Source organism: Paracoccus hibiscisoli (genome assembly GCF_005048265.1).
Classification (GTDB): Bacteria; Pseudomonadota; Alphaproteobacteria; order Rhodobacterales; family Rhodobacteraceae; genus Paracoccus; species Paracoccus hibiscisoli.
Genome location: NZ_SUNH01000010.1, coordinates 111,926 through 160,778, shown reverse-complemented (window position 1 = coordinate 160,778; position 48,853 = coordinate 111,926). Strand labels below are relative to the sequence as shown.

At 68.4% G+C, this 48,853-nt stretch carries 45 protein-coding genes, 1 tRNA gene and 1 pseudogene; 25 read left to right on the top strand and 22 right to left on the bottom strand.

Annotated features, from left to right (window positions below; genetic code table 11):
* Positions 1 to 294: transposase (locus FA740_RS08645; protein WP_169306257.1), on the top strand; the 294-nt coding region annotated here is incomplete at its 5' end.
* A gap of 346 nt (positions 295 to 640) precedes the next feature.
* Here the strand turns inward: FA740_RS08645 and FA740_RS08640 are convergent.
* The gene (locus FA740_RS08640; protein ID WP_136856362.1) at positions 641 to 1,192 is read right to left on the bottom strand and encodes a LabA-like NYN domain-containing protein; all 552 of its coding nucleotides are present in this window, start codon (positions 1,190 to 1,192) and stop codon (positions 641 to 643) included.
* 54 nt (positions 1,193 to 1,246) lie between these two features.
* On the opposite strand from FA740_RS08640, the gene folK reads away from it, so the two are divergent.
* The 4 genes from folK to FA740_RS08620 all read left to right on the top strand — a co-directional run bounded on the left by folK (position 1,247) and on the right by FA740_RS08620 (position 5,181).
* Positions 1,247 to 1,903 carry a 2-amino-4-hydroxy-6-hydroxymethyldihydropteridine diphosphokinase gene (gene folK / locus FA740_RS08635; RefSeq protein ID WP_338119662.1) on the top strand — a complete coding sequence of 219 codons (657 nt, stop codon included), beginning with the start codon at positions 1,247 to 1,249 and terminating at the stop codon, positions 1,901 to 1,903.
* 70 nt (positions 1,904 to 1,973) lie between these two features.
* On the top strand, positions 1,974 to 2,330 hold the full coding sequence (rpoZ, locus tag FA740_RS08630) for a DNA-directed RNA polymerase subunit omega (protein ID WP_042245492.1): 357 nt from the start codon (positions 1,974 to 1,976) through the stop codon (positions 2,328 to 2,330).
* Between the two features lie 33 nt (positions 2,331 to 2,363).
* Positions 2,364 to 4,478 (top strand): RelA/SpoT family protein, encoded by a 2,115-nt coding sequence (locus FA740_RS08625; RefSeq protein ID WP_136856360.1) that lies wholly within the window; start codon positions 2,364 to 2,366, stop codon positions 4,476 to 4,478.
* A 46-nt stretch (positions 4,479 to 4,524) separates the two neighbouring features.
* Positions 4,525 to 5,181 carry a DUF2062 domain-containing protein gene (locus FA740_RS08620; RefSeq protein ID WP_136856359.1) on the top strand — a complete coding sequence of 219 codons (657 nt, stop codon included), beginning with the start codon at positions 4,525 to 4,527 and terminating at the stop codon, positions 5,179 to 5,181.
* Here the strand turns inward: FA740_RS08620 and FA740_RS08615 are convergent.
* The 7 genes from FA740_RS08615 to FA740_RS08585 form a co-directional block, all read right to left on the bottom strand.
* Positions 5,178 to 6,110: a 2-hydroxyacid dehydrogenase gene (locus FA740_RS08615; RefSeq protein WP_246053532.1), complete on the bottom strand. Its 933-nt coding sequence runs from the start codon at positions 6,108 to 6,110 to the stop codon at positions 5,178 to 5,180. The two genes, FA740_RS08620 and FA740_RS08615, sit on opposite strands and share 4 nt — an antisense overlap.
* Positions 6,091 to 7,230: a rod shape-determining protein RodA gene (gene rodA, locus FA740_RS08610; protein ID WP_136856358.1), complete on the bottom strand. Its 1,140-nt coding sequence runs from the start codon at positions 7,228 to 7,230 to the stop codon at positions 6,091 to 6,093. The genes FA740_RS08615 and rodA overlap by 20 nt, the downstream gene beginning before the upstream one ends.
* A 3-nt stretch (positions 7,231 to 7,233) precedes the next feature.
* On the bottom strand, positions 7,234 to 9,180 hold the full coding sequence (mrdA, locus tag FA740_RS08605) for a penicillin-binding protein 2 (protein ID WP_136856357.1): 1,947 nt from the start codon (positions 9,178 to 9,180) through the stop codon (positions 7,234 to 7,236).
* A 36-nt stretch (positions 9,181 to 9,216) separates the two neighbouring features.
* Positions 9,217 to 9,735, bottom strand: coding sequence for a rod shape-determining protein MreD (locus FA740_RS08600; protein WP_136856356.1), 519 nt, complete (start codon positions 9,733 to 9,735; stop codon positions 9,217 to 9,219).
* Positions 9,732 to 10,670 carry a rod shape-determining protein MreC gene (mreC, locus tag FA740_RS08595; protein ID WP_136856355.1) on the bottom strand — a complete coding sequence of 313 codons (939 nt, stop codon included), beginning with the start codon at positions 10,668 to 10,670 and terminating at the stop codon, positions 9,732 to 9,734. Before mreC ends, FA740_RS08600 begins: the two co-directional genes overlap by 4 nt.
* Before the next feature lie 22 nt (positions 10,671 to 10,692).
* Entirely contained in the window at positions 10,693 to 11,727 is a 1,035-nt protein-coding gene (locus FA740_RS08590) for a rod shape-determining protein (RefSeq protein ID WP_045982734.1), read from the bottom strand.
* Between the two features lie 181 nt (positions 11,728 to 11,908).
* Entirely contained in the window at positions 11,909 to 13,471 is a 1,563-nt protein-coding gene (locus FA740_RS08585) for a 2-isopropylmalate synthase (protein WP_136856354.1), read from the bottom strand.
* 349 nt (positions 13,472 to 13,820) lie between these two features.
* Here FA740_RS08585 and FA740_RS08580 point away from each other — a divergent pair, with 349 nt between their 5' ends.
* The 3 genes from FA740_RS08580 (at position 13,821) to fucP (ending at position 17,227) form a co-directional block, all read left to right on the top strand.
* Positions 13,821 to 14,255, top strand: coding sequence for a universal stress protein (locus FA740_RS08580; RefSeq protein WP_136856353.1), 435 nt, complete (start codon positions 13,821 to 13,823; stop codon positions 14,253 to 14,255).
* Positions 14,256 to 14,280: 25 nt separating this feature from the next.
* A complete protein-coding gene (locus FA740_RS08575) occupies positions 14,281 to 15,813 on the top strand; it encodes an alanine/glycine:cation symporter family protein (protein ID WP_136856352.1) in 1,533 nt (510 codons plus the stop codon).
* Between the two features lie 124 nt (positions 15,814 to 15,937).
* Positions 15,938 to 17,227 carry an L-fucose:H+ symporter permease gene (gene fucP / locus FA740_RS08570; RefSeq protein ID WP_136856351.1) on the top strand — a complete coding sequence of 430 codons (1,290 nt, stop codon included), beginning with the start codon at positions 15,938 to 15,940 and terminating at the stop codon, positions 17,225 to 17,227.
* 10 nt (positions 17,228 to 17,237) lie between these two features.
* Here fucP and FA740_RS08565 read toward each other — a convergent pair whose 3' ends face one another.
* The gene (locus tag FA740_RS08565; RefSeq protein ID WP_136856350.1) at positions 17,238 to 17,939 is read right to left on the bottom strand and encodes a CDP-alcohol phosphatidyltransferase family protein; all 702 of its coding nucleotides are present in this window, start codon (positions 17,937 to 17,939) and stop codon (positions 17,238 to 17,240) included.
* Between the two features lie 84 nt (positions 17,940 to 18,023).
* Complete coding sequence (locus tag FA740_RS08560) at positions 18,024 to 18,782, bottom strand: SseB family protein (protein WP_136856349.1); 759 nt, start codon at positions 18,780 to 18,782, stop codon at positions 18,024 to 18,026.
* Between the two features lie 100 nt (positions 18,783 to 18,882).
* Between FA740_RS08560 and FA740_RS08555 the strand changes: the two genes are divergently transcribed.
* On the top strand, positions 18,883 to 19,893 hold the full coding sequence (locus tag FA740_RS08555) for a serine hydrolase domain-containing protein (RefSeq protein WP_136856348.1): 1,011 nt from the start codon (positions 18,883 to 18,885) through the stop codon (positions 19,891 to 19,893).
* Between the two features lie 51 nt (positions 19,894 to 19,944).
* On the opposite strand, the gene FA740_RS08550 is transcribed toward FA740_RS08555, so the two are convergent.
* Complete coding sequence (locus FA740_RS08550; protein WP_136856347.1) at positions 19,945 to 20,394, bottom strand: outer membrane protein assembly factor BamE; 450 nt, start codon at positions 20,392 to 20,394, stop codon at positions 19,945 to 19,947.
* A 121-nt stretch (positions 20,395 to 20,515) separates the two neighbouring features.
* Here FA740_RS08550 and FA740_RS08545 point away from each other — a divergent pair, with 121 nt between their 5' ends.
* The 8 genes from FA740_RS08545 (at position 20,516) to FA740_RS08510 (ending at position 25,826) form a co-directional block, all read left to right on the top strand.
* Positions 20,516 to 21,058 carry a YceD family protein gene (locus tag FA740_RS08545; protein ID WP_136856346.1) on the top strand — a complete coding sequence of 181 codons (543 nt, stop codon included), beginning with the start codon at positions 20,516 to 20,518 and terminating at the stop codon, positions 21,056 to 21,058.
* A 240-nt stretch (positions 21,059 to 21,298) separates the two neighbouring features.
* On the top strand, positions 21,299 to 21,505 hold the full coding sequence (gene rpmF / locus FA740_RS08540; RefSeq protein WP_042251337.1) for a 50S ribosomal protein L32: 207 nt from the start codon (positions 21,299 to 21,301) through the stop codon (positions 21,503 to 21,505).
* A gap of 22 nt (positions 21,506 to 21,527) precedes the next feature.
* Positions 21,528 to 22,634: a phosphate acyltransferase PlsX gene (plsX, locus tag FA740_RS08535; protein WP_136856345.1), complete on the top strand. Its 1,107-nt coding sequence runs from the start codon at positions 21,528 to 21,530 to the stop codon at positions 22,632 to 22,634.
* Positions 22,631 to 23,605 (top strand): beta-ketoacyl-ACP synthase III, encoded by a 975-nt coding sequence (locus tag FA740_RS08530; RefSeq protein ID WP_136856344.1) that lies wholly within the window; start codon positions 22,631 to 22,633, stop codon positions 23,603 to 23,605. The genes plsX and FA740_RS08530 overlap by 4 nt, the downstream gene beginning before the upstream one ends.
* Positions 23,606 to 23,756: 151 nt before the next feature.
* A complete protein-coding gene (gene ihfA / locus FA740_RS08525) occupies positions 23,757 to 24,059 on the top strand; it encodes an integration host factor subunit alpha (protein WP_111299768.1) in 303 nt (100 codons plus the stop codon).
* Between the two features lie 14 nt (positions 24,060 to 24,073).
* Complete coding sequence (locus FA740_RS08520; RefSeq protein ID WP_136856343.1) at positions 24,074 to 24,526, top strand: MerR family transcriptional regulator; 453 nt, start codon at positions 24,074 to 24,076, stop codon at positions 24,524 to 24,526.
* 79 nt (positions 24,527 to 24,605) lie between these two features.
* A tRNA-Pro gene (locus tag FA740_RS08515) sits at positions 24,606 to 24,683 on the top strand.
* 72 nt (positions 24,684 to 24,755) lie between these two features.
* Positions 24,756 to 25,826, top strand: a complete 1,071-nt coding sequence (locus tag FA740_RS08510) for a 2'-deoxycytidine 5'-triphosphate deaminase (protein WP_136856342.1) — start codon at positions 24,756 to 24,758, stop codon at positions 25,824 to 25,826.
* On the opposite strand, the gene FA740_RS08505 is transcribed toward FA740_RS08510, so the two are convergent.
* The 7 genes from FA740_RS08505 to argS all read right to left on the bottom strand — a co-directional run bounded on the left by FA740_RS08505 (position 25,823) and on the right by argS (position 32,635).
* A complete protein-coding gene (locus FA740_RS08505; RefSeq protein WP_136856341.1) occupies positions 25,823 to 26,941 on the bottom strand; it encodes a THUMP domain-containing class I SAM-dependent RNA methyltransferase in 1,119 nt (372 codons plus the stop codon). The two genes, FA740_RS08510 and FA740_RS08505, sit on opposite strands and share 4 nt — an antisense overlap.
* A gap of 38 nt (positions 26,942 to 26,979) precedes the next feature.
* Positions 26,980 to 27,192 (bottom strand): hypothetical protein, encoded by a 213-nt coding sequence (locus FA740_RS08500; RefSeq protein WP_136856340.1) that lies wholly within the window; start codon positions 27,190 to 27,192, stop codon positions 26,980 to 26,982.
* Between the two features lie 12 nt (positions 27,193 to 27,204).
* Complete coding sequence (gene scpB, locus FA740_RS08495; RefSeq protein WP_136856339.1) at positions 27,205 to 27,849, bottom strand: SMC-Scp complex subunit ScpB; 645 nt, start codon at positions 27,847 to 27,849, stop codon at positions 27,205 to 27,207.
* Positions 27,839 to 28,657 (bottom strand): segregation and condensation protein A, encoded by an 819-nt coding sequence (locus tag FA740_RS08490; protein ID WP_136856338.1) that lies wholly within the window; start codon positions 28,655 to 28,657, stop codon positions 27,839 to 27,841. The genes scpB and FA740_RS08490 overlap by 11 nt, the downstream gene beginning before the upstream one ends.
* A gap of 34 nt (positions 28,658 to 28,691) precedes the next feature.
* The gene (gene nagZ, locus FA740_RS08485; RefSeq protein WP_136856375.1) at positions 28,692 to 29,669 is read right to left on the bottom strand and encodes a beta-N-acetylhexosaminidase; all 978 of its coding nucleotides are present in this window, start codon (positions 29,667 to 29,669) and stop codon (positions 28,692 to 28,694) included.
* Positions 29,670 to 29,673: 4 nt separating this feature from the next.
* On the bottom strand, positions 29,674 to 30,819 hold the full coding sequence (locus FA740_RS08480) for an SPOR domain-containing protein (protein WP_136856337.1): 1,146 nt from the start codon (positions 30,817 to 30,819) through the stop codon (positions 29,674 to 29,676).
* A gap of 73 nt (positions 30,820 to 30,892) precedes the next feature.
* Positions 30,893 to 32,635: an arginine--tRNA ligase gene (argS, locus tag FA740_RS08475; protein WP_136856336.1), complete on the bottom strand. Its 1,743-nt coding sequence runs from the start codon at positions 32,633 to 32,635 to the stop codon at positions 30,893 to 30,895.
* A gap of 274 nt (positions 32,636 to 32,909) precedes the next feature.
* On the opposite strand from argS, the pseudogene FA740_RS08470 reads away from it, so the two are divergent.
* Positions 32,910 to 34,535: pseudogene (locus FA740_RS08470) on the top strand (DEAD/DEAH box helicase); the annotation flags it as partial.
* A 503-nt stretch (positions 34,536 to 35,038) separates the two neighbouring features.
* The gene (lnt, locus tag FA740_RS08465; RefSeq protein WP_136856334.1) at positions 35,039 to 36,529 is read left to right on the top strand and encodes an apolipoprotein N-acyltransferase; all 1,491 of its coding nucleotides are present in this window, start codon (positions 35,039 to 35,041) and stop codon (positions 36,527 to 36,529) included.
* Positions 36,530 to 36,599: 70 nt separating this feature from the next.
* Here the strand turns inward: lnt and FA740_RS08460 are convergent, their stop codons facing one another.
* Complete coding sequence (locus FA740_RS08460) at positions 36,600 to 37,229, bottom strand: J domain-containing protein (protein WP_136856333.1); 630 nt, start codon at positions 37,227 to 37,229, stop codon at positions 36,600 to 36,602.
* Positions 37,230 to 37,311: 82 nt separating this feature from the next.
* Between FA740_RS08460 and FA740_RS08455 the strand changes: the two genes are divergently transcribed.
* From FA740_RS08455 to FA740_RS08435, 5 genes are all read left to right on the top strand, one after another.
* Entirely contained in the window at positions 37,312 to 37,572 is a 261-nt protein-coding gene (locus FA740_RS08455; protein WP_136856332.1) for a BolA family protein, read from the top strand.
* 73 nt (positions 37,573 to 37,645) lie between these two features.
* Positions 37,646 to 38,611 (top strand): class II fructose-bisphosphatase, encoded by a 966-nt coding sequence (gene glpX, locus FA740_RS08450; protein ID WP_136856331.1) that lies wholly within the window; start codon positions 37,646 to 37,648, stop codon positions 38,609 to 38,611.
* A gap of 76 nt (positions 38,612 to 38,687) precedes the next feature.
* Entirely contained in the window at positions 38,688 to 40,439 is a 1,752-nt protein-coding gene (gene recJ, locus FA740_RS08445; protein WP_136856330.1) for a single-stranded-DNA-specific exonuclease RecJ, read from the top strand.
* A 69-nt stretch (positions 40,440 to 40,508) separates the two neighbouring features.
* Positions 40,509 to 41,201, top strand: coding sequence for a metal-dependent hydrolase (locus FA740_RS08440; protein ID WP_136856329.1), 693 nt, complete (start codon positions 40,509 to 40,511; stop codon positions 41,199 to 41,201).
* The gene (locus FA740_RS08435; RefSeq protein WP_246053531.1) at positions 41,198 to 43,003 is read left to right on the top strand and encodes an aminopeptidase P family protein; all 1,806 of its coding nucleotides are present in this window, start codon (positions 41,198 to 41,200) and stop codon (positions 43,001 to 43,003) included. The genes FA740_RS08440 and FA740_RS08435 overlap by 4 nt, the downstream gene beginning before the upstream one ends.
* 55 nt (positions 43,004 to 43,058) lie before the next feature.
* On the opposite strand, the gene FA740_RS08430 is transcribed toward FA740_RS08435, so the two are convergent.
* The 3 genes from FA740_RS08430 to gltX form a co-directional block, all read right to left on the bottom strand.
* The gene (locus FA740_RS08430; protein WP_136856328.1) at positions 43,059 to 43,724 is read right to left on the bottom strand and encodes an SDR family NAD(P)-dependent oxidoreductase; all 666 of its coding nucleotides are present in this window, start codon (positions 43,722 to 43,724) and stop codon (positions 43,059 to 43,061) included.
* An 88-nt stretch (positions 43,725 to 43,812) separates the two neighbouring features.
* A complete protein-coding gene (locus tag FA740_RS08425) occupies positions 43,813 to 45,102 on the bottom strand; it encodes a citrate synthase (protein ID WP_136856327.1) in 1,290 nt (429 codons plus the stop codon).
* 79 nt (positions 45,103 to 45,181) lie between these two features.
* Positions 45,182 to 46,570: a glutamate--tRNA ligase gene (gene gltX, locus FA740_RS08420; protein ID WP_136856326.1), complete on the bottom strand. Its 1,389-nt coding sequence runs from the start codon at positions 46,568 to 46,570 to the stop codon at positions 45,182 to 45,184.
* Positions 46,571 to 46,677: 107 nt separating this feature from the next.
* On the opposite strand from gltX, the gene FA740_RS08415 reads away from it, so the two are divergent.
* Positions 46,678 to 48,819 carry a ComEC/Rec2 family competence protein gene (locus tag FA740_RS08415; protein ID WP_136856325.1) on the top strand — a complete coding sequence of 714 codons (2,142 nt, stop codon included), beginning with the start codon at positions 46,678 to 46,680 and terminating at the stop codon, positions 48,817 to 48,819.
* Positions 48,820 to 48,853: the final 34 nt, after the last annotated feature.

Genomic DNA, 48,853 nt, shown 5'->3' with positions numbered 1-48,853 from the left:
AACCTGCCAGAGCCGAGCGTCCTGTTGGCAGAAAGAGGCTATGACGCTGACAAAATTCGAAAAAAGATGGAGGTGCGGGACGTGCTCACCCAAATTCCCATGCGCAAACCATGCAAGATGCGCGTCGGTGTCGATCATTCGCTGTATTCATTGCGCACCCTCGTCGAACGGTGCTTCAACAAGCTGAAAAACGCACGCCGGGCCGCCACACGCTACGACAAAACCGCTGAAAGCTTCCTGGGCTTCATCGACATCACGTCTATCCGCCTCTGGGTTCGCCTTTTGTCAACATGACCTAGCCCTGGCTGAAGCCGTTGGGGACGTGTCTTTTTGTATAAGGTTTGAGCTAAAACGATTGAGTTTATTAAACTTTTGACGATAAAACTTTTGTCAATGCGCCTGTAAACGCTGCAACGGCGCGCGCTGTCGAGCCACGATGCCGCGCCCTCGGTCGCCGCACCGCGTTCTTATGGTTGCACAATTTTAAGGGACAGAACGCGCCGACCGGACGCACGCCCCAAGAGGACCGCGCAACCGCCAAATACGCTGCGCCGTGGCGAATAACACCGATGCAGGCAAGGGCGACATGGGGTCGCCCTTGCCCAGATCACGCGATCTTGAACGGATATTGGTGCTCGGATCAGGTTTCGACGGGCTGCGCCTCGCGCGGGGGGCGCCCGATGATGTCGCGCAGGGCATCCAGTTCGATGAAGTTGTCGGCCTGGCGCCGCAGATCGTCGGCGATCATCGGCGGCTGGCTGCGGATGGTGGACACGACCGACACGCGCACGCCCTGCCGCTGCAGCGATGCCACCAGCGGGCGGAAATCGCCATCGCCCGAGAACAGCACGGCATGGTCCAGACGCGGCGCCAGCTCCATAGCGTCGACGGTCAGCTCGATGTCCATGTTGCCCTTGACCTTACGGCGGCCCATCGCGTCCGTGTATTCGCGGGCGGGCTTGGTCACCACGCAGAACCCGTTGTAATGCAGCCAGTCGACCAGCGGGCGGATCGGGGAATATTCCTCGCCCTCGATCAGCGCGGTGTAATAATAGGCACGCACCAGCTTGCCCCGCCGGTCGAATTCCTGGCGCAGCAGCTTGTAATCGATGTCAAAGCCAAGCGCCTTGGAGGCCGCATAAAGATTCGCGCCATCGATAAAGAGGGCCAATCTGTCATCTTTGTAAAACATGGGTGTTGCCTTTGTGGAACGGGTCGCTGCAAGCCACGGGCAGGGCGGGCCAGGGTGAGGGACCTGAAACGGACCGGTCCGTGGCATCGACTTGTATGGAAAGAGGAAAGCGTGGTTAACCTGTCTTTTGGTATCGTTGCTCTGGGCGCCAATCTGCCCCTGTCGGAGCGGGATCCGGCCGCCACCCTTCGCATCGCCCTGGGTATTCTGCACACCGCTCCGGGCATTTCAATCACCGCGACCAGTCGCATATGGCGGACTCCCGCCATGCCAGCAGGGTCGGGGCCGGATTTCGCCAATGCCGCGGCCCTGATCGCCACCCGCCTTCCCCCGCAGGAGGTGCTGGACAGCCTGCACCGGATCGAGGCCGATCATGGCCGCGACCGCAGCACCGGCCGCTGGAGCGCGCGGGTGCTGGATCTGGACCTGATCGCGATGGACGATCGGATCGAACCCGACATGGCGGGGCTGCGCGCCTGGATCGACCTTGGCGCCGAGGATCAGGCCCGGCGCGCGCCCGACCGGCTGATCCTGCCGCATCCGCGGATGCAGGACCGCGCATTTGTCCTGGCCCCCCTGGCCGAGATCGCGCCGGGCTGGCAACATGCTCTGACCGGGCGCAGCGTGGCGGCGATGCTGGCGGATCTGGGGCCGGATGCGCTGGCGGGAATGCACCCGGTCCGCGCGGCGGAATCGCCAGGTTTTGCTTGACAATCGGCGCTGTGGCACCCATCAGTCCGGTTCGCCCCGAATGTCCGATTCGCAACTGCACAGGTGATCCATGGCCCGCGTAACGGTCGAAGACTGCGTCGACAAGGTTCCGAACCGCTTTGATCTGGTGATGCTTGCATCCCATCGCGCCCGCGAGATCGCTGCCGGCAGCGCCCCCACGGTCGATCGCGACAACGACAAGAACCCGGTGGTCGCCCTGCGCGAAATCGCCGAGGAAACCCAGCCCGTCGACGATCTGCGCGAGCGGATGATCGAATCGACGCAGACCCAGATCGAGGTCGACGAGCCCGAGGAGGACGCCATGGCGCTGCTGCTGGGCGCCGAGGTTGATCGTCCCAAGCCGTCGGATGAGGAATCCGAGGAACGCATGCTGCGGATGATGCTGGAAGCGAACCAGCGCGCCTGACACGGCCACATCACAGAGGTCTTCGACACCATCATGATCGACGTCGAAGACCTGCTGGCCCTTGTCCGCAACTATAATCCGCGCAGCAATTGCGCGCTGATCCGCGACGCCTATGAATACGGCATGCGGATGCATGAGGGCCAGTTCCGCCATTCCGGCGAGCCCTATTTCACCCACCCCATCGCCGTCGCCGCCATCCTGACCGAGATGCGCCTGGACGACGCGACCATCGTGACGGCCCTGCTGCACGACACGATCGAGGACACGCGATCGACCAAGGACGAGGTCGTCGCCATGTTCGGCGCCGAGATCGCCGATCTGGTCGACGGGGTCACCAAGCTGACCAACCTGGAGCTGTCCAGCACCCAGTCCAAGCAGGCCGAGAATTTCCGCAAGCTGTTCATGGCCATGTCGCGCGACATGCGCGTGATCCTGGTCAAGCTGGCCGACCGGCTGCACAACATGCGCACGATCCGCTCGATGCGCCCCGACAAGCAGGTCAAGAAGGCCCGCGAGACGATGGACATCTATGCGCCCCTGGCCGGTCGCATGGGCATGCAGTGGATGCGCGAGGAGCTGGAGGACCTGGCCTTCAAGGTCATCAACCCCGAGGCGCGCAGCTCGATCATCCGCCGTTTCGTCAGCCTGCAGAAGGACAGCGGCGACATCATCGGCCAGATCACCGCCGACATCCGCGCCGAGATGGAGAAGGAGGAGATTGAGGCGACCGTGTTCGGCCGCGCGAAAAAGCCCTTCAGCGTCTGGCGCAAGATGCAGGAAAAGCAGCTGGCCTTTTCGCGGCTGTCCGACATCTATGGCTTTCGCATCATCACCGCGACCGAGATGGACTGCTATCGCGCCCTGGGCGTGATCCATCACCGCTGGCGGGCCGTGCCGGGGCGGTTCAAGGATTACATCAGCCAGCCGAAATCGAACGGCTACCGCTCGATCCACACCACGGTGTCGGGCCGCGACGGCAAGCGGGTCGAGGTGCAGATCCGCACCCGCCAGATGCACGAGGTGGCCGAGGCCGGCGTGGCCGCGCATTGGGCCTATCGCGACGGGGTGCGGACCAAGAACCCCTTTGCCGTCGATCCCGCCGAATGGGTCGCCAGTCTGAACGACCGCTTTGACACCGAGGACCACAACGAGTTCCTGGAACACGTCAAGATGGAGATGTACCAGGACCAGGTGTTCTGCTTCACCCCCAAGGGCGACGTGATGCAGCTGCCGCGGGGGGCCTCTCCGATCGATTTCGCCTATGCGATCCACACGCGGCTTGGCAATTCCTGCGTCGGCGCCAAGATCGACGGCATCCGCGTGCCGCTGTGGACGCGGCTGAAGAACGGGCAGTCGGTGGACATCATCTCGGCCTCGGGGCAGCGGCCGCAGGCGACCTGGCTGGACATCGTGGTCACGGGCCGCGCCAAGGCCGCCATCCGCCGCAGCTTGCGCGAGGAGGATCGCGACCGCTTCATCCGGCTTGGGCGCGAACTGGTGCGGGTCAGCTTCGAGCATGTGGGCCGCAAGCCCACCGACAAGGCGCTGCGTACCGCCGCCAAGCAGATGGGCCTGCCCTCGGCCGAGGATCTGCTGGCCCGCATCGGCAGCGCTGAGAATTCCGCCAAGGAGGTTCTGGGCGTCCTCTATCCCGAACTGGCCGGCAGCCACGACGAGATCGACGGACAGCGCCCCTTCGCGGGCCTGGAGGCCGATGCCAACTTCAAGCGGGCCCCCTGCTGCGCGCCCCTGCCGGGCGAGCGTATCGTGGGCATCACCTATCGCGGCGCGGGCGTGGTCATTCATGCCATCGACTGCCCCGTCCTGGCCGAGTTCGAGGATGCCCCTGACCGGTGGGTCGACCTGCAATGGCGCGAGGGGCGCCACCCCGCCGCCTATTCGACCGTGTTGAATTTGACGATCCGGCATGATGCCGGGGTGCTGGGACGCATCTGCACCTTGATCGGGGCGCAGGGGGCGAATATCTCGAACCTGGAGTTCATCGCGCGCAAGCCCGACTTCTACCGGATCGAGGTCGAGGTCGAACTGCGCGACCATGAACATCTGCACAACCTGCTGACCGCGCTTGAGGCGGAAAGCGACGTGGCGCAGGTCTCTCGCGTAAGGGACCCGGCGCTGAAACCCTGAGGTCGGCGGATCGCACTCGCTGCCTTGGTCGCAACGGGTGGCCTTCGTGTTCAAACGCCGCAAACCGCGCAGCTATGGCCAGCTTGCCACCGAGATGATCTATCCGCGCGGCGGCTGGCGGCGGGCCAGCGCCTATGTCGCGCATCGCCTGCGCCGCCTGCCCGACCAGCCCCACCGCATCGCGCGCGGGGTCGCGGCGGGGATCATGGTGAATTTCACGCCGCTGTTCGGTTTCCATTTCCTGTCGGCCGCCGCCGTGGCCTGGATCATCCGCGGCAACATCCTGGCGGCGCTGCTGGCGACCTTCGTGGGCAACCCGGTGACGCTGCCCTTCATCGCGCTGCTGTCGGTGGGGCTGGGCCGCGAGATCCTGGGCCTGGAGGGCAAGCTGAGCCCCCAGTTCATCTTTCACGAATTCTCCAAGGCCACCGGAGAGTTGTGGCACAACGCCCGCGCCCTTTTCGGCCCTTCCGAGATGCATTGGTATAACCTGGGCGATTTCATGACCCAGGTGTTCTGGCCCTACATGGTCGGGGGTGTCATCGTGGGCACCGTCGCGGGGATCGTGACCCACGCCCTGACCGTGCCGATCTTCATCGCCTATCAGCGGCGGCGCGAGAAGAAGATGGCGGACCGGATCGCCCGCGCCTCGCGTCTGGCGGCCGAACGCAAGGCCGCCCGCGACGATATCGACGCCCCCTAATACCCGCGCTGGCGGTCCACCAGATAAAGCGCGGGCTGGCCCGCCATCACCCGCCGCAGGTTCTGCGCCACCACCGGCGCAGCCGTTTCGGGCCGGGTCTCGGCCGCGATATGCGGGGTCACCGTGACTGCCGGGTGGGACCAGAAGGCATGATCCGCGGGCAGTGGCTCGGCCCGGAACACGTCCAGCACCGCATGGGCCGGGCGGCCCCGGTCCAGCGCCTCCAGCAAGGCCGCGTCGTCGATCAGCGTGCCGCGCCCCGGATTGATCAGCCACGCCCCCTGCGGCAGCAGCGCCAGCCTGCGCGCGTCCAGCAGGCCCTGCGTGTCGGGCGTGTCGGGCAGCAGGCAGATCAGGATCTGCGCCCTGGCCAGCGCCTGGTCCAGCGCCGCGACCGGCAGCACGGACACCCCCGGCACCGCCCGCCCAGAGGCGCTGACCCCCGTGACCGGAAAGCCGATCGCCGTCAGCATCGACGCCACCGCCTGCCCAAGCGCGCCCATCCCCAGCACCGTCACCGGCCGCGCATCCGCCAGCGGCGGCACCTGCCCGTTGCGCCAGATGCCGTCCTGCGCATAGCGGTCCATGCCCAGATGCGCCCGCATCGCCCAGCCCGTGCAATATTCGGCCATGCCGCGCTGCAGCCCCGGATCGACCATCCGCGCTAGGGGCTGGGTCAGGGTCGCGTTGCCCACGATCCGCTCCACCCCGGCCCAGAGGCTCTGGATCAGGCGCGCGTTGCGATAGGGGGTGAAATCGGTGATGTCGCCGCCCGGCGCATAGATGATCGCGTCGAACCCCGCCGGATCGCCGTCGCGCGACAGGGTCATTTCGGGCAGGGCCGCGCGCAGGGCGGGGGCCCATTCGTCCCACGCCCCGTCGCGGGCGGAAAAGCGGACCTTCATCGTGTCACCTCGGTCTGTGGACATGGGCTGATTGCACCAGGCCGAACCCCAGCATCAGAATCATCAGCGACGTCCCCCCATAGCTGACCAGCGGCAGCGGAGAGCCCTTGGCCGGCAAGAGCCCCATCACCGTCGCCATGTTGATCGCGAAATACAGAAAGAACGTCCCCGAGATGCCCAGGGTGATCAGGCTGGCAAAGCGGTCGCGGTTGGTCAGCGCCGAATAGATGCAGAATCCGAGGATCAGCATATAGAGGACCAGCAGCGACGAGGCCCCGATAAAGCCGAACTCCTCCGACAGGACGGTAAAGATGAAATCGGTGTGCTTTTCGGGCAGGAAATTCAGCCGCGACTGCGTGCCCTGCATGAAGCCGCGCCCGGACAGGCCGCCCGACCCCAGGGCGATCTGGCTTTGGATGATGTTATAGCCCGCGCCCAACGGGTCGGAGGTCGGGTCCAGGAAGGTGTCGATGCGGCGGAACTGATAGTCGCGCAACAGCTGCCAGTCGGTGCCCCGGCTGCGCATGATCGTCACCACCAGACCCACGGCGGCGCCGATCACCGCCCCGAAATACCACAGCGACACGCCCGCCGCGAACATCACGATGCCGCCCCCCGCCACCAGCATGATCGAGGTCCCCAGATCCGGCTGCATCAGCACAAGCGCGGTGGGCGCCAGGATCAGCAGCACCGGCACCAGCACCCAGAGCGGCCGCGACACCCGGGTCAGCGGCAGCCAGTCGTAATAGGCCGCCAGCAGCAGAACCAGCGCGATCTTCATCAGCTCGGACGGCTGGATGCGGATCGGGCCGATGTCGATCCAGCGCTGCGCCCCCATGCCGATCACACCGAACATGTCCACCGCCACGAGCATCAGGAAGCAGACCACGTAGGCCGCCACCGAAATCCCCCGCCAGAACCACATCGGCACGAAGGCCAGGCCCAGCATGACCACCATGCCGATGGCAAAGCGGATCATCTGCGGTTCGGCCCAGGTGTCCATGCGCCCGCCGGCCACCGAATACAGCATCAGGAAGCCGATGCAGCAGACGGCGGTGATCAGCAGGACCAGCGGCCAGTTGATATACAGGACCTTGCGGAACCCGGTCGGAACCTGGGCGACCTGATAGTCGAGATAGGACATCGCTTACGCCCTGCTGCGGCCGGGGCGCGGGGCCTCGGGCTGGAAAAGCTGCATGGCCTCGTGGCGGGCCTCAAGGCCTGCGCGCGCCTCCGACGGGACCGCATCCAGCGGCGGCAGGCCGCCGTTCAGCGCGAACAGCAGGATGTCGCGCGCGATGGGCGCCGCCGCGGTCGAGCCCCCGCCCCCGTGTTCGACCACCAGAGAGATGGCGTATTTCGGTGCCTCATAGGGCGCATAGGCCACGAACAGCGCATGGTCGCGCCGCGCCCAGGGCAGCTGATCGTTCGAGATCACGCCCCGCGCGCGTTCGGCGGCGGTGATGTTGCGGACCTGACTGGTGCCGGTCTTGCCCGCCATGCGCCAATCCTCGCGCGTGATCCGAGAGCTGCGCGCCGTGCCGCGCGCGCTGTTCATCACCGCGTCCATGCCAAGCCGCGCAACGCGCAGCGACGCCTCGCTGATGTCCAGGGCCGGGTAGTCCGGCACCGCCTGGCGCACCCCGTCGATAGAGCGCACCAGCTGTGGCCGCACCTCGCGCCCCGAGGCGATGCGCGCCGTCATCACCGCCAGCTGCAGCGGAGAGGCCAGCACGAAACCCTGCCCGATGGACGCGTTCAGGCTGTCGCCGACCTGCCAGTTCTGGCCGTGGCGGGCCATCTTCCATTCGCGATCCGGCGCGATCCCCACGGCGACGGCGGACATGGGCAGGTCATGGCGCACGCCCAGACCCAGCTTGCGCGCCATGATGGCGATGCGGTCGATGCCCACGCGCTGCGCCAGTTCATAATAATAGACGTCGCAGCTTTCCTCGAGGCTCTTGATCGCGTCGACCATGCCGTGCCCGCCACGCCGCCAGCAGTGGAACCGCCGGCCCCCCAGCTCGGTATGGCCGGGGCAGTAATAGCGGGTGCCCGCGTTGATGACCCCGGCCTCCAGCCCCGCCATCAGGGTGACCATCTTGAAGGTCGATCCGGGCGGATAGACACCCTGCACCGTCTTGTCGGCCAGGGGGCGGTGGTCGTGATCCATCAGCGCGCGATACTCCGGGCTGCTGATGCCGCGCACGAACTTGTTGGGATCAAAGCTGGGCGACGAGCAGATCGAGATCAGCTCTCCGGTCTGGCAGTCCATCACCACGGCGGCGGCCGATTCCTCGCCCATGCGCTGCGCGGCATAATTCTGCAGCGCCGCGTCCACGGTCAGCTGCAATGTTGCGCCCTGCTCGCCCTCCTGGCGGGACAGCTGGCGCATCTCTCGGCCCTGGCTGTTGACCTCGACGCGGCGCGCCCCGGCCTTGCCGCGCAGGACCTCCTCCATGCGGCCCTCGACGCCGATCTTGCCCAGCTGGAAATCGGGCAGGCGCAGGACCGGGTCCGGGTCCTCGATCCGCGACAGGTCGTAATCGCTGACCGGCCCGACATAGCCCATGACATGTGCGAAATCGCCCGCCCGCGGATAGGCCCGCGACAGCGCCGATTCGGGCGTGACGCCGGGCAGCGACGGCGCGTTCACCGCAATGGCGCTGAACTGCTCCCAGGACAGGCGGTCGGCCAGCACGATGGGGGTGATGGCGCTGCGGCGGCCGAACTCCTCCATCAGCTCCGCGATGCGGGCCTCGGTCATGGGGATCAGCTGCGACAGGCGGCGCAGCACCGGCTCCACGTCGCCGCCGGCCTCCTCGCGGGTCAGGGTCACGCGGTAATTCTGCTCGTTTCCGGCGATGATGATGCCGGTGCGGTCCAGGATCAGCCCGCGCGACGGCGGCAGCAGCCGGATCTTGATCGAGTTGCCGTCGGCCAGCATCCGGTATTCCTCGGCATGGTCCAGCTGCATCGACCGCATCTTCAGCGCCAGGGTGGTCACGGTGCCGATCTGGATGCCCGCCAGCAGCAGGCCCCGCCGGGTGATCTGGCGGCTGCTGTCCATGATCTCGCGTTGGGATTTCTTCATGCCGTCACTGCCCAATCCGTCCAGACTCGTTCGTCGCTATGTCTCGTTGCGTCCGTTGCGACGCAGGCCGATCAGCCAGCGCGCCGCGAACACGACCAGCGGATAGGCCGCCACCGTGGCCAGAAACTGCAGGATCACCTGCCCCAATGCCGATACCGGCAGCATGAACACCACCTGCACCAGCCGATAGCCCAGCATCGCCAGCCCGATCAGGACGCCGACGCGCAGCCATTCAACCATGAATGGCTGATCGCGCCAACGGGGCTCTCGCAGTCGTGCGGCCTCGGAGGCCAGCAGCACAAAGACCGTCCACAGCCCCAGGGGCCGCATCAGCAGCACGTCTTCCAGCAGGACGGCCAGCACGATCACCGGGGCGGCCAGCTGGTCGGGGCGCCGCAGCACCCAGGCCAGGATCAGCGCCAGCCCCAGATCGGGGCCGGGCCAGCCCATGATGCCCCCCGACAGCGGCAGCAGGCGCACAAACAGCAGCACCCAAACCGAAGCCAGAAAGACCAGCGTGCCCAGAACAAAGCTGCGGCGGGGCAACTGGATCACGGCGTCGTGCCCGGGTCCAGCGGGTCGCTGGCCGCCGCCGCATCCACCGGAGAGGTCGGCAGCTGCGGCCCGATCGGCCCGGTGATGCCGCCGCGGATGACGGCGGCGCCATCGACCACCGCCTCGGCCGGATGGGACCGCAGGACGCGCAGGAACTCCAGCCGCTCGTAATCGGCGGCCATGCGCAGGCGCAGCCGCCCGTCGCTGCCCTGCGCGACCTGCCCCACCAGCAGGCCGGGCGGAAACACCCCCCCGTCGCCCGAGGTCACGACCCGGTCGCCCGGGCGCACATTGTCGCCCTGTTCCACGAATTCCAGCAATGGCAGGGGCGTGTTGTCGCCGGTCAGCAGCGCGCGTTCGCCCGTGGGCTGGACCGTCACCGGCAGTCGCGAGGAGGGATCGGTCAGCAGCACGACCCGGCTGGTCCGGTTCCCCACCCCCGAAATACGCCCGACCAGCCCCAGCCCGTCCATCGTGGCCCAACCCTCGACGATGCCGTCCTGGCGCCCCACATTCAGCAGCACCGATTGGCGAAAGGCCGACCCGCTGTCGACCATCACCACGCCGGTGACGCTGGTCAGGGCCGGGTCGATGCGCACGTTGTTCTGCGCCATCAGCTTGGAGTTCTCCTGCTCCAGCTGGACGGCGGCCTCGCGCCAGGCGGACATGCGCTGCAATTCGCGGCGCAACTCCTGGTTCTGCTCATAGATGCGGGCATAGCTTTGAAAGCCGGACACCATCTGCGTGACGCGCGTCACCGGCACCAGCGCCCATTCGAAACGCGGCACGATGCGGTCGATCATCGCGGTGCGCATCTGTTCGGCGCGCGGGCTGTCGATGCGCCAGAACAGAAACAGCGCCAGCAGCGCCAGCGCCATGACCGCGATCAGGACGCGCCGCACCGGAGTGGCGAAATCTGGACCCTTGCGCGCCATTCTGGCGCCCCCCGCGACGCGATCAGCTGTCGTAATCGATGACGTGACGCAGCTGCTTTTCGAATTCCAGCGCCTTGCCGGTGCCCAGGGCCACGCAGCTCATCGGCTGGTCGGCCAGGCTGATCGACAGGCCGGTCTGCTCGCGCAGCGCCAGGTCCAGTTCGCCCAGCATGGCGCCACCGCCGGTCAGCATCACGCCGCGATCGACGATGTCGGCGGCCAGATCCGGGGGCGTCGCCTCCAGCGCGACCATCACGGCCTCGCAGATGGCCTGGACGGGCTCGGACAGGGCCTCGGCGACCATGGCCTGGCTGATCTCGATCTCCTTGGGGATGCCGTTCAGCAGGTCGCGGCCGCGCACCATCAGCGTGGCGCCGCGCCCGTCATCGGGCATGCGGGCGGTGCCGATGCTGGTCTTGATGCGCTCGGCGGTCGATTCGCCGATCAGCATGTTCTGGTTGCGGCGCAGATAGTTGATGATCGCCTCGTCCATGCGGTCGCCACCGATGCGGACGGACCGCGCATAGACCACGTCGCCCAGGGACAGGACCGCAACCTCGGTCGTGCCGCCGCCGATATCGACGACCATGCTGCCGGTGGGTTCGGTGATGGGCATGCCGGCGCCGATGGCCGCCGCGATGGGTTCCGCGATCAGGCCGGCCTTGCGGGCGCCTGCGGACAGGACCGACTGGCGGATCGCACGCTTTTCAACCGGGGTCGCGCCATGGGGGACGCAGACGATGATCTTGGGTTTGGAAAAGGTTGTGCGCTTGAACACCTTCTTGATGAAGTGCTTGATCATCTGCTCGGCGCTGTCGAAATCGGCGATGACGCCCTCGCGCATGGGGCGGATGGCCTCGATGCTGCCGGGCGTGCGGCCCAGCATCAGCTTTGCATCCTCGCCCACGGCCAGGACCACGCGCTTGCCGTCCTTGACGTGATAGGCCACGACCGAGGGCTCGTTCAGGATGATGCCCTTGCCCTTGACATAGATCAGCGTGTTCGCCGTCCCCAGATCGATTGCGATGTCGGTCGAAAACAAACCGCCGAATGCCATGCCCGTATCCTTTTCGCGCCGGTTGGCCCGGCCTGCCTTGTTGTGATGGTCCGCCTGCGCTGAATCGCCGCCCGCGCGTGGCCCCGTATAGAGCCACGCCGCCCACCGGAAAAGCCCCGATGCGCCACAGGGCGGTCAAAGGCGGCATCCCGCGCGTCACGGTTGCGCGGGATGCCCCGTCTTAATGGGAATACATGCTGATCTGCTTGGCATCCGTGTCGCGCCCGGTCATCGCGCGGCGCACGATCAGCCGGTTCAGCGCGCCGACATAGGCCTTGACCGATGCCAGGATCGTGTCCGTGTCGGCGGCCTGGCCGGTCACGATGCGGCCCTCCTCCTCCATGCGGACGCTGACGGTGGCCTGGGCGTCGGTGCCCTCGGTCACGGCATGAACCTGATACAGCTGCAGCCGCGCCGCATGCGGAAAGATCTCCCGCACCGCGTTGAAACACGCATCGACGGGCCCGTCGCCGGTCGTCTCGGCCCGCTTTTCGACGCCGTCCACGATCATGGTCAGGTCCGCCGACTGCCCGTCGCTGCCGCAGACGACGCGCAGATGCTTGACCTGCAGATGATCCTCGGCGGTGTTGGCCGCGGCGTCCAGGACCAGCGCCACGATGTCGTCGTCATAGACCTCCTTCTTGCGGTCGGCCAAGGCCTTGAACCGCACGAAGATGTCCTTCAGCTGGTTGTCACCCACCTCGTAGCCCAGATCGGCCAGCTTGGCGCGCAGGGCCGCGCGGCCCGAATGCTTGCCCATGGCGATGTTGTTCTCGGTCAGGCCGATATCGGCGGGGCGCATGATCTCGAAGGTCTCGACGTTCTTCAGCACGCCGTCCTGGTGGATGCCGGATTCGTGCAGGAACGCGTTCTTGCCGACGATGGCCTTGTTGAACTGCACCGGGAACCCCGACACGGCGGCCACGCGGCGGGAAATGCCCATGATCTTGGTCGTGTCGATCCCGGTCTGATACGGCATGATGTCATTCCTGACCCGCATCGCCATCACCACCTCCTCCAGCGCGGTGTTGCCGGCGCGTTCGCCCAAGCCGTTGATCGTGCATTCGATCTGGCGCGCGCCGGCCTCGACTGCGGCCAAAGCGTTGGCGGTCGCCATGCCCAGGTCATTGTGGCAATGCGTGGCAAAGATGATCTCATCCGCGCCCGGCACGCGCTCCAGCAGCATGGCGATCAGGGCGGCGCTTTCGCGTGGCGCGGTGTATCCCACGGTGTCGGGAATGTTGATCGTCGTGGCGCCCGCCTTGATGGCGATTTCCACGACCCGGCACAGGTAGTCATGCTCGGTCCGGGTGGCGTCCATGGGCGACCATTGCACGTTGTCGCACAGATTGCGGGCATGGGTCACGGTCTGGTGGATGCGGTCCGCCATCTGGTCCATGTCCAGGTTCGGGATCGCCCGGTGCAACGGCGAGGTACCGATGAAGGTGTGGATGCGCGGCTGGCGGGCATGGCGCACGGCCTCCCAGCAGCGGTCGATATCGGGCAGCTGGGCGCGGGCCAGGCCGCAGATGACGCTGGTTTTCGCCAGGCGCGCGATCTCGGACACGGCGGCGAAATCGCCTTCGGATGCGATGGGAAAGCCTGCCTCGATCACGTCCACGCCCATCTCGTCCAGCATGGCGGCGATTTCCAGCTTTTCGGCATGGGACATGGTGGCGCCGGGCGACTGTTCGCCGTCGCGCAGGGTGGTGTCAAAGATCACGACGCGGTTCTGTTCGGTCATTGGTGCTGTCTTTCGTGCGAAGTCTGAAGGAAACTCCGGGCGCTGACCTGACTGAGCGGCGGCCCGGAAGACCCGCTCAGCGCAGCGTAAGAAGCAGCAGACCGCGAAGCTGCACGGCCAGACGCGCGCCCTGGGGCGCGGTGCGGGTCGTGGCGATGTGGCGCATCCGGGTCATGGCGAGACTATGCCGCGTGGCGGGCGGCTTGAAAAGCCCCGATCTGCACCGCCCATCCAGGCGGCAGTTACCGCGCGACACATTGTAGCGACACATTTTCTCTGGCCTCGGCCCGCAAGCCTGCCTATCGTTTCAGCACGAGAACAAAGAAACGAACCAACAGATGAGGGCACAATGTCACGCAAGATCGTCGTCGGCTTCGACGGCAGCGACGCCTCGGTGCGCGCCCTGGATTTTGCCATCTCCCGCGCGCAGGCGCAGGGCGACAATATCCTGATCGCGCATGTCCTGGAGTGGTCGCCCTACAGCTTCCTGACCGCGGCCGAGGTCGAGGAACGCCACCGCCGCCGCAAGGAGGAGTTGCAGCGCGCCGAGGTCGCCATCCTGACCCCCATAGTCAAGCGGGTCGAGGATGCGGGCATCCCCTGCGCGACCACGCTGCGCTATGGCCATATCGCCGAAACCCTGTGCCGCATCGCCAAGGACGAGGGCGCGGCGATGATCTTCATCGGGCGGATGGGCGATTCGGGCTTTGCCTCGCGCATCTTCGGATCGGTCGCGGCGACGCTGGCGCAGGTTGCGCCGGTGCCCGTGGTCATCGTGCCGTGACCGGCCAGAAACAGGGACAATGACAATGAAAACACGCATCACAGCCGCGACCCTTGCGGCGCTGGCCGCGGGCCCCGCCGCAGCCCAGGGCATCGACGAGACCGTCAACCAGATCTTTGCCAATTCGACCGGCTGGTTCGTCAGCCTGATCTTTTCCAACTTTCCGGGCACGACCTTTCCCTGGATCGTGGGCTGGCTGGTCGTCGCGGCGACCGTCTTCACGCTGTATTTCGGCTTTATCCAGGTGCGCGCCTTTGGCCATGCCCTGGCGCTGGTCCGCGGCGATTACTCCGACCCCAACGATGCCGGAGAGGTCAGCCATTTCCAGGCCCTGACCACCGCCCTGTCGGGGACCGTGGGCCTGGGCAACATCGCGGGCGTCGCGGTGGCCATCGGCATCGGGGGCCCGGGCGCGACTTTCTGGATGATCCTGGCGGGCCTGCTGGGCATGGCGTCCAAGTTCACCGAATGCACCCTGGGGGTGAAATACCGCAACGAATATGCCGACGGCACCGTGTCGGGCGGGCCGATGTACTACATGGTCAAGGGATTCGCCGAACGCGGCCTGCCGGGCGGCAAGATCCTGGCCGTGCTGTTCGCGATCTTCTGCATCCTGGGCAGCTTTGGCGGCGGCAACATGTTCCAGGCCAATCAGGCCCATGCCCAGATCAGCAATGTCGTGGGTGCCTATCCCGGCTGGATCACCGGCGTGGTGATGGCGATCATCGTGTTCCTGGTCATCGTGGGCGGCCTGAAATCCATCGCGCGCGTCACCGAAAAGGTCGTGCCCTTCATGGCCGCGATCTATGTCGGCACGGCGCTGATCATCATCGTCATGAACTATGACATGATCGGCACGGCCTTCAGCCAGATCTTTGTCGGCGCCTTCACCAATGACGGCGTGGTCGGCGGCATGATCGGCGCGCTGATCCAGGGCTTCCGCCGCGCGGCGTTCTCCAACGAGGCGGGCGTGGGTTCGGCCGCCATCGCCCACAGCGCCGTGCGCACCAAGGAGCCCGCGACCGAGGGCTTCGTCTCGCTGCTGGAGCCGTTCATCGACACGGTGGTGATCTGCACCATGACCGCGCTGGTGATCATCATCACCGGCCAGCTGATCAGCGACCCGGCCACGGGCCTGTTCGTGCTGAACGAGGCCGGAACCCAGATCCAGACCGTCACCGGAAACAGCGGCGTGGCCCTGACCTCGGACGCATTCAGCAGCGCCTTTGGCTGGTTCCGCTATATCCTGGTGGTGGCGGTGGTGCTGTTCGCCTTCTCGACCATGATCTCGTGGAGCTATTACGGGCTCAAGGCCTGGACCTTCCTCTTCGGAGAGGGCCAGACCAAGGAGCTGGTGTTCAAGGTCATCTTCTGCCTGTTCGTGGTCATCGGCGCCTCGGCCGGTCTGGACCCGGTCATCGACTTCTCGGATGCGGCGATCTTTGCGATGGCGGTGGTCAACATCATCGCGCTGTATCTGCTGATGCCCATCGTCAAGGCCGAGATGAACAGCTATCTGGCGCGCCTGAAATCGGGCCAGATCCGCAAATACGACTGACGGTCCCGCGCGGGCCAACGAACCAGGCAGGGACACGGGGGCGGGCGACCGCCCCCGTGTCTCATTCGCGGTGGTCCCCCGTGCCGATCTGTGCCAAACGGCGCGCCCGCACAGGAGGAACCCGATGCCCGCACCGCCCCCCTTCGTTCACGCCGGAATGCGCCTGCCCTTCGCGCTGCTGGTCACATGCTTTGCGGCCTGGGGGATTGCGGCGAACATGACGGACCCGCTGGTCCAGGTCTTTTCGCGCATCTTTTCCATGAGCACCCTGCAGGCGTCCTTCGTGCAGTTCGCCTATTACGGGGCCTATTTCCTGCTGGCGCTGCCCGCGGCCTTCATCAACCGGCGCTTTTCCTACAAGACGGGCATCCTGACCGGGCTGGGCTGCGCCATCGCGGGGGCGTTCCTGTTCTATCCGGCGGCGCAGGCGATGACCTTCGGGTTCTTTCTGCTGGCGCTGTTCCTGCTGGCGGGCGGGCTGTCCATCCTGGAGACCTCGGCCAACCCCTTCGTCATCGCGATGGGCCCCGAGGGCAACGCCACCCGCCGCCTGAACCTGGCGCAGGCCTTCAACCCGGTCGGCACGAATATCGGCGTCTTCCTGGCCGCGACGCTGATCCTGCCGCAGCTGAACCCCGCCACCGATGCCGAACGCGCCGCCATGTCCGCAGCCACCCTGGAGACCATCCAGCGGGCCGAGCTGACGGCCGTCATGACCCCCTATGTCGGCTTTGCCGTCGTGCTGCTGGCGATCTGGGTGGCCATCGCGCTGCTGCGCATCCCGACCGACCGCGAATCCATCGCCCCCGATGCCGCCGGGGTGCAGTTCGGTCCGACCCTGCGGCGGCTGCTGTCCAACCGGCACTATGTCTTTGGCGTGGTGGCGCAGTTCTTCAACGTCGCGGCGCAGACCTGCGCGTGGACGTTCACCATCCCCTATGTCATCGCCACCCTGGGCGGGACCGAGGCGCAGGCGGGCTGGTATCTGCAGGCCAGCCTGGTCGTCTTTCTGGTCGCGCGCTTCGTGATGGTGGGGGCGATGGGCGTGATCCGCCCCGCAGCCCTGCTGACGGTCATGGCCGTGGCAGGCACCGCGCTGTGCCTGTTCGCGGCGACCGGGCCGGGTCTGGCCGGGGTCTGGGCGGTGGTCGCGCTGTCGGCGTGCCTGTCGCTGATGTTCCCGACCATCTATGGCATCGCCCTGCAGGGGCTGGGCCAGGACACGAAGTTCGGCGCGGCGGGGCTGGTCATGGCGATCCTGGGCGGCGCGCTGGTGCCGCTGATCCATGGCGCGGTCATGGACGCGCAGGGGGCCGCGCTGGCCTATGTCGTGCCGGGGCTGTGCTTTGTGGTGGTGGCCGCGTTCGGCCTGTTCGACCTGCGATCGACGCGCAAGGCGGCCGCGCGGCCCTGAGGGGTCGCGCTCAGGCGCGCCTGCGCCGCACCGGCAGCATCTGCTGCACCGCCCCCGCGACCAGCAGCCAGACCGAGGTCAGGATCAGCCCCCACAGGACCAAGGGTCCGGGGTGGAAATCCAGCCAGGCCGCCCAGATCGCGAGCAGCACCCAGAGCAGCGCCACCGGCAGCGACACCGCCCGCCAGCGTTCGGTGCGGACCGGGTGGATGAACTTGATGCCGGTGAACATCGCAATGCTCAGCGTGGTGACGATCAGCAGGATGACGAACCAGTGCGGCTCGGTCGCGAACAGGACCAGGATCACCATGTTCCAGCAGCCGGGAAAGCCCGCGAATGAATTGTCGCGCGTCTTCATCCGTGTATCCGCGAAATAGACGACGCTGCCAAAGACGATCACGATGATCGCGAACCAGCCCGTCCAGCCCGACAGCAGCCCCGACTGGAACAGCGCAAAGGCCGGGATGAACACATAGGTCAGATAGTCGATGATCAGGTCCATCAGCACGCCGTCATAGGCGGGCCAGTTCTTCTCGACGTCATAGCGGCGGGCCAGCGGGCCATCGATGCCGTCCACGACGAAGGCCACGACCAGCCACAGATACATCAGCGCCCATTCCCCCTGCACCGCGGCCAGCATGGCCAGCATGGACAGGACCGCACCGCTGGCGGTCAGAAGATGGACGGCAAGGGCTTTGTGACGCAGGTGCATGGCCGGTTTGTCGCAGGTTGCCGGGGGCTGTGCAACCGCGCTTGGCCCCCTGCGGCGCGCGGGCGGCAAGGGCGGCGGGAGGCCTCAGCGCAGGATCGGCGGGCCCTTGGGGCGCGGAGCCTCGACCTCGGGGGCGGGGGGCGTCAGGTCGAACAGCAGCGCGCCGGGTGGCGGGGCGGTGTCGGAAAAGCTGATGTCGACGCCGCCGGGCTGGGGCGGCAGAAAGGCCAGCGCCTCGGCCAGGGCCTTGGCGATGGCAGGCTGGCGGTCCACGGGCGCGCCCGCGATGACCAGCAGATGCCCAGCCCCCGAATGCCCGGCCCCCAGATGCCCGGCCCCCGCGACGCCGACCAGCGCCGCCCCTGCGACCAGACCGCGCAGGTCGGCCAGCCGTTCGGCCAGCGCATCGGACAGATCGGCCGCCACGCCCGCATCGGGCGCGGTCAGGCGCAGCCGGGCCTCGGCCTCCTCCGGGGCGGCCACCAGCGCGCCGGTCAGCCAGTCCAGCATGGCAGCGTCCAGCATCATCTCGGACGGATGGCCCGGATTGACCAGCAGGCCCGCCCCGTCCGCCTTGAGCAGACCGGCCAGAACCCGCCCCGGCAGCGCCGCATAAGCCACGGAATGGCCAAAGAAATCCGCCAGCCGGTCCTCGGCGTCGCAGGCCAGCGCCATGCGGACACCGTCAAGATCAAAGATCTGCAGCTCGACCTGGTCATGGGCGGGTTCGCGCAACAACGCGACCGACAGTTCGGTATCGGCCAGACGCGACAGCATCCGCGCCCGCTGCCGGTCGTCGGCATCGTGGAACGGAACGGGGGCAAGATCATCCAGCGCGCTCATGTCGGGACCTTTCCAAGCGGACGGCCCAACGGGTAAAGGCCCCGCCCCGCCCACGCAAGCGTGATTGCCCAAGTGCCGCGGACCGTCCCATATTGTCTGCATGAAAAGACGCGCCCTCATCCTGACTGCCGCCGCCCTGCCCCTGCTGGCAGCCCCCCGACTGGCCCGCGCCAGCCTTGCCCCCCTGCTGGCCGAGGCCGGACAGATGCGCCCCCTGCGCGCCGTCGCCCTGTGGCGGGCGGATGGTGCGCAGGGGGTGGAACTGGCCGCGCGCGGCTATAACGGGTTCACGCCCGACAGCCCCACCAACATCAAGTCGGCGTCGAAATCGGTCGTGTCCGCGCTGGCGGGCATCGCCATCGGGCGCGGCCTGCTGGAGGGGGCGGATCAGCCCGTGGCCCCCTTACTGCGCAGCGACCTGCCCGCGAACCCGGACCCGCGGATCGCGCGGATCACGCTTGGCAACCTGCTGTCCATGCAAGCCGGGCTGGAGCGGCAGTCGGGCCAGAACTATGGCCGGTGGGTCAGCAGCCCGAACTGGGTGCGCAGCGCGTTGGCCGCGCCGGTCGTTCAGGACCCCGGCACGCGGATGCAATATTCGACCGCCTCGACCCATCTGGTTGCGGCGATCCTGACCCGCGTCACCGGGCGCCCGCTGCTGGATGTGGCGCGCGACTGGCTGGGGCCGGTGCCGGGGTTCCGCATCACCGGGTGGGACCGCGATCCGCAGGGCATCTATCTGGGCGGCAATCAGATGGCGATGAGCACCCGCTCCCTGCTGGCCTTCGGCGCGATGTATGCACAGGAGGGCCAGGCCGGCGGCCGTCAGGTCGTGCCCCGCGCCTGGATCGCCGAAAGCTGGCAGCGTCGCACCGCCAGCATCTTCAGCGGGCAGGGCTATGGCTATGGCTGGTTCCTGGGCCGGATGGGCGGGCGCGACGTGCGCTATGGCTGGGGCTATGGCGGGCAGATGATCTATGTGTTCCCCGCAACGCGCAGGCAGCCCGCGATGGCCATCGCGATGACCTCGGACCCGGACCTGCCGTCGGGGCGCACGGGACACCGCGACCAGCTGCACCGGCTGGCCGACCGGATCGCGGCGGCGGTCTGAGCCGCCCCCGCCGATGGCCCCCCGGACATGGGGGCCTATTCGATGGGGGCCCTATTCGATGAAGTCGCCCGCCTGGAAGTTGCCCAGATTGCCCAGCAGCTGGCCGATCACGCTGATCTCGGTCACGGAGCCGTCGGTCACGCGGCGCGACAGGGTCACGACGCGGCCCCGCTCCAGGCCGAAGGTCTCGACATTGCTGACCACGCCCGAGGGCGCGAACGAGATGGCGACGACCCTGCGGTCGATCTCCTGCGGGGCGGCGGGGCCAAGGCGGAGCCAGCGCGATCCGACATAGTACCACCCCGATCCCGTCAGCAGCCCCTGCGCCGAGGGGCGGCCGATCAGGCCGGGCAGATCGTCCATGGTGGTCTGGCCCGGCACGACCTGCGCCAGCTCCAGATCCGGGGGGACATAGCCGTGATTGCGTTCGATGGGTGCACAGGCGACCAGCCCGAGGACAGCCAGAAACGCCAGTGTCATCAGGGTTCTGATGGCGGTCATGGGCGGGTTCCCTCCTTGGGGCGGTTGACGCGGCCCGCCCTGCCTAGCAAACTCGGCCACCCTGCTCAAGAATATCAATCCGACCGGCCCGGCCCCGCCGCGCCCCATCGCCCGAGGCCCCATGACATCCCCCGACCTGCATCCCGACCGACATCCGCAACGCCTGCGCGTGGCCCATCTGAACCCCAACAGCGCGACACCCTTTCATCTGCGTCCCGACGATCAGGTCTGCGCGGCCATCGCGACCGAGCTGGGCATCGACGCCCTGTCGCGTCTGGATTTCCGCGGCCAGGTCCGCGCTCAGGGGACGGACGGCTGGCTGCTGACCGGTGATCTGGCGGCGCGGGTGACCCAGCCCTGCGTGGTCACGCTGAAACCCGTGCGCACGCATGTGACCGACAAGGTCCGCATCCAGTTCTCTCCTCATGTGACCGCGCCCGAGGGCGACGAGGTCGAGATGCCGGACGAGACGCTGGAGCCCTTGGGCAATTTCATCGACCTGACCGCCATCATGATCGAGGCGCTGTCGCTGGCCCTGCCCGAATACCCGCGCGCGGAGGGCGCATCGCTGCAAACCACCGCCCCCGAAGCCGAGGCCACCGACACGCGCCGGCCCTTTGCCGGTCTGGACAAGCTGCTGGGGGGCCGGTCGGACGAATCCTGACCGCCGGGCGTGGCCCCCGGGCCACAGCACGGGCGCGAAATGACCGCGCGGGCCGGGTCGGGGGGCGCAATCGGGGCGGTTTTGCGCCAAATGAGGCCGGATCGTGGCGCAATTGCGGCCCTCCCGCGCCTTCGGGGCTTGCGGGCAGGACCGCCATCGCGTATCTGCGCGGTTCATTTACGAATTCAAATCTGGTGCCATAGCGTCGCGGCGCAGCACCCTGACAACCGAGGTGGTGACATGGCTGTCCCTCAGAATCGCGTAACCCGGTCCAAGCGCAACATGCGCCGTGCGCATGATGCGCTGGTCGCGGGCAACCCGAACGAATGCTCCAACTGCGGCGAGCTGAAGCGTCCGCATCACGTGTGCCCGTCCTGCGGCCACTATGCCGATCGCGAAGTGATCGCGAAGGCGAACGAGATCGACCTGGACGACGACGCGGCCTGATTTCGGCACGCGGCGCCTGTTGATGACCGTTCCGAACGCAAGCACGCCGACACCGCGCGCGCCCGAAACCGGGGGCAGCGTGGTGATTTCGGTTGACGCCATGGGTGGAGATCGCGGCCCCTCGGTCGTTGTCGCCGGCATGGCCGAAAGCGCCGAGAAGAACCCCGAGGTCCGCTTTATCGTCCATGGCGATCAGGCGGTGCTGGAGGGTCTGATCGCGCGCCGCAAGGTGCTGGCGGGTCGGTGCGACATCCGTCACGCGGGTGGCGTCGTCACCATGCATGACAAGCCCAGCCAGATCGTCCGCAAGGGCGAGGGCACGTCGATGTGGTCCGCGCTGGAATCGGTCAAGCGGGGCGAGGCGCGGGTCGCCGTGTCCTGTGGTAATACCGGCGCGCTGATGGCGCTGTCGATGCTGCGCCTGCGCAAGCTGCCGGGTGTGAACCGTCCCGCCATCGCCTGCCTGTGGCCGTCGCGCAACCCGCAGGGGTTCAACATCCTGCTGGATGTGGGCGCCGATATCCGCGCCGATGCCCATGACCTTCTGCAATATGCGCTGATGGGCGCGTCCTATGCCCGCAACGGACTGGGGCTGGACCTGCCGCGCGTCGGCCTGCTGAACGTGGGCACCGAGGAACACAAGGGCCGGGCCGAGCTGAAGCAGGCCCATGACCTGATCGAGGCCGCAGCCGCCGGCAACTTCACCTATGTCGGCTTTGTTGAGGGGGGCGATCTGCCCTCGGCCCGCGTGGATGTGATCGTGACGGACGGGTTTACCGGCAACGTCGCCTTGAAGACCGGCGAGGGCGTGGCCAAGCTTGTGGGCGATTTCCTCAAGGACGCCTTTTCCAATTCCATCATGTCGAAATTTGCGGCCCTTCTGGCCATGACCTCGCTCAAGCGCCTGCAAAAGCGCATCGACCCCCGCCGCGTCAATGGCGGCATCTTTCTGGGTCTGAACGGGACGGTCGTCAAATCGCATGGTTCCGCCGATTCGACCGGCGTGTCCGCCGCGATCAAGCTGGCCTTCACCCTTGCCGAATCAGGCTTTCAGGACCGCCTTGCCGCCCGCGTGGCCCAAGGCGCCGCAGCATCGGCTAGCGCGGCCGAGACAGGAGCATCCTCGTGACCCGACGTTCGGTCATCCGCGGCACCGGCCATTACCTGCCCGAACGCATCGTCGAGAACAGCTGGTTCGAGGGTCAGCTGGAGACCACCGACGAATGGATCCGCTCGCGCACCGGGATCGAACGGCGCCATTTCGCGGCCGAGGGTCAGAACACCAGCCATCTGGCGATCCGCGCGGCCCGCGCCGCGCTGGACCGCGCCGGTCTGACTGCCGCCGATATCGATGGAATCGTGCTGGCGACCTCCACCCCCGATTTCACCTTTCCCGCCGTCGCGACCATGGTCCAGGCGGGCCTGGGCATGTCGCGCGGCTTTGCCTATGACGTGCAGGCAGTCTGCGCGGGCTTTGTCTTTGCGCTGGCCAATGCGGATGCGATGATCCAGGCGCGCCAGGCCGACCGCATCCTGGTGATCGGCGCCGAGACGTTCTCTCGCATCATGGACTGGACCGACCGCGGCACCTGCGTGCTGTTCGGCGACGGCGCCGGTGCGGTGATCCTGGAGGCCCAGGAGGGCGCCGGGACCAGCGACGACCGGGGCATCCTGTCCAGCGATCTCAACAGCGACGGCACCTATCGCGACCTGCTTTACGTCGATGGCGGCGTGTCCTCGACCGGGACGGCCGGGCAGCTGCGGATGCAGGGCAACCTGGTGTTCCGCCACGCAGTCGAAAAGCTGGCCAAGACGGCGCATACCGCGCTGGACAAGGCCGGGTTGACCGGGGCCGATGTCGACTGGCTGGTCCCGCATCAGGCGAACATGCGCATCATCACCGCCACCGCGCAGCGCATGCAGCTGCCGATGGAAAAGGTCGTGCTGACCGTGGCCGATCACGGCAACACCTCGGCCGCGTCGATCCCGCTGGCCCTGTCGGTCGCCGATGGCGAGGGGCGGTTCAAACCCGGCCAGCTGATCGTCACCGAGGCGATCGGCGGCGGGCTCAGCTGGGGATCGGTCGTCCTGCGCTGGTGACCCGCTTCGGGCGGCCCTGCCCGCCCGGCCTCGACGGTCCACTACGGCGCCTGTCGCGCTGACAAGTATCGGGCGGGGAACGATTTCCCCGCGGTCTTCGTTGACAGGCACGGGAAATCCGACCATCCTTCCCGCATTCAAGAGGATCACCATGGGCGACAAGACCTTGACCCGGATGGATTTGGCCGAAGCGGTATTTCGCGACGTCGGTCTGTCCCGCCACGAATCCGCACAGCTGGTCGAAAGCGTGCTGGACCACATCTCTGATGCGCTGGTGCGCGGCGAGCAGGTGAAGATATCGTCCTTTGGTACCTTCTCGGTCCGCGACAAGAATGAACGAATCGGGCGCAACCCCAAGACCGGCGAAGAGGTGCCCATCACCCCGCGCCGGGTGCTGTCCTTCCGGCCCTCGCACCTGATGAAGGATCGCGTGGCAGCCGGCAACAAGCGCTAGGGGCCGCCCGGCGCATGGCAAAGGGCGCAGAGGCCTTTCGGTCCATCGGCGAAGTGGCCGGGATGATCGGCGTTGCGCCCCATGTCCTGCGCTATTGGGAGACGCAGTTTTCCGCGCTCAAACCCATGAAGCGTCCCGATGGCCGACGGTATTACCGCCCCGCCGATGTCGATCTGGCCGCAGGCATCTGCGTGCTGCTGCGTGACGAGGGGCTGACCATCCGCGGCGCCGTGCGCCAGATCGCCGTCGACCGGGGTCAGGCCGTGCGCGCACGCGGCGTGGCACTGCTGGAACGCCGCCTTCAACCCGCAGGTGCTGAGACCCGCCCCGACCGCACCCCCACCTGGTTGGCCCGTCTGACCGCCCTGGCCGACCATCTGCAGCGCATGTCGCCCGCCGATGCCCGCTGGCCGGCCGCGCAACCCACGGCGTTTCGACTGGCGCGGGCCATGTTGCGCCTGTCCTGACAGGTCATTGCGATTTGGCAAAGATTTCCGCCCCGAAGGCCTTGTGCTGGCCTGCCGGATCGCTCTATACGATGCGCGTCGGGCCGTGGCGCAGCCTGGTTAGCGCGTCCGTCTGGGGGGCGGAAGGCCGAGAGTTCGAATCTCTCCGGCCCGACCATTCCGAAAACGCCCATCCTTTTTCAAGGATGGGCGTTTCCCTTATCCCCCACCTGCATCAGGGGTCTCCGACATGAATGGCGTTCTGCCCGACAGCGATATCCGCGACCTGATCGACCGGGGCGTGATCCGCGCCGATGCCCCCGTGACCGCCGAACAGATCCAGCCCGCCAGCCTGGACCTGCGCCTTGGCACCACCGCCTATCGCCTGCGCGCCAGCTTTCTGGCCGGGCGCGGGCGGCGCATCGCGGACCGGCTGGCCGATTTCCAGATGCACCAGATGGACCTGACCCAGGGCGCCGTGCTGGAACGCGGCTGTGTCTATCTGATTCCGCTGCAGGAGCGAATCGCCCTGCCCGCGGGCCTGTCGGCGGTGGCCAATGCCAAATCCTCGACCGGGCGGCTGGACCTGCTGACCCGGCTGGTGACCGATGACGGCACCGAATTCGACCGCCTGCCCGAGGGCTATGACGGCCCGCTTTATGCCGAGATCTGTCCGCGCAGCTTTTCGGTGCTGGTCCGGCCCGGCATGCGCCTGAACCAGCTGCGCCTGCGCCGGGGACAGGCGGTCCTGTCGGACAGCGACCTGACCGCCCTGCATGCAGAGCAGCCGCTGGTGGGCGGCGCGCCGGCGCTGATCGATCAGGGCCTGGGCTTTTCGGTCGATCTGCGGCCCGCCAAGGGCGATCTGGTCGGCTATCGCGCACGGCCGCATAGCGGGGTGATCGACCTGGACCGGATCGGCGCCTATCCCGCCGCCGAATTCTGGGACGAGCTGCACAGCACCGAGGGGCGGCTGATTCTGGACCCCGGCGCCTTCTACATTCTGGTCAGCCGCGAATCAGTGGCGATTCCCGCCGATTACGCGGCCGAGATGGCCCCCTATCTGGCGATGGTCGGCGAATTTCGGGTGCATTACGCGGGCTTTTTCGATCCGGGCTTCGGCATCGGCGATGAGGGGCACGGCGCGCGCGGCGTTCTTGAGGTGCGCTGCCACGAGGCGCCCTTCGTGCTGGAACACGGCCAGACCGTCGGCCGCCTGGTCTATGAGCGCATGTCCACCCGCCCCGAGCGTCTGTACGGCGAGGGAATTCGGTCGAACTATCAGGGCCAGGGCCTGAAGCTGGCCAAGCAGTTCCGCTAAAGCGGGCCGGTCTGCCACAGGCGGACCTTCAGCCCGCCATGCGCGACGATGGGTCCGGGCGCCTTCCACGGCAGGGCGGTGGCCTTGGCCAGCCCCGCCTCCGAGGTGACGATGCCGATGCGCCAGCCCTGGAACCGTTCGCGAAAGACCGCGGCCATCTGGCCGTGCAGGCCGAACAGCGGGCCCTTGTTGCCGATCCGCGCGCCATAGGGCGGGTTCACGATCACGATGCCGGGCGGCCCGTCCGGGCGCTGCAGGTCGGTGACCTGCCCGGCCTGGAACCGCGTCACGGCACTCACGCCCGCGCGGGCGGCATTCGCCTCGCTCATGCGGATCGCGCCGGGGTCGCGGTCGAATCCCATGAACCGCACGGGCAGGTCGCGCGCCGCGGGGGCCGCGTTCAGCCGCGCAAAGACGGCCGCGTCGTAATTGGCAAAGCGCTGAAAGGCAAAGCCGCGGCTGCGGCCGGGCAGCAGGCCAAGGGCGATCTCGGCCGCCTCCAGCAGGAAGGTGCCCGAACCGCACATCGGGTCCAGCACCGGCTGGCTGCCGTCATAGCCCATCTCGGCCAGGAACATCGCGGCCATGGTCTCGCGCATGGGGGCCTTGGCGACGGCCTCCTTGTGGCCGCGCTTGTGCAGCGATTCGCCGGTCGTATCCAGGCTGAAGGTGACCAGATCATCCTCGATCCGCGCCTTGACGGTGATCGCGGGGCCGCTGTCCGACGGCTGCGCGAGGGGGGCGCCCAGCTCCTCGGTGATGGCGCGTTCGATGCGCTGCGTGGCGGCGCCGGCGTGATAGATCTTGGATGCGCGGCAGACGCTCTCGACCCGGATCGGGATATCCTTGGGCAGCAGATCGCCCCAGGGGAACTTGCGCGCGCGCTTGTCCAGCTGGGCCAGGTGCATGGCGCGGAACCCGCCGATCCGCGCCAGGACGCGCGTCGCCCCGCGCAGGCACAGGTTCGCGCGCCACACATCGGTCCAGCCACCCTGGACGGTCACGCCGCCGGGCTGGATCACGGGCTGCCAGCCAAGCGCCGCAGCCTCGGCCGCCAAGGGCGCCTCAAGACCGGGCGTGGCGACCAGGAAGATATCGAAAGAGGTGTTGTCCATCGCGCAGCCCTAACCCGGGTTGCGCCGAAAGGGTAGGGTCAGCGACGCGTCATGCGTCCCAGGGTGCGCATCTTGCGCGCCATGTCCTGGGTCTGCTTGGACTGCGCCTTGTCCTGCGGGGTGCGCGGCCCGGCATCGGGCGCCTGGCCCTTGTTACGCGACAGGGTGCTCATGCCCTTGTTGATGCCCCAGTTCATCGCGCGGCGCGCCACGAGGCGGGTGAACATGTTGAACAGCTGGTTCATATTCATCGGCGCGGCCCCTTATTCATCCTCGAACAGATCCTCGGCTGGATCGTCGGTCTCAATATCGGCATCGCTGCCCTCCGCGCCAAGGGGCAGGCCCAGACCATTGGCGGTGGGGCGCGACTCCAGCAGGCCCGCCGCCCGCAATTCGGTCAGTCCGGGCAGGTCGCGGGCCGACTCCAGGCCGAAATGGTCCAGGAATGCCTCGGTGACCACATAGGTCGCGGGGCGGCCCGGCGTCATCCGCCTGCGGCCCACGCGCACCCATTCCATCTCGATCAGCTGATCCAGCGTTCCGCGGCTGAGGGCCACGCCGCGCACCTCCTCGATCTCGGTGCGGGTGACGGGCTGGTGATAGGCGATGATCGCCAGCGTCTCGATCGCGGCGCGCGACAGGCGGCGCGTGTCCACCGTCTCGGTCTGCATCAGAAAGGACAGGTCGGGCGCGGTCCGAAAGGCGTGCCCGTCGCCCACCCGCTCCAGCACCACCCCGCGCCCCTGATAGGTCTGGCGCAGCAGGGCCAGCGCCTCGGCGGGGTCGCAGCCATGCGGCATCCGGGCGGCCAGATCGCGCACGGTCAGGGGGGTGGAGGCCGCGAACAGGATCGCCTCGACCATGCGGGCCTGGGCGTCCAGGGGCGGGGGCGGAAGGTCAGTCGTCATGGGGCTTTTGCCGGTAATGGATGGGCGCGAAGGTGTCCGCCTGCCGTATCTCCAGCCGCCCCTGGCGCGCAAGCTCCAGCGCGGCGGCAAAGGTCGCCGCCGTCGCGCTGCGCCGCCGCGCGGGGTCGCCCGACCAGCCGTCGGGCAGAAACACCGACAGGTCGGTCCAGTCGCCGGTGAACCCGATCATCCGCCGCAGCCGCTCCAGCGCCTGCTCCATCGTGAAGATGTCATGGCGGTCAAAGGCATAGGGCCGGAATTCGTCGCGCGTCTTCAGCCGGGCATAGGCGCGCATCAGGTCGATCAGCCCGGCCTGCCACTGGGTGCGGCGGCTGCGGGCCACGGTCTCGGGCGCGCCGCGGGCAAAGCGGCTCTGGCCAAGGCGGTCGCGGCCCATCAGCTGGGCTGCGGCCTGGCGCATGGCGGCCAGACGCTCCAGCTGAAAGGCCAGATGCGCGGCCATGTCTTGCGCCGACGGCCCCTCGGCCTGCGGGTCGGGCGGCAGCAGCAGCCGTGATTTCAGGAAGGCCAGCCAGGCGGCCATGACCAGGTAATCCGCCGCCAGCTCGATCCGCAGGGCGCGGGCCTGTTCGACAAAGGCCAGATACTGTTCAGCCAGATCCAGCACGCGGATTCTCAGCAGGTCCACCTTCTGCGTCCGCGCCAGCGTCAGCAGCAGGTCCAGCGGCCCCTCATAACCGTCGACATCGACGATCAGCGCCTCGTCCGCGCGGCGCTGCGCGACCTCGGCGGCGTCGGGAACGGGTTGCAGATAGGGCACCTGTCTGGACACGAAACCTCCGGTCATCGGCGGGACAAGGGTCCGCGCCCGCGCGCGCCTGTCAAGCGCTCAGCGCCCGCCATTCGGCGGTCAGGGCGGCGATATCGGCGGGGGCGGGCGGCCTGCGGCGGGCAAGGGCCGCGTCCGCGCGGCGGCGGGCCTCGGGCGTCATGGCGCCCGCGGCCTGGACCACCAGCTCCATCGCGGCGATGGTGCCGTTGCAATGCAGCACCAGATCACAGCCCGCCGCCAACGACGCGCGCGCCCGCTCGGCCTCGGTCCCGGACAGGGCGTTCATGGTGATGTCATCGGTCATCAGCAGCCCGTCGAACCCGATCTCCTCACGGATCAGGCCGATCAGCCGCCGCGATGCTGTCGCGGGCACCGTGTCGAAGGCCGGAAAGCGGATATGCGCGGTCATGCCCATCGGCAGGTCCGCCAGCGCGCGGAAGGGCGCGAAATCGACCGCCTCCAGCGTGGCGGGGTCGGCATCGACCGTGGGCAGGTCGTGATGGCTGTCCGATTGCGCGCGGCCATGGCCGGGCATGTGCTTGACCACCGGCAGCACGCCCGCCGCCAGCAGACCCTCCGCCGCGGCCCGGCCCAGTTCGGCCACCTGCGCGGGGTCGGTCCCCAGGCAGCGGTTGCGCAAAAACGGATGCGTCGCGTCCTGCGCGACGTCCAGCGTGGGCGCACAGTTCGAATCGATGCCGACCGCGCGCAGCTCCTGCCCGATCAGGTGGTAATAGAGCCACATGGCGCGCGGCCCCGCCGCCGCCTGATCCAGCGGCGCGGGCCAGTCGGTCCAATGGGGCGCGCGCAGGCGCTGGACGCGCCCGCCCTCCTGATCGACGGTGACGACGCAATCGCGGCCCACGGCCTCGCGCAGATCAGCGGTCAGACGGCGCAGCTGGTCGGGGCTGTCCACGTTGCGCCCGAACAGGATAAAGCCCCAGGGGTCGGCGGCGCGAAAGAACGCGGCCTCGTCCGGGGTCAGCGACAGCCCGGCGATGCCGCCCAGAATCGTGGCGTTTGGCACGGTCTCAGCCGCCAAGCGCCAGGCAATCCGTCCCCGACGATTGCAGCGCCGAGCAGAACTGCCGCGCTTCGCTGATCGAGCCAAAGCCCGCCACGCGTAGCCGCCAGAAGGTGCGCCCGTTCGACTGATGTTCCTGGATGACCGGCGCCTTGCCCGAGAACAGACTGCCGTTGCGGCCTGCCAGGCGCTGCCATTCGCCTTGGGCGATCGCGTTGCTGTCAAAGGCGCCGACCTGCACGACCGGGCCGCTGGCGCTGCTGGCGGCGGCGACCGGGGCGGGCGCGGGTGCGGGCGCCGGTTCGGGCGCGCGTTCGGCGGCGGCAGGCGCGGGTGCGGCCGCCGGGGTGGGTGCGGCGGCGGCGACGCGGGTGATGCGCGGACGAGGGGCCGGACGGGCCGAGGCCATGACGACGCCGGGATTGGCCTCGGCCTGGGCCTGGACCAGCGCCTCGGCGATGGCTGCGGCCTGGGCAGGGACGCCGTTCTCGTCGGTGACGACCTCGGTGACGGGGCCTTCGCTGGCGGGGGCGTCGATGATGGCGGCCTGGTTCACGGCCTCATCGGCCAGCGCGCGTTCGGCGGCGGCAGCGGCCTGAGCCTCGGCCAGGGCGCGGGCCTCGCTGTCGGACAGCGGCACGATCGGCTCTCCGGCAAAGGTCAGCGGGGTCTCTGACGGGTTGGCGGGTTCGCGGGCGGTGGCGCCCAAGCGGCCCATCGCCACGTCATCCTCCAGCAGATCCGTGGGCGAGGGCGCGATGGCCACCTGATCGGCGGGCGCCAGCGCCTGCCCCCCCGCGACCGAATTCACCGCCAGACCGGTATGGTTGGTCAGCTGTCCGCCCGGATTGTCGGCGGTGGTGCGGGCCTCGCCCTCGACCGCGCGGATGACGGGCACGCCCGACACGTCGCGCGACACCAGCTGCCAGCCCCAGGCCATCAGCCCGACCATCAGCCCGACCGAGGCGACCGCGCCCATGTAATGGGTGACGCGGGCCAGCCGCGCGGGCAAACCGTCGTCGCCCGTCGCGCGATCCGCGCCGGGATGACCGGCCGCCAGATGCGGCTGGCCGTTCTGATCGTAGGAGAATTCGCGCTTCACCTTGTGACGCGAGAATACGTAGCCGCCTTCGCGGAAGTCCATCACTGCCATGTTCGCCTGCCCGCCGGTTGTCCCGGATTAACCTTTGCCTGCTCTCAGCCTTCCCCGGCAGCGACGCATTCAGTCAGCGCATTTCTTCCGCCGGAGTGACGCCAAGAATAGCGAGACCGGATGAAATAACAACGCCAACCGCCCGGACCAACGCAATTTTTCCCTGACTTGTGACCGCGTCGCCATCCTGGATGAAGCGCAGCGACGTGTCGTCATTGCCGCGATTCCACAGCGAATGCAGGTCGGATGCCAGCTCATAGAGGAAGAAGGCGATGCGATGGGGCTCATGCGCGCGGGCGGCATGTTCGACCAGGCGCGGCCATTCGGCGACCTTGCGGGCCAGCTCCAGCTCGGCCGGGTGGGCCAGCACGGACAGATCGGCCCCCGCCAGGGTCGAATCATCGACCGCGATCCCGGCCTCGGCCGCGCGGCGCAGCACCGAATGCACGCGGGCGCTGGCGTATTGGACATACCAGACCGGGTTGTCCTTGGACTGCTCCAGCACGCGGGCAAAATCGAAATCCAGCGCGGCGTCGTTCTTGCGGGTCAGCATGATGAAGCGGGTCACATCGGCGCCCGCCTCCTCGACCACGTCGCGCAGGGTGACGAAGGTGCCGGCGCGCTTGGACATCTTGAACGGCTCTCCGTTCTTGAACAGCTTGACCAGCTGGATCAGCTTGACGTCCAGCGGCACGCGGCCATTGGACAGCGCCTTGACCGCCGCGTTCATCCGCTTGACATAGCCGCCGTGATCGGCGCCGAACACGTCGATCAGCTGATCGAAGCCACGGTCGATCTTGTCCCAATGATAGGCGATGTCGGGCGCGAAATAGGTCCAGGCGCCGTCCGATTTCTGGATCGGGCGGTCCACGTCGTCGCCATGCGCGCTGGAGCGGAACAAGAGCTGCTCGCGCGCCTCCCAATCCTCGGGCAGCTTGCCCTTGGGGGGCTCCAGCGTGCCGCGATAGATCAGGTCCTGCGCCTCCAGCCGGGCGATGGCGTCCTCGATCCGGCCGGTGCCGTAAAGCGCCTTTTCACTGGAATAGACGTCCATCTGCACGCCCAGAATGGCCAGATCGCCGCGGATCTGCTCCATCATCGCCTGCGTGGCAAACTCGCGGATATCCTCCAGCCAGTCGGCCTCGGGACGGTCCAGCAGGCTGTCGCCATACTTGTCCTTCAGCGCCTGCCCGACCGGGATCAGATAGTCGCCCGGATACAGCCCCTCGCGGATCTCGGGCTCCAGCCCGTTGGCCTCGCGGTACCGCTCATAGGCCGAGCGGGCCAGCACATCGACCTGCGCGCCGCCGTCGTTGACATAGTATTCGCGCGTCACCTCATGGCCGCTGAAATCCAGCAGCCGCGCCAGCGCATCGCCGAACACCGCGCCACGCACATGGCCCACATGCATCGGGCCGGTGGGATTCGCGCTGACGAATTCGACGTTGACCTTGATGCCCGCGCCCATGTCGGACCGCCCAAAGCCCGGCCCGGATCGCAGCGCGGCGGCGATCACCCCCTGCCAGACATCGGGCGACAGGCGCAGGTTCAGGAAGCCCGGCCCGGCGACCTCGGCCGCGCTGATGCGCGGGTCGGTCAGGCGGGCGGCCAGTTTGTCGGCGATGTCGCGGGGCTTCATGCCGGCGGGCTTGGCCAGCACCATCGCGGCATTGGTGGCCATGTCGCCATGCGCCGGATCGCGGGGCGGTTCGACCGTGACATTGGCCAGGTCCAGGCCCTGGGGCAGCTCTCCGGCTGCGGCCATCTGTTCCAGCGCCTCGACGACGACGCCGCGCAAATCGGTGAAAAGGTTCATCATGGGCTTCCTGATTGATCCCCGGGGGTTACCCTTTCGGGCCGGGGGAGGTCAACAGAAAGCCCCCCGCCCCGCTGTGGTGACGGCATGCGCGAATCGGAAAGATTGACGTGGCACGGCAATTGGTCTAGGCGGTTCGGGCCTGCATCCGGCAGGCATCAAGGCGGGGCGTCCGTGATTGCGTCCCAACTTTGCCGCCCTGGCGCCCTTCGGGGCGCGCGCGGCATGGAACGCACCGCGCCCCGAACGGGGACGGCTTATTGGAAAGCCCCGAATGACCAAATTCTCTGATCTGAAGCTTGACCCCAAGGTTCTGCAGGCCGTCCTGGAAGCAGGCTACGAGACGCCGACCCCGATCCAGATGGGCGCCATCCCGCCCGCGCTGGAGGGCCGCGACGTCCTTGGGATCGCGCAGACCGGAACCGGCAAGACCGCCAGCTTTACCCTGCCGATGATCACCCTGCTGGGTCGCGGCCGGGCGCGCGCGCGCATGCCGCGCAGCCTGGTGCTGTGCCCCACGCGCGAACTGGCCGCCCAGGTCGCCGAGAATTTCGACACCTATGCCAAGCACACCCGCCTGACCAAGGCGCTGCTGATCGGTGGCGTCAGCTTTGGCGAGCAGGACAAGCTGATCGACCGCGGCGTGGACGTGCTGATCGCGACCCCCGGCCGCTTGCTGGACCATGTCGAGCGCGGCAAGCTGCTGCTGACCGGCGTGCAGATCATGGTCGTGGACGAGGCCGACCGCATGCTGGACATGGGTTTCATCCCCGATATCGAGCGCATCTTCCAGCTGACGCCCTTTACCCGCCAGACACTGTTCTTCAGCGCCACCATGGCGCCCGAGATCGAGCGCATCACCAACACCTTCCTGCATTCGCCCGAACGCATCGAGGTCGCCCGCCAGGCCTCGGCCAGCGAGACGATCACGCAGCGCCTGATCCAGCTGACCCCCACCCGCCGCGACATGGCCGCCAAGCAGAAACGCGACCTGCTGCGTGCCCTGGTCGATGCCGAGGGCGATCTGCTGACCAACGCCATCGTCTTCTGCAACCGCAAGACCGACGTCGACATCCTGGCGAAGTCGCTGGCCAAGCATGGCTATGACGCCGCCCCCATCCATGGCGACCTGGACCAGAGCCAGCGGACCCGCACGCTGGAATCCTTCCGCGACGGCAAGCTGCGCCTGCTGATCGCGTCGGACGTGGCGGCGCGCGGCCTGGACATCCCGGCGGTCAGCCATGTCTTCAACTATGACCTGCCCAGCCATGCCGAAGATTACGTCCACCGCATCGGCCGCACGGGTCGCGCGGGCCGTCTTGGCACCTCGATCAGCATCGCGACGCCGTCGGACGACAAGTATCTGACCGCGATCGAGCAGCTGCTGAAGAAATCGCTGCCCCGCGTCGATGCGCCCGCAGGCTTTGCCGCCTCGGACACCCCCGCCCGCGAGGAGCGCAAGGCCGAGGACACCTCGGACGAGCGCAAGCCCACGTCGCGCAGCCGCAGCCGTCGCCGCGGCGGCAGCACCCCCGCGCCCGAGGCCGCGCCGGTCGAGGCCCCGGTGGCCGAGCAGGTCGCGGCACCCGTTGTGGCCGAGGCCCGCCCCGAGCCGAAACCTGCCCAACCCCGCCGGGAGGAGTCGCGTCGCGAGGAGTCGCGTCGCGAAGAACCCCGCCGTGAGGAGGCCCGCCGGGAGGAGCCTCGCCGTGAGGAAGGCCGCCGGGACGAGCGTCGCGGCGATCGTCGCGATGGCCGCCGCGGTCGCGATCAGGACGGTCGCGGATCGCAGGTGTTGGGCATGGGCGACCATGTGCCCCAGTTCATGCTGGTCGAACTGCGCAGCATCGGCCTGTCCGACGACGCCCCGTCCGAGGCCCGGACGCCCGTGGCCGAGGCCCCGGTTTCCGACGCCCAAGCGCCCGAGGCCGCCGAGGCGACCGCCAAGCCCGCCCGCCGCTCTCGCGGACGCGGTCGCGGCAAGGCGCAGGCCGATCAGCCCGTCGACGAGGCCCGGACCGCGCCCGTCACCGACGCAACCGAGGTTGCCGAGGCACCCGCTGCCGCAGAGACCCAGCCCGTCGAGGCTCCGGTGACCGAGGAGGCCGCGCCGGCCCCCAAGCGTCGCCGCAGCCGCAAGACCGCCGAGGCCGAGGCGCCGACCCCCGACGCCACCGAGGAGGCGGCCGCGAAGCCCAAGCGCACCCGCAGCCGCAAGGCAGCTGAGCCCACCGAGGCCCCCACCGCCGACGCCGAGGCACCCAAGCCGACGCGCCGCCGCAAGGCCGCGACCCCTGCCCCGGATGCCGAGGCCGCGCCGGCCGAGGACAAGCCCAAGCGCACCCGCCGCAAGAAGGCCGATCCCGACACCGCAGCAGCCAAGGACGCTGACGCACAGGCCTGATGCGCGCGGCACGACACCCTGCGACCTGGCTGCCCGATCTGGTCTTTGGCCTGATCGCGGCCCTGTCGCTGGCCCCGTTCGGTCTCTGGGCCGCCACGCCTCTGGCGCTGGCGGCCTTGCTGTGGCGGCTGGCGGAGGCCCCGCCCGCGACCGTCCTGTGGCGCGCGCTGGCCGCGGGCTTCGGCTGGTTCGCGCTGGCCCTGTTCTGGATTACCGAACCCTTCTTGGTCGACGTCGCCCGCCACGGCTGGATGGCGCCCTTTGCGCTGATCCTGATGGCGGCAGGCGGCGCGCTGTTCTGGGCGCTTCCGGCCTGGGCCGCGGCGCGCCTGTCACAGGGGCCCGTGGCCCGGGCGGCAGCCATCGCGGCGGCGCTGGTCCTGTCGGACTGGCTGCGCGGCTGGATCTTCACCGGCTTTCCCTGGGCGCAGATAGGCCACGGCTGGATCGACACTCCGGTGGCCCAGATCGCCGCCACGACCGGCGCCCTGGGCCTCAGCCTGCTGACGGTGACGATGGCGGCCCTGCCCGTCGCGGCACGGGCCATGGGGCGCAAAGCGACGCTGGCAGGCGGCATGGCGGCGATCCTGCTGGGGGCGGGGTGCTGGGCTGTCGGGGCCGCGCGCCTGGCCGCCCCCCTGCCCACCGATCGCGACCTGATCCTGCGCATCGTCCAGCCCGATGCGACGCAAAGCCTCAAATGGGACCCGGAATGGTCGGCGGTGTTCCTGCGCCGCCTGCTGGACCTGTCAGCCGAGCCGGGACGCCGCGACCTGGTGATCTGGCCCGAGACGGCAGTGAATTTCCTGCTGGAGGAGGCAGCCGAGGTCCTGCCCGTCCTCTCCCAGGCCGCCGACGCGCCCTTGGTGATGGGCATCCAGCGCCGGGAGGGCAGCCGGTTCTACAACAGCCTGGCCACGATCCTGCCCGGCGGCACGGTGGCCGAGGTCTATGACAAATTCCACCTGGTGCCGTTCGGCGAATACATCCCCTGGGGCGACGCGCTGGCACGGTTCGGCATCGGCGCCTTCGCCGCGCAGCAAGGCAACGGCTATTCGCCGGGACCGGGGCCGGTCGCCATGACCCTGCCGGGCATGCCCGACTTCCAGCCGCTGATCTGCTACGAGGCGATCTTTCCCCAGCATCTGCGCGCACTGGACCAGCGCCCCGGATGGCTGCTGCAGGCCACGAACGACGCCTGGTTCGGCACCCTGTCCGGCCCCTATCAGCATCTGGACCAAGCCCGCCTGCGCGCGATCGAGACCGGGCTGCCCCTGGTCCGCGCCGCCAATACCGGCGTCAGCGCGGTGATCGACGCACGCGGCCAGATCCGCGACAGCCTGCCCCTGAACACCGCCGGCAAGATCGACGCCGCCCTGCCCGGCGCGCTGCCGCCGACCCGCTGGCAGGCCTGGGGCAACGCGCCCGTGCTGGCCCTGATCCTACTGATCCTCGGCGCCTCGGTCCGGCGCCGCACTTCTTCTTCATGAAAATATCCGCGGGGGAGTCGGTGAAACCGACGGGGGCGGCAGCCCCCTCCCCGGCTTCCACACGGACGGATCAGTCGCGGATAAAGCGGCTGTCCTTGATCTGATCCCAGGCCCAGACCACCTCGGACAGGCGATCCTCGTCGGATCGGTCGCCGCCGTTCATGTCCGGGTGCAGATCCTTGACCAGCGACTTGTACTGCTTGCGGATCTCGGCGCGGGTCCAGTGGTCCTTGGCCTCAAGGATGTCCAGCGCGCGGCGTTCGGTGGGCGGCAGCTTGCGGGCGCTGGACTGCGCGCGCGATTCCGGCGCGGTGCCGTTTGCGCCCAGGATTTCCAGCGGGTCGCTGACGCCGTGACGGGCCCATTTGTCCTCGGCCGCCGCACGGCCGAAGGGCTTGGTGGGGCGTTCCCAGACCGTCGCGTTGTCGATGAACTGCTGGAACTCCTCCTCGGACTGGCCCTGGAAATAATTCCAGTTCGCGTTGTATTCGCGAACGTGCTCCTTGCAGAACCAGAAATAGTCATCAAGGTTGCGCGGATTCTTGGGGGCGCGATACTGGCCCGGCTCGTCACAGCCTTCGCGTTCGCAGATGCGGGTCGAGGTTTCGAACGCCCCCGACATGCCGCGCCGCCCCTTGGTCTTGCGCTTCTTGTCCTTGGCGGCGGAAATGTCGAAACCGAACGGGTCGTTCTTGCTCATCCTGGGGCACCTTTGCGACTCAAGGCGGGCAGTTTAGGCTATCTGGCGGCACATGAAACCCCTTGACGAAAAGGATATGCGGATGATCGCGGACCAGATGACCGAACGGCTTGCCACCCTGCAGCCCACGGCCCTGCAGGTGCTGGACGAAAGCGAGGATCATCGCGGCCATTCCGGCTTTCGTGACGGCGGCGAAAGCCATTTCCGCATCGTGATGGCCAGCCCGGCCTTTGCCGGCCTGTCGCGCCTGCAGCGGCATCGGCTGGTCCATGCGACCCTGGGCGACATCGTGCCGCGCATCCATGCGCTGGCACTGGAGCTGTCGGAAAGCCCGGCCCGTTAGCGCCGTCAGGCTTGCCGCCCCCTGCCCCGCCCCCTAGAAAGCCCCAACCCACAGAGACAAAGGGATGAGGGACATGACCGCGCCGAAGGATTTCAACGACCGAATGCTGTCCCTGGGCCTCGCCCGCGTCAGCGAGGCGGCGGCCCATGCCTCGGCCCGGCTGATCGGGCGCGGCGACGAGAAGGCCGCCGACCAGGCGGCCGTGAACGCCATGCGTGACCAGCTGAACATGCTGGACATCAAGGGCGTCGTCGTCATCGGCGAGGGAGAGCGCGACGAGGCCCCCATGCTGTTCATCGGCGAAGAGGTCGGCACCGGCGACGGCCCGGCCGTGGACATCGCGCTGGACCCGCTGGAGGGGACCACGCTGACCGCCAAGGACATGCCCAACGCGCTGACCGTGATCGCCATGGCGCCGCGCGGCACGCTGCTGCATGCGCCCGACGTCTATATGGACAAGCTGGCCGTGGGGCCGGGCTATCCGGTCGACGTGGTCAGCCTGGACATGCCCCCGGCCGAGCGCGTGCGTGCCCTGGCCGCAGCCCGCGGCTGCGAGGCCAGCGACATCACCGTCTGCATCCTGGAGCGTCCGCGCCACGAGGAGATGATCGCCGAGGTCCGCCAGACCGGCGCCGCCATCCGCCTGATCACCGATGGCGACGTGGCCGGCGTGATCCATTGCGCCGAGGCCGAGCTGACCGGCATCGACATGTATATGGGCTCGGGCGGCGCGCCCGAGGGCGTTCTGGCTGCGGCGGCGCTGAAATGCATGGGCGGGCAGATGTGGGGTCGGCTGCTGTTCCGCAACGACGACGAAAAGGGGCGCGCGCGCAAGGCGGGGATCACCGATCTGGACCGCATCTATGCGCGCGACGATCTGGTCACCGATGATGTCATCTTTGCGGCGACGGGCGTCACCGACGGGTCGATCGTGGCGGGCGTCAAGCGCGAGCCGGGATACCTGACCACCGAGACCATCCTGATGCGGTCCAAGACCGGGTCGGTGCGGCGGATGATCTATCGCAACCCGGTCAAGTGAGATAGAGCGCACAGGGGGGCGCTGCCCCCCGTCCCGTCCCGGGACTCCCCCCGGGATATTTGAGTGAAGAAGAAGCATGACGGCGTTTCTGGGCATCGACAGCTCTCTGAGCGGGCGGCGGTGGGTCGGTCCCTTGACCGATCTGGAGCGGCGGGCCGAGGGGTTGGCGCAGCAGGCGGCGCTGCCGTTGGCGGTGGCGCGGGTGCTGGCCGAACGCGGCGTGCCGCCCGAGGAGGCGCCGGGGTTCCTGGCGCCCAAGCTGCGCGATCTGCTGCCCGATCCGCTGGTGCTGCGCGACATGCAGGTCGCGGCGGCGCGGCTGGTCGAGGCGGCCGTGGCGGGGCAGCGCATCGCCGTCTTTGCCGATTACGATGTGGATGGCGGGTCATCCGCGGCGCTGCTGATCGACTGGCTGCATCAGCAGGGGCGTCAGGCGACGCTGTATATTCCCGACCGCATCGACGAGGGCTATGGCCCCAACGTCCCCGCCATGACCACGCTGGCGGCGGCGCATGATCTGATCATCTGCGTCGATTGCGGGACGCTGTCGCATGAGGCGCTGGCGGCCGCCGAGGGCTGCGACGTGATCGTGCTGGATCACCATCTGGGCGGCGAGACCCTGCCCCCCGCGCTGGCGGTGGTGAACCCGAACCGCATGGATGAGGATGGCACCTTGGGCCATCTGTGTGCGGCGGGGGTGGTGTTTCTGACGCTGGTCCAGGCGGGGCGGATCTTACGCGAACGCGGGCTGGTGCAGCCGGACCTGATGGCGATGCTGGATCTGGTGGCGCTGGCGACGGTGGCGGATGTCGCGCCGCTGGTGGGCGTGAACCGCGCCTTTGTCCGGCAGGGCTTGGCCGTCATGGCGCGGCGTCAGCGGGCGGGGCTGGTCGCGCTGTCCGATATCGCGCGGCTGGACGGGGCGCCGAGCGCGTTTCATCTGGGGTTCCTGCTGGGCCCGCGCATCAATGCTGGCGGGCGCGTGGGGCGGGCCGATCTGGGCGCGCTGTGCCTGTCGGCCCGCGATCCGCAGCGCGCCCTGCAGCTGGCGCAGCAGTTGGACGAGTTGAACCGCGACCGCCGCGCCATCGAGGCCGCCGTGCGCGAAGAGGCGCTGGCCCAGGTCGAGGCACGGGGCGACGTGCGCCTGTCCTGGGCTGCGGGCGCGGGCTGGCACCCGGGCGTGGTCGGCATCGTCGCCGCCCGCGTCAAGGAGGCGACCGACCTGCCCTCGGTCGTCATCGGCGTCGATCACGGCATCGGCAAGGGCAGCGCGCGGTCGGTCCCCGGCGTCGATCTGGGCCGCGCGATCCAGCGGCTGGCCGCCGAGGGCCTGCTGCTGAAGGGCGGCGGGCATACCATGGCCGCGGGCCTGACCGTGGAGGAGGCGATGATCCCCGCCGCGATGGAGCGTCTGGCCGATCTGATCGCCCGCGATCTGGCCGGGCGCACCGGGTCGGGCGACCTGCGCATCTCGGGCCTGCTGGAGCCGTCGGGTGCCACGCCCGCCATGTACCGGATGCTGGAGGATGCCGGGCCCTTCGGTCAGGCCGCACCCGCGCCGCGTTTCGCCTTTGCCGACCAGCTGATCGACAGCGCCGCCACCATGGGCGACCGCCACCTGCGCCTGCAGTTCCGCAGCCCCGGCAGCCCGCCGCTGGAGGCCGTGGCCTGGGGCGCGATGGACGGCCCGCTTGGCCCCGGCCTGATCGGCGCCAAGGGCCGGCGGTTCCATCTGGCCGGCAAGCTGGAGCTGTCGACCTGGGGCGGGCGCGAACGCCTGCGCCTGCGGCTGGACGATGCGGCGCCCGCGACCGGCAACCTTTGACGCCTCACGGGGTTCTGGTCACGACCGGACGCGGCCGCTAACCTTGCCGCGACAGCGAAGGAGACGCGCATGAAACTGACCTGGCTTGGCCATTCCGGCTTTCGTCTGGAGATCGAACAGGCGGTGATCCTGATCGACCCGTGGTTCACCGGGAACCCGGTCTTTCCGCAGGACGCGCGCGATCAGGCGACCCAAGGCGCGACCCATATCCTGATCACCCACGGCCATGGCGACCATACCGGTGACACGCTGGCCTTGGCCAAGGCGCTCAAGGTGCCCGTCGTGGGCATCTATGACCTGATCAGCCATTGGGAAAAGACCGACCAGATCGAGGGCACGGGGTTCAACAAGGGCGGCACCGTCGATCTGGGCGGGGCGCGCGTGACGATGGTGAATGCCAGCCATTCGAGTTCGATCGCCGGGCCGGACGGGCCGATCTATGCGGGCCACGAATCGGGCTACATGATCGCCGGAGAGGGGCACGTGATCTATGTCTCGGGCGACACGGACATCATGGCCGACATGGAGTGGATGGGCGATCTGCACAAGCCCGACATCGGCATCCTGTGCGCGGGCGGGCATTTCACCATGGACATGGCGCGGGCGGCCTATGCCGCGAAACGCTATTTCGACTTCAAGACCGTGATCCCCTGCCATTACAGGACCTTTCCCGCGCTGGAGCAGTCCGCCCAGGTGCTGATCGACGCGCTGCCCGATGTCAGGGTCATCGAACCCGAGGTCATGAAGGCGATCACGCTGTGAGTTTCCAGAGCTTTGACGACCCGGCGGGCGGCGGCGATCATGCCGCGCGCCTGTCCAACCTGCGCGCTCTGATGCGGGACCGCGATCTGGCCGCCGTGATCGTGCCCCGCGCCGATGTCCATCAGGGCGAATACGTGGCCGATGCCGATGCGCGCCTGGCCTGGCTGACGGGGTTCACCGGCAGCGCGGGCTTTGCCATCGCGACCCTTGATCAGGCGGGCGTTTTTGTCGACGGGCGCTACCGGGTGCAGGTCCGCGACCAGCTGGATTTGGGGCATTTTACCCCCGTCAACTGGCCGGAGACGCGGCCGTCAGACTGGCTGCGCCAGGCCCTGCCGCAGGGCGGGCGCGTCGGCTTTGACCCCTGGCTGCACACCCGCCGCGAGATCGATGGGATGGAGGCCGCCCTTCAGGGCAGCGACATCGCCCTGATCGCGCTGGACGCGAACCCCGTCGATGCCATCTGGCCCGACCGACCCGCCGCTCCCGTGGGCCGCGTGCGCATCCACCCCGATGCCCTGGCCGGAGAGACCGCGCCCCAGAAACGCCTGCGCCTGGCCGCCGAGCTGCGCGCCCAGGGTCAGGCGGCCGCCCTGCTGACCCTGCCCGATTCGATTTCGTGGCTGCTGAACATCCGGGGCAGCGACCTGCCCAAGAACCCGGTGGTTCAGGCATTTGCCGTGCTGTCCGACAGCGGTCATCTGGCGCTGTTCGCCGATGCGGCCAAGTTCGATGACGCGGTCCGGGCGCATCTGGGCGATCAGGTGACGATCCTGCCGCATGACGCGCTGGCCTCGGCGCTGACCGATCTGGAAGGCCCCGTCCGCATCGACCCCGCCACCGCCCCCGAGGCCGCGTTCCGCATCCTGGAGGGGGCCGGCACCGACATCGCCCGCGACCCCGATCCCGCGATCCTGCCCAAGGCCCGAAAGACCGCGGCCGAGCTGGCTGGCATGCGCGCCGCCCATCACCGCGACGGGGTGGCGATGGTCCGGCTGCTCTCCTGGCTGGACCGGCAGCAGCCCTCCACCCTGACCGAGATCGACGTGGTCCGCCGCCTGGAGGATCTGCGCCGCGAGGCGGGCATCCTGGACATCAGCTTCGACACGATCATGGGGGCGGGCCCGAACGGCGCCATCGTCCATTACCGCGTGACCAAGGCGACCAACCGCCGCTTGGCGGCAGGCGACGTGCTGCTGATCGATTCGGGCGGCCAATACGCCGATGGCACCACCGACATCACCCGGACCATCGCCCTGGGCGATCCGCTGGAGGAGGCCGTGGCCCCCTTCACCGCTGTGCTGCGCGGCATGATCGCGCTCAGCCGCGCGCGCTTTCCCAAGGGCGTGACGGGCGGGCATCTGGACGCGCTGGCGCGCCAGTTCCTGTGGTCACAGGGGCTGGACTATGACCACGGCACCGGCCACGGCGTGGGCGCCGCGCTCTGCGTGCACGAAGGGCCCGCGCGGATCAGCCGCGTCAGCGACATCCCGCTGGAACCCGGCATGATCCTCTCGAACGAGCCGGGCTATTACCGCGAGGGCCGCTTCGGCATCCGGATCGAGAACCTGATCGCCGTCCGCGAGGCCGAGGCCGAACCGGGCCGCACGATGCTGGGCTTTGACACGCTGACCCTGTGCCCCATCGACCGTCGGCTGATCGACCGCGGGGCACTGTCCGGCGACGATGCGGCATGGCTGGACGCCTATCACGCCCGCGTCCGCGATGCGCTCTCGCCCGATCTGCAGGGCGACGATCTGGACTGGCTGCGGCGGGCCACCGAACCGCTCGGCCAGGGGTGACGCCCGGGGGGTGCGGGGGGCGGGCAGCCCCCCGCCCTGCCGCGGGACGCAATCGTTACAACAGCGCCAGAATGCGCGCCGCCTCGTCCTTGCAAGGCGTCAGGGCGGCCCGGTCCTCGCCCGGATAGAACCGCGCGCGCACGGCGGTCGGCATGGGCGCGGGCGCGTCGATCAGCACGCGCGGGCCGGTCTGCACCGTCTCGGCCTGCCAGCTCTGCGCCAGCGCGATCTGCGCGGCCTTGGTCGCGCCATAGGCGCCAAAGAACTTCTGCCCGCCCCGTGCATCGTCAAGGAACAGCGCCGTTCCCTGGCGCTGGCGCAGCAGCGGCTCCAGCAGGGCGATCAGCCCGCGCGTCACCTCGAGATTGGTCAGCACGGACTTGGTCCAGTCGCGGCCCTCGATATGGGGCGCGGGCGCCATCGGCGCCGCATGGATCGCGCAATGCGCCCACAGGTCCAGCCCCCCCCACCGGCCCGTGATGGCCTGCACCATCTGCTTCATCGCCTCGGGCTCGGTCACGTCCATCGGCGCCAGCGTCGCCTGGCCGCCGGCCGCGCGGATGCGGTCGTCCAGCTCCTCCAGCGCGCCCACGGTCCGGGCGACCGCCAGCACGTGATAGCCCCGCGCCGCCAGCCCCTCGGCCAGCGCCGCACCCAAGCCCCGAGAGGCCCCCGTCACCAGCGCCAGCCGGGCTGCGCCTGTCTGTTCGATCTCGCTCATGTCCGGTCCCATGCCACCGCGCGCCCCCCCGCGCAACCATGAAAAAGGGGCCCCCGAAGGGACCCCGATGCCTGACCTGTCAGGACGCTCAGCGCGCCTTGAGGTCCACGTAATCGCGGCGGTCGCTGCCGACATACAGCTGGCGCGGACGGCCGATCTTGTTCTGCGGATCGCCGATCATCTCTTTCCACTGCGCGATCCAGCCCACCGTGCGCGACAGCGCAAAGATCGGCGTGAACATCGAGGTGGGGAAGCCCATCGCCTCCAGGATGATGCCCGAATAGAAATCGACGTTGGGATACAGCTTCTTCTCGATGAAGTACTCGTCCTCCAGCGCGATCTTCTCCAGCTCCTTGGCGACCTGCAGGACCGGGTTGTCGCCGATGCCCAGCAGCTCCAGGACCTCGTCGGCCGATTCCTTCATGACCGTCGCGCGCGGGTCGAAGTTCTTGTAGACCCGGTGGCCGAACCCCATCAGCTTGAACGGGTCGGACTTGTCCTTGGCCCGCGCGATGAATTCGGGAATGCGGTCCACGGTGCCGATCTCGCGCAGCATCTCCAGGCAGGCCTGGTTCGCACCGCCATGGGCAGGCCCCCACAGGCAGGCGATGCCCGCCGCGATGCAGGCGAAGGGATTCGCGCCCGACGATCCCGCCAGACGCACGGTCGACGTGGACGCGTTCTGTTCGTGATCAGCGTGCAGGGTAAAGATGCGGTCCATGGCGCGCGCCAGGGCCGGGTTCACCTCATATTTCTCGGCCGGAACCGAGAAGCACATGTTCAGAAAGTTCGACGCGTAATCCAGGTCGTTCTGCGGATAGACGAAGGGCTGGCCAATCGAATATTTATAGGCCATTGCCGCGATCGTCGGCAGCTTGGCGATCAGGCGGATCGCCGCGACTTCGCGCTGCCATTCGTCGTTCACATCGGTCGAATCGTGATAGAAGGCCGACATGGCCCCCACGACGCCAACCATTGTCGCCATCGGATGCGCGTCGCGGCGGAACCCACGGAAGAAGTTGTGCATCTGCTCATGCACCATCGTGTGGCGCGTGACGCGGGCACTGAAATCTTCCATCTGCGCGGGCGACGGCAGCTCGCCGTAGAGCAGCAGATAGCAGACCTCCAGATAGCAGGATTTCTCGGCCAGCTGCTCGATCGGGTAACCGCGATACCACAGCTCTCCCTTGTCGCCGTCGATGAAGGTGATCGTCGAATCGCAGCTGGCGGTCGAGGTGAAGCCCGGGTCATAGGTGAACACGTCCGCCTGGCCATACAGCTTGCGAATGTCCAGGACATCCGGCCCCTTGGTCGGCGACAGGATCGGCAGGTCGTAATCCTGCCCGTTCAGATGCAGTTTAGCGGTCTTGTCGGCCATGCAAAGGCGTCCTTCCGGCTAAGGCCGGGCGGTCCGCCGCGTAAACCCGTCAGACAGCCCTGGCATGTGAGGGCAGGCTTCAGCCTGCCAAATCGGTCTGGTCCTGCAGCCGGGCCAGCGTTTCCTCGCGGCCAAGCGCAGTCATCATGTCGAACACACTGGGGGTTGCGCTGGTCCCGGCCAGGGCGGCGCGCAAAGGCCCCGCGATCTTGCCCAGTCCGACGCCGTTCTGTTCCGCGACCGCCTTGGCCGCCCCCTCCAGATCGTCTCGGCTCCAGCTAGCATTCTGCACTGCGGCAGTCAATGATTTCAGCATACCACGGGATACCGTATCCAGCGCCTTGGCCGCCTTCTCCTCGATGGCGACGGGCCGCTCGATCATCGCGAACCGCGCCTGATCCAGCAACGCCGGCAGCGTTTTTGCCTTTTCCTTCAAGGCCCCCATCGCGCCCAGGATGCGCTGACGTTGCGTCGCGGTCAGCGGGGGGGCGCCCGTCTCGCGCAGATAGTCCTCCAGCGCGGCCAGCACCTGATCGTCGGGCATTTGACCGATATGGTGCCCGCTGACATGCTCCAGCTTCTTGAAGTCCAGCCGCGCGGGCGCGCGCCCGATCCCCTCCAGCCCGAACCACGCGCGGGCCTGCGCATCATCGAACAGCTCGTCATCGCCATGGCTCCAGCCAAGCCGCGTCAGGTAATTGCGCATCGCCGCCGGCGGATAGCCAAGCGCCGCGAATTCGTGCAGGCCGACCGCGCCGTGACGCTTGGACAGCTTCTTGCCGTCCTCGCCGTGGATCAGCGGGATATGGGCATAGGTCGGGCGCGGCCAACCCATCGCGTCGATGATCTGGATCTGGCGCGCCGTGTTGGTCAGGTGGTCATCGCCGCGGATCACATGGGTCACGCCCATATCGTGATCATCCACCACCACCGCCAGCATATAGGTGGGCGTGCCGTCGCTGCGCAGCAGCACCATGTCGTCCAGCTGGTCGTTGGCCACGCGCACCGCGCCCTGCACCTGATCGTCGATCACCGTCTCGCCCGTCCGCGGGGCCTTCAGGCGGATCGCATAGGGCGCGTCGGGCAGGTCAGTCGCATCGCGCCACGGGCTGAGGAAGGGCTGGCGCGGGTTCTCCTCGCGCCAGGCCGCGATCTCGTCGGTGGTCGAGAAACACTTGTAGGCCGTGCCGCCCTCCAGCATCTGGCGCGCGACCTCGGCATGGCGGTCCTTGCGGGCGAACTGGCTGACCGGTTCGCCGTCCCAGTCCAGCCCCAGCCAGGTCAGACCCTTGAGGATCGCTTCGGTCGCCTCGGGGGTGGACCGGGCGCGGTCGGTATCCTCGATCCGCAGCAGGAACTTGCCGCCCCGGCCCCGCGCGAACAGCCAGTTGAACAGCGCCGTCCGCGCGCCCCCGACATGCAGATAGCCAGTGGGCGACGGGGCAAAGCGGGTAACGATCTGGGTCATGGCGGCCTTTGGCGGGTTCGGGATGCGGCCCGGCGTTAACGCTTTGGTAAGCATCCCCGTGCCATCTTGCGGCCAAGTGATAGTCACCGGGTCGCGAAAGGACAAGGATGTTGCCCCAATCGGGCGCGGTGGCAGGCAGCCTGCCCCGCGCCGCCCCCCGCGTCCATGTGGCACCGCGCCCACCCGCAGCCCTGCGCGCGGGCCTGTTCCTGTGGGTGCCCGTCTGCCTGTCCGCGGGGATCGGCCTGTGGTTCCTGCGCCCCGGCCTGTTCTCGCCCGCGGAATGGGGGGCGCTGGCCTGCCTGCTGGTCTGCGCGGGAACCGTCGCGCGCATGGCCCCGCATTGGGCCGAACGGGGCCGCCTGACCTGGCCCCAGGCCGATGCGCTGCATCTGGGGGCGATGGCGCTGTGCTTTGTGGCGCTTGGCACAGGATTGGTGGCATTCCGCGCCGCCCATGTCGCGGCCCCAGTGCTGGAGTGGCGCTATTACGGCCCGGTCGAGGGGCGGGTGATCCAGATCGACCGCTCCGGGCGCGACCGGATGCGGCTGACGCTGGACCGGGTGGTGCTGCACGACCTGTCGCCCGAACGCACCCCTGCCAAGGTCCGCCTGTCGCTGATGGACGACCATGCCTTGCCGCCCCTGGGCCAGCGGGTGATGCTGACCGGGCATCTGGGTCCGCCATCGGCGCCGTCATCACCGGGCAGCTTTGATTTCCGCATGTTCGCCTGGTTCGACAGCCTGGGCGCGGTCGGCTATACGCGCACGCCCATCCTGGCCGTCACCCCGCCCGAGGGCGGGCTGTGGTGGGCGCACCGGGCGCGCATGGTGATCAGCGCCGCGATCCAGGACCGCATCGGCGGGCAGGCAGGCGCGGTGGCCGCAGCACTGATGACCGGCGATCGCTCAGGCATCGCCGAGGAGACGAACGACGTGATGCGCGCCTCGAACCTGTACCACATCATCTCGATCTCGGGGCTGCACATGGGGATGCTGGCGGCCTTCGTCTATGGCGCCGCGCGGCTTGTGCTGGTGGCTGTGCAGGGGGCGGGCATCGGGCTGGCGCGGCCCATGCACAAATGGGCCGCGGGCATCGCCCTGGCGGCGGCGGCGGCCTATCTGTGGCTGTCCGGCGGCGGCGTCGCGACCGAGCGGTCGTTCATCATGGTGGCCGTCATGCTGGGTGCAATCATCGCCGACCGACGCGCCATTTCCCTGCGGACCGTCGCGCTGGCCGCAACCATCGTGCTTATCTATTCCCCCGAGGCGCTGGTCAGCGCCGGCTTCCAGATGAGCTTTGCCGCCACCATCGCGCTGATCCTGGTCTATGGCCCCTGGGCCCGCATCGCGCCGCGCGTGCCGTGGTGGATCCGGCCGGTGGCGATGCTGGTCGTCTCGTCGATGGTGGCGGCGCTTGCGACATCGCCCATCGCGGCGGCGCATTTCAACCGGATGGCGCAATACGGGCTGCTGGCGAACCTGCTGGCGGTGCCGGTCATGGGCACGCTGGTGATGCCCGCGGGCGTGATCGGTGCCGTGCTGGCCCTGGTCGGGCTCGAGGCGCCGGCCCTGTGGGTCATGGGCGTCGGCACCGAATGGATGCTGTGGGTCGCGCGCTTTGTCTCCGGCCTGGGCGGCGCCGTCACCGGTGTCGCCAAACCGCCAGCGCCGGTGGTTCCGCTGATGGGCTTCGGCGCGGTCCTGTGCATCCTGTGCTGGCGGCCACCGTCCCGGCGCGGATGGCTGACACGGGCCGGGCTGGGCTTGGGCGTCGTGCTGTTGGCGGCCTCGGCGGTGCTGTGGATGACCGCGCGCCGTCCGCTGCTGCTGATCGCGTCTGAGGGCGAGGCCGCAGGCCTGATGACCTCCGCGGGACGCGCGATCTCAAAGCCCTCCGGCGGGGCCTTCGTCGTCTCGACCTGGCTGCAGGAGGATGGCGACATGGGCGACCAGGAACAGGCCGCCGCGCGCCCGGCCTGGACCGGCGATGCACGCGACCGGCAGGCGCCCCTGCCCCATGGCTGGCAGGTCTGGCACCTGACCGGCAAGGGGTCGGGCGCCCGCGCCGCCACGGCCTGCCGCCCCAACCGGATCGTGGTGGCCTCCGAACCCGTCGACATCGACGGCACCCCGCCCTGCCTGCTCCTGGACCCGAAACGCCTGCGACGCAGCGGCGCCGTCGCCATCCACATGACCGCCGACGGCCCCCGGATCACCCCTGGCGCGACGATGCGGCTGTCGCGATAGCACCGCCCCCGGCCCGAACCGGCCCTGCGGCACA

Coding starts and splice junctions, on each gene's coding strand:
- FA740_RS08640 (WP_136856362.1), bottom strand. CDS start 1,192: ATGTTTTACAAAGATGACAGATTGGCCCTCTTTATCGATGGCGCGAAT.
- rpoZ (WP_042245492.1), top strand. CDS start 1,974: ATGGCCCGCGTAACGGTCGAAGACTGCGTCGACAAGGTTCCGAACCGC.
- FA740_RS08625 (WP_136856360.1), top strand. CDS start 2,364: ATGATCGACGTCGAAGACCTGCTGGCCCTTGTCCGCAACTATAATCCG.
- FA740_RS08615 (WP_246053532.1), bottom strand. CDS start 6,110: ATGTCCACAGACCGAGGTGACACGATGAAGGTCCGCTTTTCCGCCCGC.
- rodA (WP_136856358.1), bottom strand. CDS start 7,230: ATGTCCTATCTCGACTATCAGGTCGCCCAGGTTCCGACCGGGTTCCGC.
- mrdA (WP_136856357.1), bottom strand. CDS start 9,180: ATGAAGAAATCCCAACGCGAGATCATGGACAGCAGCCGCCAGATCACC.
- mreC (WP_136856355.1), bottom strand. CDS start 10,670: ATGGCGCGCAAGGGTCCAGATTTCGCCACTCCGGTGCGGCGCGTCCTG.
- FA740_RS08590 (WP_045982734.1), bottom strand. CDS start 11,727: ATGGCATTCGGCGGTTTGTTTTCGACCGACATCGCAATCGATCTGGGG.
- FA740_RS08585 (WP_136856354.1), bottom strand. CDS start 13,471: ATGACCGAACAGAACCGCGTCGTGATCTTTGACACCACCCTGCGCGAC.
- FA740_RS08580 (WP_136856353.1), top strand. CDS start 13,821: ATGTCACGCAAGATCGTCGTCGGCTTCGACGGCAGCGACGCCTCGGTG.
- FA740_RS08575 (WP_136856352.1), top strand. CDS start 14,281: ATGAAAACACGCATCACAGCCGCGACCCTTGCGGCGCTGGCCGCGGGC.
- fucP (WP_136856351.1), top strand. CDS start 15,938: ATGCCCGCACCGCCCCCCTTCGTTCACGCCGGAATGCGCCTGCCCTTC.
- FA740_RS08565 (WP_136856350.1), bottom strand. CDS start 17,939: ATGCACCTGCGTCACAAAGCCCTTGCCGTCCATCTTCTGACCGCCAGC.
- FA740_RS08560 (WP_136856349.1), bottom strand. CDS start 18,782: ATGAGCGCGCTGGATGATCTTGCCCCCGTTCCGTTCCACGATGCCGAC.
- FA740_RS08555 (WP_136856348.1), top strand. CDS start 18,883: ATGAAAAGACGCGCCCTCATCCTGACTGCCGCCGCCCTGCCCCTGCTG.
- FA740_RS08550 (WP_136856347.1), bottom strand. CDS start 20,394: ATGACCGCCATCAGAACCCTGATGACACTGGCGTTTCTGGCTGTCCTC.
- FA740_RS08545 (WP_136856346.1), top strand. CDS start 20,516: ATGACATCCCCCGACCTGCATCCCGACCGACATCCGCAACGCCTGCGC.
- rpmF (WP_042251337.1), top strand. CDS start 21,299: ATGGCTGTCCCTCAGAATCGCGTAACCCGGTCCAAGCGCAACATGCGC.
- plsX (WP_136856345.1), top strand. CDS start 21,528: ATGACCGTTCCGAACGCAAGCACGCCGACACCGCGCGCGCCCGAAACC.
- ihfA (WP_111299768.1), top strand. CDS start 23,757: ATGGGCGACAAGACCTTGACCCGGATGGATTTGGCCGAAGCGGTATTT.
- FA740_RS08520 (WP_136856343.1), top strand. CDS start 24,074: ATGGCAAAGGGCGCAGAGGCCTTTCGGTCCATCGGCGAAGTGGCCGGG.
- FA740_RS08510 (WP_136856342.1), top strand. CDS start 24,756: ATGAATGGCGTTCTGCCCGACAGCGATATCCGCGACCTGATCGACCGG.
- FA740_RS08505 (WP_136856341.1), bottom strand. CDS start 26,941: ATGGACAACACCTCTTTCGATATCTTCCTGGTCGCCACGCCCGGTCTT.
- FA740_RS08500 (WP_136856340.1), bottom strand. CDS start 27,192: ATGAATATGAACCAGCTGTTCAACATGTTCACCCGCCTCGTGGCGCGC.
- scpB (WP_136856339.1), bottom strand. CDS start 27,849: ATGACGACTGACCTTCCGCCCCCGCCCCTGGACGCCCAGGCCCGCATG.
- FA740_RS08490 (WP_136856338.1), bottom strand. CDS start 28,657: ATGACCGGAGGTTTCGTGTCCAGACAGGTGCCCTATCTGCAACCCGTT.
- FA740_RS08480 (WP_136856337.1), bottom strand. CDS start 30,819: ATGGCAGTGATGGACTTCCGCGAAGGCGGCTACGTATTCTCGCGTCAC.
- argS (WP_136856336.1), bottom strand. CDS start 32,635: ATGAACCTTTTCACCGATTTGCGCGGCGTCGTCGTCGAGGCGCTGGAA.
- lnt (WP_136856334.1), top strand. CDS start 35,039: ATGCGCGCGGCACGACACCCTGCGACCTGGCTGCCCGATCTGGTCTTT.
- FA740_RS08460 (WP_136856333.1), bottom strand. CDS start 37,229: ATGAGCAAGAACGACCCGTTCGGTTTCGACATTTCCGCCGCCAAGGAC.
- FA740_RS08455 (WP_136856332.1), top strand. CDS start 37,312: ATGATCGCGGACCAGATGACCGAACGGCTTGCCACCCTGCAGCCCACG.
- glpX (WP_136856331.1), top strand. CDS start 37,646: ATGACCGCGCCGAAGGATTTCAACGACCGAATGCTGTCCCTGGGCCTC.
- recJ (WP_136856330.1), top strand. CDS start 38,688: ATGACGGCGTTTCTGGGCATCGACAGCTCTCTGAGCGGGCGGCGGTGG.
- FA740_RS08440 (WP_136856329.1), top strand. CDS start 40,509: ATGAAACTGACCTGGCTTGGCCATTCCGGCTTTCGTCTGGAGATCGAA.
- FA740_RS08430 (WP_136856328.1), bottom strand. CDS start 43,724: ATGAGCGAGATCGAACAGACAGGCGCAGCCCGGCTGGCGCTGGTGACG.
- FA740_RS08425 (WP_136856327.1), bottom strand. CDS start 45,102: ATGGCCGACAAGACCGCTAAACTGCATCTGAACGGGCAGGATTACGAC.
- gltX (WP_136856326.1), bottom strand. CDS start 46,570: ATGACCCAGATCGTTACCCGCTTTGCCCCGTCGCCCACTGGCTATCTG.
- FA740_RS08415 (WP_136856325.1), top strand. CDS start 46,678: ATGTTGCCCCAATCGGGCGCGGTGGCAGGCAGCCTGCCCCGCGCCGCC.